Consider the following 56713-nt stretch of genomic DNA (forward strand, 5'->3'; position numbering starts at 1 on the left):
GAGGGCGATGCCGGCTGGGTCATCACCGTCACCGTGGACGAGGGCCAGCAATACACCGTCGGCGCGGTGGCCATCGATTCGCGCCTGCCGGGTGTCGACACCCAGATCCTCGACGGCGAGGTCCGCGCCGCCGTGGGCGACGTCTACAACGCCGAGGACGTGGAGAAGACCCTCTCCGGTGTGACCAATCAGGTCGCCCGCCAGGGCTTCCCCTTCGCGCAGGTTCGCCCGACCGGCCAGCGCGACCGCGCCTCTCACACCGTGGCCCTCGGCTTCGTCGTCGAGGACGGCCCGCGCGTCTATGTCGAGCGCATCAACATCCGCGGCAACACCCGCACCCGCGACTACGTCATCCGCCGCGAGCTCGATCTCACCGAGGGTGATGCCTATAACCGCGTTCTCACCGATCGCGCCGAGCGTCGCCTGAACGGTCTCGGCTTCTTCAAGAAGGTCCGTTTCTCCAACGAACCGGGCTCGTCGGCCGACCGAGTGATCATCAACATCGACGTCGAGGATCAGCCCACGGGTTCGTTCTCGGTGGCGGGCGGCTACTCCACCCAGGACGGCATCATCGGCGAAGTCTCGGTCTCCGAGTCGAACTTCCTCGGTCGCGGCCAGTATGTCCGCGTCGCCGGCACCGGCGGCCAGTACTCCCGCGGCGTCGACTTCTCCTTCACCGAGCCGTACTTCCTCGGCTACCGCCTCGCCGCCGGCTTCGACGCCTTCTACAAGTACAGCGACCTGACCCGCTACTCGCGCTACGAGACCACCGTCTACGGTGGCCAGATCCGCGTCGGCCTGCCGATCACGGAAGAGTTCGGCGTCACCTTGCGCTACTCGCTCTACAACACCGAGTTGACGATCCCGAACAGCACCAAGCGGCCGTATAACGACTGTTCGAACCCGATCCCCGGTTTCACAACGGTGAACCCGGCGGGCACGATCGACCCCGTCTCCGGCCTCAACACGGGCGGTCTGGCGCGCTACCCGGATAATTGTGCCTTCAATGGCGAAGCCTCGATTGCTCTGAAGGGCTCGACCGGCAACACGCTCACCTCACTTGCCGGTGTGACGCTTGCCTATTCGACGCTGGACAACCTCGCCCAGCCGCGGAACGGCCTCTATGCCGAGCTGAAACCCGAAATCGCCGGTCTCGGCGGTGACTCGAAGTTCTTCCGCGTGGCTGGCGACGTTCGCTACTACAAGGAATTCTACGAGGACGTGGTCGGCTTCGCCCGCTTCCAGGGCGGCCATATCTCGCCGCTCACCGACGAGAAGCTGCGCATCACCGATCAGTACTTCCTCGGCCCGTCGCTCGTTCGCGGCTTCGCGCCCAACGGTATCGGTCCCCGCGACGTCGGCAGCGCCGACTCCCGTTCGAATGCCGTCGGCGGTACGACTTACTTCGGCGGTACGCTCGAAGTTCAGTTCCCGATCTACGGTATTCCGCGTGATCTCGGTCTGAAGGGCGCCGTCTTCGCCGATGCCGGTACGCTGTTCGGCTACAACAGCCGCACCCAGTTCAACGTGAACGGCGACGCGATCATCAACGGCATCGCACCCGGCGGGGCCTGTGCCTACACGGCGCTCGGTGCCGGAGCGATCACCGTCGAGCCGGAATGCCTGAACGTCCGCGACAAGATGACGATCCGCTCCTCGATCGGTGCGTCCATCCTGTGGAACTCGCCGCTGGGCCCGATCCGCTTCGATTACGCCTACGCCCTGACCAAGGACGAAGGCCAGAAGATCTACAATGCTCAGGGCGACTACCTCGGCCGCGTCGGCAAGGATCAGCTCCAGGCCTTCCGCTTCTCCGGCGGTTCGCGCTTCTGAGCCAAGACGCACGGGCTTCCTTCTCGAAGCCCGTGCGTTGTCGCATCATGTCTGATCCCATCTTCTTCGCATCCAGCACGGCCCTCAGCCTCGGCGACATCGCCGGGGCTGAGGGCATTTCGCTTCCCGAAGGCGCGGACCCTGGCGCGATGGTCGGCGGCGCGTCTCCCTTGGAGACCGCGGGCCCCGGCGACCTCGCCTATATGGACAACGCCCGATACGGCGATGTCCTGGCGCAGACGAAGGCGCTGGCCTGCCTCGTCTCACCGCGTTTCGCGGCCAAGGTGCCACCGACGACGGTGGCCCTGGTCACGCGTGATCCGTACCGGGTCTATGCCGGCCTGCTGGCGCGCTTCCACCCGGAGGCCATGCGGCCCCACTCGCAATTCGCGACCGAGGGGGTATCTCCGGGCGCCCATGTCCATCCCAAGGCCCGCCTCGAAGACGGCGTGATCGTCGATCCCGGCGCCGTGATCGGTCCCGGTGCCGAGATCGGTTCGGGGACGGTCATCGGCCCGAACGCCGTGATCGGCCCCAATGTCCGCATCGGCCGCGATTGCTCCATCGGGGCGGGGGTGACCCTGGCCTATGCCCTCGTCGGTAACCGCGTGATCCTTCATCCCGGCGCGCGCATCGGCCAGGATGGATTCGGCTTCGCCATGGGACCGGGCGGGCATCTCAAGGTGCCCCAGACCGGCCGCGTCATCGTGCAGGACGATGTCGAGATCGGCGCCAACACCACGATCGATCGCGGCGCCGGCCGCGATACCGTGATCGGGGAGGGGACCAAGATCGATAACCTCGTCCAGATCGCCCATAACGTCGTCATCGGGCGCCACTGCGTCATCGTCTCGGGTGTGGGCATTTCCGGCTCGACCACGTTGGAGGATTACGTGGTGCTCGGCGGACAGGTCGGCGTGGTCGGGCATCTGCGGATCGGCATGGGCTCGCAGATCGCCGGATCTTCGAACGTCAACCGCGACGTCCCGCCCGGGAGCCGCTGGGGCGGTACTCCGGCCAAGCCTGTGCGCACCTGGTTCCGCGAACTCACCGCTCTCGCCCGCCTCGCGGAAAAGTCGGGCCGCGACACGAGCGAGCCCCCCAAGGACTGAGCCGGAACCGTCCCCGGCACGGGATGACCGGCTGCACGACTCTCCGAGACTTGCATCCGTTGGCGTTTATGCCGATGACGACGTTCGGTTTTCTTCCAAGGTTTGGGGCGAGGCGTCAGGGGCGCCGGGGCGCCATGGGATTGTTCGATCGATGAGTGACATGCCGAAAGATCTGGGCTCGGCCGACATCCAGAAGATCCTGGAACTTCTGCCCCATCGCTACCCGTTCCTGATGATCGACCGCATCATCGAGATCGACGGGGATCGCTCCTGCATCGGGATCAAGAACGTCTCGTTCAACGAGCCGCAATTCACCGGGCATTTTCCGGGCCTGCCGGTGTTCCCGGGCGTCCTGCTGATCGAAGGCATGGCCCAGACTGCCGGCGCCATCTGCTGCCAGCACATCAAGACCGACGAGATGCGGGCCAAGCAGGTGTTCTTCATGACCATCGACAAGTGCAAGTTCCGCAAGCCCGTCGTGCCCGGCGACACGGTGCGGTACCACATGACGAAAATGAACCAGCGCCGGACCATGTGGTGGTTCAAGGGCCAGGCGCGGGTGGGCGACACCCTCGTGGCCGAGGCCGAGATCGGCGCCATGCTGGTGACGGAGTGAGCGCATTGGCCGAGATCCATCCGAGCTCCGTCATCGAAGACGGGGCCACGATCGGCGAAGGCGTGCGGATCGGCCCCTTCTGCCATGTCGGGCCGGAGGTCGTCCTGGGCGAGGGCTGCGAGCTCGTCAGCCACGTGGTCGTCGCCGGACGCACCGGAATCGGTCCCCGCACCAAGCTCTACCCCTTCTCGTCCATCGGTCATCCACCGCAGGATCTGAAGTTTCGCGGCGAGGCGTCGACGCTGACCATTGGGGCCGACTGCCTGATTCGCGAAGGCGTCACGATGAACCCCGGCACGGCCGGCGGCGGCCTCGAGACGGTCGTCGGCGACAAGTGCACCTTCCTGGCCAATTCCCATGTGGGGCACGATTGCCGGGTGGGCGATGGGGTCGTCTTCTCCAACAACGTCATGCTCGCCGGCCATTGCAGCGTCGGCGACTATGCGATCCTGGGCGGCGGCGCCGCCGTGATCCAGTTCGCCCGCGTCGGGGCCCATGCCTTCGTCGGCGGCCTCTCGGGGTTGGAGAACGATTGCATTCCCTACGGCATGGCGCTCGGCAACCGCGCCTATCTCTCGGGACTCAACATCATCGGCCTGCAGCGCCGGGGTTTCGCCCGCGAGGATATCCATGCCCTGCGCCGGGCCTATCGCCTGCTCTTTGCTCAGGAGGGCACCCTGATGGAGCGCGTGGAAGACGTGGCGGCGGAATTCGAGGCGCATCGTGCCGTGGCCGAGATCATCGCCTTCATCCGCGTGGGCGGTAAACGCTCGATCTGCACCCCGCGCGAGAATCCGGGCTCGGCTTGACCGCCTCTCTCCAGCCGACCTCTCTTGTCGATCCCCATCCGGAGGAGCGTCTGGTTCTGGTCGCCGGCGCGGGGCGGCTCCCCGAACTCGTGGCCGAATCCCTCGATAGGTCGGGACGCCCGTTCCGGGTGCTCGCCATCCGTGGTTTCGCCGAACGCCCGATGCGCGCACGCGCCGAGGCCACGGTCGATCTCCTCGACATCGCCGGTGCGTTGCAGATCCTCGAGGCCTGGGGGCCGGCCTGCGTCATACCGGTGGGCGGAGTCTCGCGGCCCAACCCCGCCGCCATCCTCAACGCGGCGGCGGCCTTGCGGAATCGCGATGCGCTCCGGGCCATTTCCGGGGGAGGGGACGACCGGCTGCTGCGGGGCGCCCTCGTCCTTCTGGAGGATAACGGCCACCGCGTCGTCGGCATCCACGACGTGGCGCCGGACCTGCTGAGCCCAGAGGGGCAGCTCGGGCGCCTCGCGCCGGATCTGGCGGCGCAGGCCTCCATCGCCACGGGCTGCGGCATCCTCGCGGCATTGGCCGCCTACGATGTCGGCCAGGCGATCGTCGTCGCGGCCCAGCGCGCGCTGGCGGTGGAGGGGCCGGAGGGCACCGACCGGATGCTCGCCCGCGCGCGTGCCCTCGGGCGGAAACCGTTCGGATTGGGCACGGCTCAGCCCGGTACCGTACTGGTGAAACTCGCCAAGACCGGCCAGGATCTCCGGGTCGACCTGCCGGCCATCGGTCCGCGCACGGTCAAGGCCGCCGCGGCGGCGGGCTGCGCCGGCATCGCCATCCAGGCGGGCTACACCCTCATCATCGACAGGGACGCCACGGTGGCCGAGGCCGACCGTGCGGGCCTGTTCCTCATCGGTTTGCGGATCGAGGCATGACCATGCATCCGTCCAGACGAATCTGGCTCGTCGCAGGCGAGGATTCCGGCGATCAGCTCGGCGCCAAGCTGATGCGGGCGTTGTCGGACCTCTCCGGCGGGCAGGTGACGTTCGGTGGGGTCGGCGGCGAGGCCATGGCCGCGCAGGGCTTCCTCTCCCTGTTTCCCCTCGATGACGTGGCGGTGATGGGCTACCTGCCCGTGGCGGCCCGCCTGCGCACCCTTCTGCGCCGCATTCGCCAGACGGTGCGGGACATCGTCGAGGCGCGCCCGGACGTCCTCGTCATCATCGACAGTCCCGGTTTCACCCATGCGGTCGCCTCGCGGGTGCGAAAGCGCCTGCCCGATCTGCCCATCGTCGATTACGTCTCTCCCAGCGTCTGGGCGTGGAGACCCTGGCGTGCGGCGAAGATGCGGCCGTTCATCGACCACGTCCTGGCGCTCCTGCCCTTCGAACCGGAGGCGCATCGCCGGCTCGGCGGCCCGGACTGCACCTATGTCGGGCATCCGCTCATCGAGCGTCTGGCCGAGCTGCGCCCGGATTCCGCGGAGGCGGCGGCGCGTGAGGGGACGCCGCCGACCCTCGTGATCCTGCCGGGCTCGCGCCGCTCCGAGATCGAGCGGCTGATGCCGGTCTTCGGTGCCACCCTGGACCTTCTCGTGCAGCGATACGGACCTATCGACGCCGTGCTCCCGGCGGTCACACGCCATCGCGCCATGATCGAGCGATTGGCCCTTTCCTGGTCCCGCCCTGTGACGATCGTGCATGGCGAGGCGGCGAAATACGCGGCCTTCCGGCGGTCCCGCGCGGCCCTGGCGGCCTCGGGTACGGTCACCCTCGAACTCGCCCTGGCCGGCGTGCCAATGGTCGTCGCCTACAAGGTCTCACGCCTCGAGGAGGCCGTGGCGCGGCGGCTGATCCAGGTGCCGACCATCGTGCTGCCGAATCTGATCCTCGGCGAGAATGCCATGCCCGAGTTCATTCAGGCCGAATGCACCCCCGGGCGCCTGGGCGAGGCCCTGCTTCCGCTCCTCAAGGGCGGCGCGGCGCGTGACGCGCAGGTGCGCTCGCTTCAACGCATCGACGGCTCGATGCGCCTCGCGGGCGATGACGAGCCGAGCCGCAAGGCGGCGAGAATCGTGCTGTCGGCGGCTCGCCCTGCGGTCAGCGGACCGTCGTCGACGTAAGGGCTTTCGGTCTCGCGCCCCGCATGACTTCCGAGGCCTGGAGGGCGCTGGGCGGGAGGGCCCGGTCGTCCACCCCGCGTGTCGAGGACAGGGACGGCATATCCGGTGTTTTCGCTGCCTCGTCGCGTCCGAACGCGTAGCCGGCATTCACGCCCGCATAGAAGCCGGTGAAATCCTCGGCCTGCGCTGGCCCGGCGAAAGCCATCGGCAGGCACAAGCCCATCGTCATGAAGACGGTACGCATCGCGGCTCCCGGCACCCGGCATCGTCCCTTCGGATCGTTTCGTTCGGAGACCGTCATAGGGTTTCCCCCGAGGATGCTGGATACGAAAAACGGCGACCCGAAGGCCGCCGCTGATTCGTCTCTCCGTCGACAAGACCGCGTAACTGCGGTCTTGCCCGAGCGCTCTCTCACCGATCAGTAATCGGCGTTGATGCTCTGAGCCTCGCGGCCCTTCTGGCCGTCGATCACGCTAAGGGTGACCTGCTGGCCTTCGGCGAGGGACTCGAGTCCGGCGCGCGACAGGGCCGAGCGGTGCACGAACACGTCCTTGCCGCCGTCATTGACGGAGACAAAGCCGAAGCCCTTGGCCGGGTCGTACCACTTCACGGTGCCGCTCATCTCGACCGACGGACCGCTGGCGAAACGACCGCCGCCGCCGCCAGCACCACCGCCGAAGCGATCGTTGCCGCCGCCGTAGCTGCCGCCACCGCCGCTGAAGCGATCACCACCACCGAAACCACCGGCGCGGGGTGCGGGCGCACGACGCGGGGCCTCGGCCTCGGCCGTCGAGGTGTCGACGCTGGTCACGTCCGTGACCTGCGGACCCTTCTGGCCCTGCGCGGTGTGGACGGTCAGGCGCGTGCCGGGAAGCAGATCGGCATGGCCCGCAGCCTCGACTGCGCGGATGTGAAGGAACGCATCGCCGGAACCGTCAGCCAGTTCGACGAAGCCGAAGCCCTTCTCCTTGTTGAACCACTTGACCGTCGCGTCACGCTCCGGTCCAGAGGGAGCGGCTGCAGCACGGGCCGGACCACGATCGAAACCGCCGCCGCCACCGCCATATCCACCGCCGAAGCCACCGCTCGGGGGTGCCTGATCCGGCCAGCGAGGCTCGGCACCACCCTCATCGAAGCCGCGCTTCTGCGGCCCCCTGAAATCACGACCACGTCCCATCGAAAGCTCGCAAAAACCGTCCGCCGACCATCTGTCTTTGAATACCGGGTGCGCGCCGTCCCAGACGGGCGCTTCACCACACTATCATCACTCTCAGCAGCGGTGACCAAGAATAACGCCTTAGTCCTGACTGAATCTTGGCTCTCTCGCAAGGTGCTTCTCGCCGGACTCTGCAAGGTTCCGCGGATTTCCTGCGACAGATTACGTACTCCGTTCCGTCTCAGGCCTGCCTTTCCGGCAGGAGGCCATTGCGTACAGGATGCGCAAACGCCATGCGGATGAACGACTTCGCGTTCCGAATTTTTCCTGATCGCGTTAGGAAAATGCACATCGATGGCCGCTAGAATGCGCGCAGGCGCCTGCGAAAGCGGTGGCCCGGAACCCCTGGCCGATGATCGCAACCCCGTCATTTCCGGATCTTTCGGCCCTCGTCGTGGACGAGAGCCTCTATATTCGCCGAATCGTTCGCGACATGCTGATGCGCGTGGGAATCAAACGCGTCCTCGAAGCGCCAGACGGTGCCGAAGCGCTGGGTGTGCTGGCCGAGAGCAAGCCGGACATCACGATCATCGACTGGGACCTCGCCATCCTGTCCGGCGAGGAGTTCATCCGCCTCGCCCGCACGCCCACCACGTCGCCGTCGCCCACCGTGCCGATCATCCTGATGCTGGCGCAGCCCCGCCGCAACGTCGTCGACCGTGCCATCTCCCTCGGGGTTAACGAGATCATCGCCAAACCGTTCTCCCCCAAGACCCTGTGGTCGCGCCTGGACGAAGTCATCAACCGGCCCCGGCCGTTCTCCCAGGTGAAGAGCCTCCTGCGTCCGGTACCGAGAATGACGGCAGCCGGCAAAGCTCTCTGACGCCATCACGATCGAGGCTTTGCACTGACGCCCAAGGCCTGTAGGCTTCTTATCGCATGATGGTCGACCTACCCGGTCGGGCCACGATCGAGGATGCCGGCTAGGCCGATGAGGGAAGAGAGCGCCGCCATGATGCCGGCCCGCCCTATGGCTGGCCCGTCTTCACCGAGCGCTCCCGCCTTGCCGGATGCGGCTCGGTCGCCCGTGGTGGGTTACCGGCCCGGACGGCGCAACGCTTACGCCGCCCTCGACCTCGGCACGAACAATTGCCGTCTTCTGATCGCCGAGCCTGCGTCCCACGGCTTTCGCGTGGTCGATGCCTTCTCGCGCATCGTCCGGCTCGGCGAAGGGCTGGGGACGTCCGACCGTCTCAGCGAAGCCGCCGTGGAGCGCACGCTGGAGGCTCTGCGCGTCTGCCGCGCCAAGATGGAATCACGCGGCGTCGCCCGTGCCAAGATCATCGCCACGGAAGCGTGCCGGCTTGCCGTCAACGGGGCGGATTTCGTGGCGCGCGTGCGCGACGAGGTGGGGCTCGATCTCGAAATCGTCGACCGGCAGACCGAGGCCTACCTCGCCGTCACCGGCTGCGCGGCCCTGGCCGACCCCTACTCGGAATCGGTGGTCATCTTCGATATCGGCGGCGGCTCCACCGAGATCGCCTGGCTCGACGGGGCGGCCACCAACCCCTCGGCGGATCCCACCTTACGGATCCGCGCCTGGGATTCGCTCCCCGTCGGCGTGGTCACCCTGGCCGAGCGGCACGGAACGGCCGATGTCACCCGCCTGACGTTCGAGGGCATGGTGGAGGAGGTGGCCGACATGCTGTCGCGCTTTGCCATCCGCGCCGCGCCGGCGGCCAATGCCCGGCATTTCCATCTCCTCGGCACGTCCGGAACGGTGACGACGCTGGCCGCCATGCATCTGCGACTGGCACGCTACGAGCGCCGCCGCGTCGATGGCTTGTGGATGAGCGACGGCGAAGTCAGCGACGCCATCGACGATCTGCTCGACACGCGCCTCGACCAGAGGGCAGACAATCCCTGCATCGGCCGTGATCGGGCCGATCTCGTGCTCGCGGGTTGCGCCATCCTGGAAGCGATCCGCCGGGCATTCCCCTCCGAACGGCTACGCATCGCCGACCGGGGGCTGCGCGAAGGTCTTTTGATGAACATGATGCGCGAAGACGGCGTCTGGCGCCGCGGAGGCTACCGTTGACCGACAGGCGTGGTGCGGGCGGCGGGTTGCGGGGCGATCTCAAGCAGCGGGTCAAGACGGGGCGAGGCCGCACTGCCTCTCAGAAGCGCTGGCTCGAACGGCAGCTCAACGATCCCTACGTGGCGCGGGCCAAGCGCGAGGGATACCGTTCCCGCGCAGCCTTCAAGCTCTTGGAGATCGACGAGCGCTTCAAGATCCTGAAGCCGAACCAGAAGATCATCGATCTGGGGGCCGCACCCGGTGGCTGGTCCCAGGTCGCCGCCAAGATCGTCGGGCCGAGCGGGCGGATCGTCGGCATCGATCTCCTCGAGATCGAGCCGATGGTCGGCGTCGAGTTCATCACCCTCGACTTCCTCGATCCCGACGCCCCGAAGCGGCTGATCGATCTTCTCGGCGGGCAGGCCGATATCGTCATGTCCGACATGGCGGCCAACACGACCGGGCACAAGCAGACGGACCATTTGCGCATCATCGGACTCGCCGAGACCGCCGCCGAATTCGCCCGCGAGGTGTTGGCGCCGGGCGGCACCTATCTCGCCAAGGTCTTCCAGGGCGGGACGGAGGGCACGCTCCTCGCCGACCTGAAACGCGACTTCACCCTGGTGCGCCACGTGAAGCCCTCGGCGAGCCGCGCCGATTCGAGCGAACTCTACGTGCTGGCGACCGGGTTTCGCGGAGCCGTCGCCGAAACTGCCGAGGACGACGCCTGACAGCGGATGGCAATGAGGGCTCGCATGGCCGTCTGCCGGTTTGATCGCGGGGCGGCGACCGTTCGCCGGGCGAGCTGATGTCGACCGGCGGTCGGGATCTGCGCCGCTCAGAATGAGCCGTCGCGGTCAGAGTCCCGGCGGGATCAGGATCGGGTAGCATCGCGCGCCGGCACCCGCCGCCAGAACCTCGACCGCACCCACGGTGGAGGCGTCGCCTGCCACATGCACGACGTCGGTGGTCTTCAGGCCGGTGAGATGCGCGGTGAGGGGCCCCGGACGAACATCCGGTGGGCGCTGCCGCGTCCTGTCGGCGACGAGGGTGATCCGTGAGACTCCCGTGGCCCTGAGCCAGTCGAGCGACGGGCGCATGTAGAGGTCGAGGGGGTCGCTCGCCCCGATCACCACCACGATCTCGCGCTGTGGCTCGATGTAGCGCGCCGCCCGGGCGATCGCCCAGATCGGCGCGAAGCCGGTCTCGCGGCCGACGAGGAGAAGACGACCGCCGCCGGGACGATAATAGCCGCGACCGACCGGACCCTTGATCTTGACCGGATGCCCGAGAAGGATCTCCTCGCCGAGGGCATGGGCGACCGCGTCGCAGGCATGTCCGAGACGCAGGTGGAAGACGAGTTCGTTGAGCTCCGTCGTGCCGTCGAGGCGCAGGGTCGGGCTCACGTCGATCGGGTCGAACCCTTCGAACGCGGCGGTGACCTGGTGACCGGGCTCGATGTCGAGACGGCGCGTGATCGTGACCACGACCTCGACCACATGGGCGCCGAGGGGAACGATCTGCGTGACGGTGCCGACCCGGCGCGCCTGGGCGGCCGGCTTCACCTCGGCGAAGACGAGGCTCTCGGCCGCCTTGGACGGGCGGGGCGTGGAGAGCTTGACGGGCTCTGCCCGGTGCAGGCGGGCCTGGGCGCGGCGCGACGATGGGCTGGCGCCCTGGCCGAGGAGATGTGACCCGTGCAGGCCGGTGGTGGGGGCGATCACGCCGTCGGCAAGGGCGGCTTCGAGCGGCGTATCGCCGGTCGAGACCCGCACGGCCTTGCCGTTGACGACAAGCGAGCAGCGCGCGCTCATGGTCGAGCCTCGAATGGTGAGAGAAGTCGAAAGGAAGCCGGCGTCGGATGATGCGCACCGGCCGATGGCGGAGACCTCACCGGTGTCCGTCGAGCAACTGATCCACGAGAGCGGCCCAGCGGTCGCGCACCGCGCAGGCTTCCGGCGAGAGCGGTGCCGGCCCGGCGAGACGCTCGACGCTGGCACGGACGCTGGCGGCTTCCTCCCGCTCGGCGCGCAGGACCGCCTTCATCACCATGATCTCGTAGCGCAGCCGCGCCAGGTCGTCGGACGGTGCGACCTCCTCGGCCACCTCCGCCCGCGGCTCCACCGGCAATGTCACCGGTGCGATGTCCACGCGCTTCCGCGCGGCGCCGGTGCGGATCGGGCGCGCCATGAGTCGCTTCACGATATCCGATCCAAAATCCTCGCCCGGACCGAATTCGTCACCTAATCGCAATGCCGCTTCGGCCATCACGCCCGCCTCCTGTCGAACGGCAGACCGTGCCGCGCCGCTCGATCCATCTCGACCGTCACGATGAGCGATCATGGTTAAGGGAGGTTTAATTCAACCGTCGCGGTTTGGCGATCAGGCCGCTTCCGGTGCCGCGCCGACCAGCTGGCGGGCCTGGAGCATCGACATCGGATCGCCGAAGGCGGGGCCTTGCGCGTATTCGCAGCCGAACTCGGCCAGGGCCTGTGCGTCGGTTTCGTTCTCGGCGCCGTCGGCGATGATCGCGAGGCCGAGTTCCTGGGCCATCTTGACGATGGAGCGCAGCATCACCGAGTGCCCGGCCGCCATCTGGCGCACGAAACTCGGGTCGATCTTGATCGTGTCGAACGGGAAACGCTGGAGATAGGACAGGGCCGAGTAGCCGGTGCCGAAATCGTCGAGCGAGAGGCCCGCCCCGAGATCGTGGATGCGGCTCAGCATCTGGGCCGCGTATTCCGGGTTCTCCATCACCAGCCCTTCGCCGAGTTCGAGCTTGAGCGAACCGGGAAGCACCCCTGAGCGGGCCAGGATCGTCTTCACGTCGTGAAGCAGGTCGTGCCGGAGGATCTGCCGCGAGGACACGTTCACGCAGGCGAAGATCGGCGGATCGACGTCGAGGGAGCGCTGCCAGGCGGCGAGTTCGAGAGCCGTGCGCTCCAGGGCGAAGATGCCGAGATTGACGACGAAACCGCTCTCCTCGGCGATGGGCATGAAGGTGGAATGCGGAATGCGGCCGAGCTTGGGGTGGTCCCAGCGCAGGACCGTCTCGAACCCCGCCACCGTGCGGTCCTCCAGGCGGACGACGGGCTGGAACAGCACCTTCATCTCGTTGCGGTCCAGGGCGCGGCGCAGGTCGGCTTCGAGCATCAGCCGGTCGCTGCGTTCGTTGCGCATGGAGGCGCGGAACACTTCGGTGCGGTCGCCGCCGTTGCGCTTGGCCTGGATCATCGCGATCTCGGCGTTCTTGAACACGTCCTCGCGCTTCAGGGCGGCACCGGCCTCGTGCAGGACGATGCCGATGGAGACGGTGAGGAAGATCTCGCGGTCGGCATAGGTGATCGGCGTGGCGATGGCCCGGCGGATCATGTCCGTGAAGGCGAGGATGCGGTCCGGCTCGCGCTCCGAGAGCAGGATCAGTCCGAACTCGTCGCCTGCGATGCGGGCCAGGGAATCCTGCGGGCGCAGAAGCCGGCCGAGACGGCGCGACAGGGTGAGCAGGATCGAATCGCCCGCCGAAAGACCGATGGCGTCGTTGATCGCCTTGAACCGGTCGACGTCGAGGAGGATCGTCGTCGGTTTCAGGCGGGCGTCCTGGCTCGCGAAGGCGAGGGCGGCGTCGAGGCGGTCGTTGAACAATTCGCGGTTGGGCAGGCCGGTGAGGCTGTCGTGGATCGCGTCGTAGAGCAGACGCTCCTCGGCCGTCTTCACCTCGGTGACGTCCGAGATGGTGCCGACGATGCGGATGACCTCACCGTCCGGTCCGATCACCGGCCGGGCCTTCAGCCGGTACCAGACATAGAGGCCTTCGGTGGAGCGCAGGCGGAAATCGTGGACGATGCGGCCGCGCCGTTCCTCGATCACCGTGTCCAGGGCGGCCGAGTATCGGTCCACGTCGAAGGGGTGGACGAGGCCGAGCCAGTTCGAGGCCGGCCCCTCGAGGGTGCCGCGCTTCAGGCCGAGTTGGTTCTCGATCTCCTGTCCGGCGAAGACCCGGTCGGCCGGCACGTCCCAGTCGAAGACCACGTCGCCGGCGCCGGTCAGGGCCAGGGCACGCCGTTCGGTGTCCGAGACCAGGGAATGGGTCATCCCGCCCCCGGTGAAGGCGTGCTGCATCACCGTGAAGCCGATGAGCATGACGATGAGGACGAGGCCTCCGATGAGCGCCGGCTGGACGAGGTCGCTGCCGATCTGGCCGGTGATGGCGAAGCCCGCGGCCACGACCCAGACGAGGAGCAGGAACCAGGTCGGCACCAGCAGGATCGCCCGGTCGTAACCGTTATGGATGGCGAGATAGACGATCAGCAGCAGGCCGACGCCGGCGACGGCGGCGATGGAGATGCGGGCGACGCCCGCCGCCACCGGCGGGTCGAACACCGCCAGGCCCACGAGGCCGGCCAGGAACGCGAGCCAGAAGAAGGCCACATGGCCGTAGCGCACATGCCAGCGGCTCAGGTTGAGATAGGCGAACAGGAAGACGAGAAGCGTCGCCCCCAGCACCGCCTCTGCGGAGGCCCGGTAGACCCGCTCGGCCACTTCGGTGACGGGAAAGACCCGCTGCAGGAACCCGAAATCGATGCACGCATAGGCGAGCACCGCCCAGGCGAGGGCGGCGGCCGCGGGAAAGATGATCGCGCCCTTCACCACGAAGATGATCGTGAGGAACAGGGCGAGCAGGCCGGCGATGCCGATGATGATGCCCTTGTAGAGCGTCAGGCCGGTGGATTTCTTGCGGTAGGCTTCCTGGTCCCAGAGATAGACCTGCGGCACGTTCGGCCCGTTCAGCTCGGCGACGAAGGTGACGGTGGCGCCGGGATCGAGGGTGATCACGAACTGGTCGGCTTCCGGGTTCTCGTCCCGCTCGGGCCTGATACCCTGGCTCGCCGTGATCGCCGCGATGCGCGAGCCGCCGAGATCCGGCCAGATCACGCCCGAGCCGACGAGACGGAAATGGGGCGCCACGAGGACCCGGTCGACCTGCTCGTCGGTGTCGTTGGTGAGCGCGAAGACCATCCAGTCGGGCCGCGCTCCGCTGTCGCGGGCCTTCACCACGATACGGCGGACGATGCCGTCCTTGCCGGGGGCGGTAGAGATCTGGATCAGGTCGCCGTCCGAGCGATAGCGCTCGATCATCGGCGTCAGATCGATCGCCGGAGCGTCGAGGGTCACGCGCACGGCTTCCACGGCCGAAGCCGGCATCCTCGTTCCGAGGAAGCCGATCAGGAGCGAGACGAAGGCGGTGAGGACGAGGAAAGATCTGCGCAACGGGCGAGTGTTCCGGCCGGGCGGGCACTGACGAGGAATACGGCTCAGCTTGTGGCCCAGTCGTACCGGCGGGGGGGTCCACGGACAAGGCGAGCGGCTTGCCCGCAATCGCGGCACCCACTGCTTCTTGGCGTAGCGCCGAGGCGTTTTGGATCGCGTCCTTTTGCGGCCAAAACAAGCCGGACACACTTCTGAAACGTGGAGGCGTACGCCTGGAACGCTAACAGGGTCGACAATCGCCGGTATGAGATCAAACCCATGACCCTTCGCCGGGCGTTCGGTCGGTCGTCGAAAGCCTTATCCTCGACGCCGAGCCGCCCGGCCGGCGGCGCCCATCAATTCGCCCGCAGCACGCCCGTCATCTTCTCCAGGGACGGGAGCTTCTTGATCGGGCCGATCGCGGCGAGCGTCGGAGCGCCCGAGAGCAGGCGCAATCCCGCCGCCCTGACGTCATCCACCGTGACGGCATCGATCTTGGCGATGACTTCCTGAGGCGGGATCACCCGGCCCCAGGCGAGCATCTGGCGGGCATTGCGCTCGATCCGGCCGCCGGGGGTCTCAAGGGCCGACAGGAGTGCCACCTTCACCTGCGCCTTCGCGCGGGCGACCTCCACGGAATCGGCATCGCGCGCCGCCTTGGCCGTGGCCGCCAGGGTCACGTCGACGAGTTCGGCGAGATCCGAGCCGGACGTGCCGGCGCCGATGCCGAACAGGCCGCAATCGACGAAGGACCAGTGGAACGCCTGAATCTCATAGGCGAGGCCGCGGGTCTCGCGCACCTCGTGCCAGAGCCGCGAGGTGAGACCGCCGCCGAGGACCTGCGCGAACATGTGGAGGGCGTAATAGCCTTCGTCGCGAAACGAGAGGCCGGGCAGGCCCAGCACGAGATTCGCCTGTTCGAGCTTCTTCTGGATCCGCTTCTCGCCGCCGACATAGCTGCCGGGGACCATGTCCGGGGCGACCGTCGCCGGCATCCCGCCGAAATGATGCTCGGCCGCCTCGACGATGGCCTCGTGGGAGATGGCCCCCGCTGCGGCAACGACGATGCGGTCCGGGGTGTATTCGCGGGCGAGATAGGCTTCGATGGCGTCGCGGTCGAAGCTCGCGATGGTCTGCGGCGTGCCGATGATCGGACGGCCGATCGGCTGGTCCGGAAACGCCGCCGCGGTGAAGGCCTCGTAGACCACGTCGTCGGGCGTATCCTCGATGGCGGCGTATTCCTGCAGGATCACACCCTTCTCGCGAGCGAGTTCACCCGCGTCGAAGACCGAGCGGGTGAGGATGTCGCCGATGACGTCCAGGGCGACGCCGGCATCCTCGCCGAGCACGCGTGCGGTGTAGCTCGTACCCTCGGCGCTGGTGGCGGCATTGATGTCGCCGCCGACATTCTCGATGTCCTCGGCGATGCGTCGGGCCGAGCGGGTCTCGGTCCCCTTGAACGCCATGTGCTCGATGAGGTGGCTGAGGCCACCCTCGTCAGGCCGCTCGTGGCGCGATCCGGCGCCGACCCAGACGCCCAGGGTCGCGGTGGCGACACCGGGCATCGTCTCCGTGGTGACGGTGATGCCGTTGGAGAGGCGGGACACCTTCAGGCCGGGGGAAGCACCATGGGTCGCGAAATGCTGGTTCATGGGTTCTCAGTTCCCCGCCGTGATGCGTGAATGTGCGCGGATGAAAGCTTCCACCGCCGCCTGGTCGTTGGCGACGCGGGTGAAACGCTCCTTCCGATCCAGCAGATCGGCGAGGTGCGGCGGCAGGGCCGGGCGATGGCCACCCGTCGCCTGTGCGACCGCATCCGGAAACTTCGCCGGATGGGCGGTGGCGAGGGCGACGACGGGGGTCTTGCCGTCCTTCTCCAGAAGGCGCCGGCCGGCATGAACGCCGATGGCGGTATGCGGGTCGATGACCATGCCGATCTCCCGGTGGACCCGCGCGATCTCGGCGATGACGGCCTCCTCCGGAACGGACGCGGCATCGAACTCGCCGCGGACGGCCTTGAGGACCGCCTCGTCGAGGTGGAAGCCGCCCGATTGCTTGAGACCGGCCATCAGTCGCGACAGGCTCGACGCGTCGCGGCCCAGGGCCTCGAACAGCAGGCGCTCGAAATTCGAGGAGATCTGGATGTCCATGGAGGGCGAGGTGGTGGGCTGGACGCCGCGAACCTCGTAGGCGCCATGCTCCAGGGTGCGGGCCAGGATGTCGTTGGCGTTGGTGCCGATCATCAGGCGCTCGATGGGCAGGCCCATGCGCTTGGCAACCCAACCGGCGAGGATGTCGCCGAAATTGCCCGTCGGCACCGCGAAGGAGACGGGGCGGTGCGGTGCGCCCAGGGCCACGGCGCTGGTGAAGTAATAGACCGCCTGAGCGGCGACCCGCGCCCAGTTGATCGAGTTGACGCCGGAAAGCCGCAGCTCGTCGGCGAAATCCGCGTGCTGGAACAAGGCTTTGACGATGTTCTGGCAATCGTCGAAATTGCCGTCGATGGCGATGGCGTGGACGTTGTCCGCGCCCACCGACGTCATCTGGCGGCGCTGCACCTCGGAGACGCGGCCATGCGGGAACAGGATGAAGATGTCGACCTGATCGAGCCCTCGGAAGGCCTCGACGGCGGCGCTGCCGGTATCGCCGGAGGTGGCGCCCACGATGGTGGCGCGGGAGCGGCGGGACCGCAGGACGTGGTCCATCAGCCGGCCGAGGAGCTGCATCGCCACGTCCTTGAACGCCAGCGTCGGACCGTGGAAGAGCTCCAGCAGGAACAGGTTGTCGTCGAGCTGCACCAGCGGACACACCGCCGGGTGGCGGAAGGTGGCGTAGGAGTCCTCGATCATCCGGTCGAGATCGGCATGCGCGATCTCGCCGTCGATCAGCGGCCGCAGGACGAGCTTGGCCGCGTCGGCGTAGCGCTGTCCGGCGAGCCCGGCGATTTCGTCACGGGAAATCTGCGGCCAACTCTCGGGCAGGTACAGACCGCCGTCGCGGGCGAGGCCGGCGAGGAGAGCATCGGAAAAGCTGAGGGGCGCCGCGGCGCCGCGGGTCGAAACGTGTAGCAAAGGGGCCTCCGGGAAGGGGGCCGGTCTACACGAAGTGGATGGCGCTGTCGAAAGCCGGAAATTGCCGACGTCCGGGATCACGCTTCGCCGATAGATGAATGAAGCGGCGCCGTTTCCGCGAAGACCGAATCGATCAAGCTCCGCCGACCTCGTCGAGGAACCTTTCGATCGCCCGCTCCGTCCGAGACTTCGTTCGCGCCTGAGCGATGTAGTCCAGCCCCGCCTCAGACACCGCCTCGGCATGGGCTTCCTCGGTGCAGAGCCGCCGTATGGTCTCGGCCAGATCGTCCAGCGTCTCGGTGAGAGCCGGATACGGGGCCGGAAGGTCCTCTTTCAAGTCGCCCCAAAGCAGGCCCGCCAGCGGAACGCCGGCCGACAGGCACTCGTGCTGCGCCAGGCCGAACCCCGCCCAGGGCGGCAGGGGACTGACGTAGCACGAACACGAGCTCTGCAACTCGTCCTTGGCGCGCCCGTCGAGAAAGCCTCCCACCGTGTCCTGTCCGTACATGACGATGTCGACGGATCGCCGCTTGGCCAGTTCGATGACCTGATGGGTCAGCGCCAGGTCGTAGCGATCGCGCGTGTTCGGCCTCGATTTCATCGTCCAGGCGCGGTCCGCGCTCCATCGGTAACGCCGCTCGGGCTCGTACCAGGGGGCGATCACCCAGGACGGTTTGTGCAGCAACGCCGGATGATGGGTGCGTTGAAGGGCGAGGACCTTGCGGGACAAGGTGATGACGCCATCCACCTCGTCGATGAGCTTCGGCGGAAGAAGTCCTGCGCGCCCGTTGTGGATGATCCAGATATGGGCGGCGTTGGGCAAATGGGTTCTGGCTTCCTCGAGCTGAAGCGGGGTGGTCACGAGGACCGCCGCGACGTTCTCGTCGCTCCCGTCCCAGGACGGAACCTGCAGCAGGGCCGATTCCGCCAAGCCGTCATGATCGCCGAGCTTGGCCGCTTCCAGATTCCATCCGCCGGCGGACGCCCAGTTGTTGAGGAGCGTCGGGGATTGAAGGGCTGCGACGATGCGGGGCACGCCCGCACCTCTCGCGGATGCGACGGGCCGCCGGAGGAGCGGCCGGGTCACCTCTTTGCGCCAGGCGGCGGGCTGCCCGGCATCGAGATCCGAACTGGAGAGATGGTTGGCGAGATCGATCTCGAACGACCGAACGTGGTCCGACTCGCTGTGCCCGAGACGGAACACGACGAATACCTCGTTGGAGAAAGCGAGCTTGGCCCTTCCGAAACTGGCGGCGAGCAGACGTACCGGAATCTGCTCGATCAGGCCCTTGTGGCAAACCACCTGCCGGACAGAGGGGATGTCGTCGAGGTCCGAGAAGGCGATCAGGTCCGGGCGATACTCCTTGAGCCCGTCCGGCGCCGCCGTGGTGGCAAGGAGCGCGCTGTCTTCGTCCAGGAACGCAAGGAGTGCCGCCCAATACGGATCCACCGGCTGTGTTCCGCTCATCTCGACCTCATCCTCCTCGATCCGGCGAGACTTCGAACGTGTCTCACCAAATTCCCACCGCGCCGTCGCGCTCGGTACGATGACCGGTCGTCACGGAGGGCTTCCTGAGGCCTTCTTTAGCCGCGAAGAGGGCGCGGCGCATCTACCGGCGGATCGGGTTCTTTAGGGAGCGTCAGGCTTCGGGAAAGACCGGGCCATGACCATCCCAGCCGGCCCCCACCTATGCGTTGTCGCCGGGCGCCTTGACGAGGCGGCAGCCATTGATCCGCCATGTGCCGTCGCTCTGCTTTTCGAGGCTGTAGAGCGCCGTCCAGTCGATGCCGTTCTCGTCCTGCAGCGTCATGCCAAGGCTGAGACCGTCCTCGCCGCTCTCCTCGACACGGTCGACGCTGAAGCTGCGGGCGCGGTAGACGGCACCGTATCCCTTCCGGACCATCTCGATGAACGTGTCCGGCGAGGCGAACATCCCCTGGATCGATGGGGCGGCCTGGGCATAGGCGGTGGCCGCATCGTCCCTGCGGAACGCCTCGATCTGACGCTCCACCGTCGCCCTGGCTGCGAGCTTCGCCGCTTCGTCTGCGGCCCGGGCCGGTTCCGAAGCGAGGCAGGTGAGGGCGATCAGCAGGGAGAGGACGGCGCGCATGGACTACACTCCGCGATGGGGATGTCCGACGTCAGGATAGCGCGACGCGTCCGGCCGGCAAGAGCGATCCCGGATCCCGAGCCCTGCCGGCTTCCTTCCTTATGTGGCCGGGTTGCTCGCGGAGCCGTCCCGTTCTTCCGAAAGACGCTTCCACGCGAAGACGCCGAAGACGCCGACCAGGCAGGCGGCGATGCCGAACCATGTGAAGGCGTATTGCATGTGGTTGTTGGGAAGGTCGACGCGAAGCTGTCCGCCCTTGGGCCAGCCGCCGGGGTTCGGCGTAGCATCCGCCTCGATGAGATAGGGCATCACGGTGAGCCCCCTCGCAGCGGCGATGCCGTCGATGTCGCGATGGAACCACTCTCCCTTGGCGGGCTCCGGCGGCGGCACGAACATGGTCCGTATCTCCGGACCGCGCAGCATCCCGGTGATCGTGACCGATCCGGCGACCTGTCCCGGCTGGCGCCGCGCCGCATCCTTCAACTCCGTGGGCACGAACCCCCGGTTGACGATGACGAGGCTGCCGTCATCGTCCCGCTTCAACGGTGTCAGAACGTAGAAGCCCTGAAGAGCCTTGCCCGGCACCGCACCCGCCGCGAGACCGTGGACCAGGGTCTCCTGGTCGTTCAGCAGCGTCCCCGTCACCCGCACGCGCTCGAACTCGTCCCGCGCCGGATCCCAATCGTTTCGGGCCGGGAGAGAGGCAGGGGGCTCGGCGCGCGAGCGGGCGACGATGCGGCCGATCAGGGCTTCCTTCTCGCCCTTGCGATGCAACTGCCAGACGCCGAGGCTCAACAAGATGGCAAGGCAGATCAGCGAAGCGATGGCGGGCGCCGCCAGCGCCCGCACGGCGCCCGGACGAACAGGCTTGGGCATCAGCGAAAGCGCCCCTCCGCGGCCTTGTTGGCGAATTGAAGCGCCGCCAGCATTCCCTTCAACGGGCGCACGAGGGCGAGGCTCAGCCCGACCGACAGGGTGATGGCCACGACGGCATGGACCCAGATCGGCGGCTCGAAGGTGATCTCGAGCCAGAGCGCCAGCCCGACGACGACGATGCCGACGATGGACATGACGAAGAAGGCGGGGCCGTCGCCGGAATTGAAGTTCGAATAGTCGAGGCCGCAGACCTCACAGGACGGCCGGAACGTGAGGAAGCCGTCGAACATCGCGCCCTTGCCGCAGCGGGGGCAGCGGCAGCGCAATCCGGTGGGAACCGGAGGCGGTAGCGGCCGAGGGTGATTCACGATGCTTGGCTCCTCGGTGACGGGCGAATCCGCCGTCCGCCCCATATGGGGTTCCCGGCAGTCATGGCACGAAAAAGGGCGGCTCGCGCCGCCCTGATTCTCATACCTGTGTCGCTTCGCCTCGATGAGGCGGGACCGGTGTCAGTGAGCCGCCGTGCCGGCGCCCCAGACGTAGATTGAGGCGAACAGGAACAGCCAGACCACATCGACGAAGTGCCAGTACCAGGCGGCGAACTCGAAGCCGAGATGCTGCTGGACCGTGAACTGGCCGAGATAGACCCGGTAGAGGCAGATCGCGAGGAAGATCGTGCCGATGATGACGTGAGCGCCGTGGAAGCCCGTCGCCATGAAGAAGGTCGCCGAGTAGATGCTGCCCGAGAAGCCGAAATGCGCATGGCTGTACTCGTAGGCCTGGCAGGCCGTGAACAGCACGCCGAGGATGATCGTGAGCCACAGGCCGTATTTCAGGCCCTTGCGGTCGTTGTGCAGCAGGGCGTGGTGAGCCCAGGTGATCGTCGTGCCGGAGGTCAGCAGGATCAGCGTGTTGAGGAGCGGCAGGTGCCAGGGATCGAAAGCCTCGATGCCCTTGGGCGGCCAGGTGCCCCCGGTGAAATCCAGGCGCGTGGTCTGGATCGGGTCGGCGGTGTAGAGCGCCGCCTCGAAATAGGCCCAGAACCAGGCGGCGAAGAACATCACCTCGGAGGCGATGAACATGATCATGCCGTAGCGGTGGTGAAGCTGCACGACACGGGTATGGTCGCCGGCATTCGCCTCGTGGACGACGTCGCGCCACCATGAGAACATGACGTAGAGCACACCGATCGTGCCGGCGCCGAAGATGTAGGGACCGGGGCTGAGCGTGCCGATCTGCAGGCTCTTCATCCAGAACACGGCGCCGAACGCCATGAGGAAGCCGGAGAAGGCACCCAACAGCGGCCAAGGGCTCGGGCTCAAGATATGGAAGTCGTGATTCTTGGCGTGCGCCTCGGCCATCTCAATTCTTCTCCTCACCCCGGGCCCAATGCCGCGAACGGCTCTGACCTTCTGAACGTTCGGCTACACCGGAACCCTTAATCGGGACGGCGCAGTGTTGTCACGCTTGAGACCTCAAAAAACCTGGCGCGTACAAACGCGTCCCACCAAATTAGTTGACGACCCTAGAAATTGGTTTTCGCACCCTTGCCGTCCGTCGTCGCCAGGGCGGCCGAGGGCTGGCCGTTCTTCGACGCGAAGTAGGTGTAGGAGAGCGTCAGTTCCTGCAGATGGGCGGTGTTCGAATCGGCGCGCACGGCCGGATCGATGTAGAACACCACCGGGAAATCCATCGTCTCGCCGGGCTGCAACGTCTGCTCGTTGAAGCAGAAGCATTGGATCTTCACGAAGAAGCTGCCCATGAGCCCCGGCTGGACATTGTAGGTCGCGATCCCCGTCGAGGGGGTCGTCCCCGTGTTCTTCACGCGGAAGAATACGGTCTTGGTCTCGCCCAGACGCGCCTCGATCTTCGGAGTCTCCGCGACGAAGCGCCAGGGCAGGGTCGACGCGACGTTGGTGTCGAAATGGACGACCATGCTGTCGTCCATCGCGACCTGCGTGGGAGCGAGCCCGACTCGCGGCGTGCCGTCATAGCCGGTGGCCTTGCAGAACATGTCGTAGAGCGGCGCCGACGCGAAGGCGAGGCCGACCATTCCCATAGCCAGACCCGCACAGGCGAGGGCGGTGACCGACGCCTTGCGGTTCGGCGTGCTGCTTCGCTTGGTTGGCATGTCGGTCATGATGACGTCCGACTCTCTTCGCTGAACGGTCCGGTCGATCGGGTCACAGTGGGCGGTTGAGGATCTGCGGTCCGAGCTTGGCGATGGTCAGGGCGTAGAAGATGGCCACGAGGACGAACAGCACCGTGGCGATGGCGATCGAGCGCCTGCGCTGGCGCTGCTGCTCCTCGGGCGTCAAACGCCGCGGCGGCGTGGATTTCTCCGGCATCGAGGTCACGCGAGCACCGCGCGGTAGAGCCCGAGGCCCTGCTCGGCCAGGACCGCCGAGAACAGGAGGAACAGGTAGAGGATGGAAAAGCCGAACATGCCGAGCGCGGCCTTGCGTTCCGCCTCGCCCTCGCGGTTGCGGTAGACATGGACGCTGAAGACCAGCATCCCGAGGCCGCCGATGAAGGCGGTGACGCCGTAGAGCCATCCACCGAAGCCGAGGAACACAGGGGCGAGGCCCACCGGGAACAACACGATCGAGTAGTAGATGATCTGGCGGCGGGTGGATTGCGGCCCGGCGACGTTGGGCATCATCGGGATGCCGGCCTTGGCGTATTCGCCGGCCTTGATCAGCGCCAGCGCCCAGAAATGCGGCGGGGTCCAGATGAAGATGATGAGGAACAGGATCGTCGATTCGATGCCCACCGACCCCGACACGGCGGCCTGACCGATCATCGGGGGCAGGGCACCGGCGGCGCCGCCGATGACGATGTTCTGCGGCGTCGCCCGCTTCAGCCACATGGAATAGACGACGGCGTAGAAGACGATCGTGAAGGCCAGGAGCGAGGCGGCGAGCCAGTTCGAGGCGAGGCCGAGCACCAGCACCGAGCCCACCGACAGGACGATGCCGAAGGCGAGGGCCTCGCCGGGCTGGATGCGGCCGCCGGGTATCGGGCGGGTCGCGGTGCGGGTCATGACCGCGTCGATATCGGCGTCCCACCACATGTTGAGGCAGCCGGAGGCACCGGCGCCCACCGCGATCATCAGGAGCGAGATCACGCCGACGACGGGCTGGATGTGAACGTGCGAGACCACCATGCCGACGAGGGCGGTGAAGATCACCAGCACCATCACGCGCGGCTTCAGGAGTGCGAAGAAATCCGCGACCTCACCACCGACCATCATCGGGGTCGGCGCGAAATCGTTCGGCTCGGCGGCAGCGGAGACGCTGTTCGACAGGCTCGTCATGGGGTCCCGATACTGTTGTCGGTATGGCCGGAATTCGGATCACGCCGTCTCTGGCGCCGCCCTTTGCGGGATGTCGCTCGGTGAAGAGGGGCATCCGGTAAAGAGCGAGGACCGCTCACGCGATCCTCGCAATCCCTAGTGTCGTTTTAGAACAATCGCAATTTCGAAGCCGATCGCGATCGTGAAGACGGCAGTGCCTCAGTGACCGTGGTCGTCGACGATGGTCGGCAGCGTCTCGAACTGGTGGAAGGGCGGCGGCGAGGAGAGCGTCCACTCGAGGGTGGTGGCGCCTTCGCCCCACGGATTGTCGGCAGCGCGGACCTTCGAACGGAAGGCGAGGACGACGCCGATGAAGAACACCACCATGCCGAGAGCGAAGATGTGACCGCCCCAGGTGGAGACCTTGTGCCAGCCGGCGAAGGCTTCCGGGTAGTCGGCGTAACGACGCGGCATGCCGGCGAGACCCAGGAAGTGCATCGGGAAGAACAGGACGTTCGCACCGATGAAGGCCAGCCAGAAGTGCAGCTTGCCGGCCCATTCCGGGATGACGTAGCCGGTCATCTTCGGGAACCAGTAGTAGACACCGGCGAAGATGATGAACACGGCGCCGAGCGACAGCACGTAGTGGAAGTGGGCGACGACGTAATAGGTGTCGTGCAGGTACTTATCGACCGCCGAGTTCGCCAGCACGACGCCGGTGACGCCGCCGACCGTGAACAGGAAGATGAAGCCGACCGCCCAGTGCATGGCGGCGGTGAAGCGGATCGAGCCGCCCCACATCGTCGCGATCCACGAGAAGATCTTCACGCCGGTGGGCACCGCGATGACCATGGTGGCGAAGACGAAGTAGGACTGCGTCTGGAGCGACAGGCCGACCGTGTACATGTGGTGAGCCCACACGACGAAGCCGACGACGCCGATGGCGACCATGGCGTAGGCCATGGCGAGATAGCCGAACACCGGCTTGCGCGAGAAGGTCGAGATGATGTGGGAGACGATGCCGAAGGCCGGCAGGATCATGATGTACACTTCGGGGTGGCCGAAGAACCAGAACAGGTGCTGGTAGAGCACCGGATCGCCACCGCCGGCCGGATCGAAGAAGGTCGTGCCGAAGTTGCGGTCGGTGAGCAGCATCGTGATCGCGCCGGCGAGGACCGGGAGCGACAGGAGCAGCAGGAACGCGGTGACGAGCTCAGCCCAGGCGAACAGCGGCATCTTGTGCAGGGTCATGCCCGGCGCGCGCATGTTCAGGATGGTGGTGATGAAGTTGATGGCGCCCAGGATCGAGCCGGCGCCCGAGAGGTGGAGGGCGAAGATCGCGAAGTCCACGGACGGGCCGGGATGGCCGGAGGTGGAGAGCGGCGGGTAGACGGTCCAGCCCGTGCCGGCACCGGTGGTTCCGGGCGCGCCTTCGACGAACAGCGAGCAGACGAGGCTCGCGAAGCCGGCGACGGTCAGCCAGAACGAGATGTTGTTCATGCGCGGGAACGCCATGTCGGGCGCGCCGATCATGAGCGGGACGAACCAGTTGCCGAAGCCGCCGATGAGCGCCGGCATCACCATGAAGAACACCATGATGAGACCGTGGCCGGTCACGAACACGTTGTAGGTGCCGGGATTCGAGAAGTACTGCAGGCCGGGCTCTTCCATCTCCATGCGGATGCCGAAGGAGAGGAACGCGCCGATGATGCCCGCGCAGAACGCGAACAGGAGGTAGAGCGTGCCGATGTCCTTATGGTTGGTCGACAGGAACCAACGGGCGAAGAAGGACGGCGTATGGGAGGCGTGGGCGTCGTGATGCCCTGATTGTGCTGTGGCGGTTGCCATCGTTGCAGACCCTGTTCAGGTTTCTCTAAATCTCTCGATTTGCGAATGGACCGACCCGGTGAAGGGCCGGTCCAGCCGGTGCCGTCGGGCGGCGCCGGAAAAAGCCGCTACTTGGCTTCTGCGAACTTCGAACCGTCGTCGAGGCGGGCGAACTTGGTCTTCCCCTCGGCGAGCCAAGCGGCGTAGGCCTCGTCGCTCACCACCTGCACCGTGATGGGCATGTAGGCGTGGCGGGCGCCGCAGAGCTCCGAGCACTGGCCGTGATAGGTGCCCTCACGCTCGGCCTTGAACCAGAACTGGTTCAGGCGGCCGGGGATCGCGTCGATCTTGAACCCGAAGGACGGCATCGCCCAGGAGTGCAGCACGTCGGCCGCGGTCACCTGGATCTTCACGATCTTGTTCACCGGAACGACCATGTCGTTATCGGTGCCCAGCAGCTTGGGCTGCTTGTCTTCGTCGATATTGGCATCGAAGGTGAAGCCGCCGCCGTTCTCCACGGCCGGGTACTCGTATGACCAGTACCAGGCATGGCCGATCACCTTGATGATGACGTCGGCCTTGGGGTCCGAGAGCTGGGTGCGCAGCAGGCGGAAGGAGGGGATGGCCACTGCCACCAGGATCAGCACCGGGACGATGGTCCAGGCGATTTCGATCATGGTGTTGTGGGTGGTCTTGGACGGGACCGGGTTCGCCTTCGCGTTGAACTTGAAGATGCAATAGACGATCAGGCCCAGCACGAAGGCCGAGATGCCGAAGGAGAGCCAGTGCATCCCCTGCTCGAACGTGTGGATGTCCCGCGCGTTCTCTGTGACGGCGACCTGACGGTCCATCTGCCACGGCTCGGGCTGGCCGATGCCCGCCGCCAGAGCGGCTGTAGAAACGAGGGCGGTGCCGAGCGCAGCGAAAGCGCCCGCAGCAAGTCCCCATGATGACCGGTGTTGCGCCTGCGTGGTCCGCATGTGCCTCTCGTGGCTCCCCTTGGTATCGTTCTACGTCGTCCCGCAGCGTCTTGCGACTTTTGACGTCGCGCGCAAGTCCTAGCTCAACGGGAAAGGCAAGCCTCGATCACGTATTTCGGGCCGGCATTGCCGGTGTCAGACCACATGGCGGTCGACGGCGCAACCGCAACAGCGTCGCATGGATGAGGCTTTCCCCGTAGTCCAGGCCGAAGGGAGCCCGAATGACGAGTGGGGTTCAAAGCGATTTTGCTCGGCGGCAAACTTAAATTTATCTTACAGCGGTCTTCGGGGCTGAATCCGTCGCCAGTATAGCGCCGTTCCCGCTATGGAGGGGGCCTGATCCCGTGCGAGGATGCCTGTGCCCATCCAGGTTTCGAACGCGCCGAAGGCCGGAACGGGGATGAACACGATAGGGTCCCGGCGGTGATCGAGCGTCTCGAATTCCTCCTTGCCTTGGCCCGCGAGCGACATTTCGGCCGGGCGGCGCAATTCTGCAACGTGTCTCAGCAAACCCTGTCGGCCGGGGTGAAGCAGCTCGAAGAGCGACTCGGCGTCCTGCTGGTGGAGCGCGGGTCCCGCTTCCAGGGGTTCACCCCGGAAGGCGAGCGCGTCCTCGATTGGGCACGCCGGATCGTCGGCGACGCGCGCGCCATGCGGGAAGAGGTGGCCAGCTTGCGCCGAGGTTTGTCGGGTACCCTGCGGCTCGCGGCGGTTCCCACCGCGACGCCCATCGTCGCCTCGTTGACGACGCCCTTCCGTGCCCGCCATCCCGACGTGCGGTTCTCCGTCCACTCGACGACCTCCGGCGAGATCGGCCGGCTGATCGCCGACCACGAGATCGATGCCGGAATCACCTATCTGGAGAACGAGCCCCTCGGGAAAGTCATCGCGGTGCCACTCTACCGCGAGCGCTACCGCCTGCTCACGGCCATCGACGGCGTCTACGGCAAGAGGGATTCGGTCAGCTGGGAGGAGGTCGGTCGTCTGCCCCTGTGCCTGCTCACGCCGGACATGCAGAACCGCCGCATCATCGACGGTCACTTGCACAATGCCGGGCGGGATGCCGCGCCGCTGCTCCAGTCGAATTCGATGATCGTGCTGCTCACCCACGTCCGCACGGCGAAATGGGCGAGCGTGATGCCCGCTGTCCTCGCCGACAGCTTCCGCCTGAGTGAGCGCGTCCGCTCCGTTCCGATCGGTGAGCCCGATGTCAGCCACATGATCGGGCTGGTGGTGCCGGAACGGGACCCGATGACGCCCCTTTGCGCCGCGCTCATCGTCGAGGCCCAGGCGATCGCTCCCACCGTCGCCGACGACATCGCCTCGCTCTGACGGGCTGCCCCTCAACTCACTCGTCACACTGCCCTTTCGCAGCGCACAATAGAATTATAACAAAAAAGCATTGTCGACCGACCGAACCGCGCGATTGATTCACGTTCGGAGATATACCACCTTGGAACGACAACAAGTTCACTAGGTAGGAACAATGCTGCAGCACGAGCCCTGGAGCGCGCAGCGTGCGGCCGGCATCATCGCCGACCATACGCATCTCGAAGGCGCCACGCTCCCCATCCTCCACGCCTTGCAGGAGACCTTCGGTTACGTGGACGAGGGCGCGGTCCCGCTGATCGCGGATGCGCTGAACCTGTCCCGGGCCGAGGTTCACGGCTGCATCACGTTCTACCACGACTTCCGCCGCGCGCCCTCGGGCAAGCATCAGGTGAAGCTGTGCCGGGCCGAGGCCTGCCAGGCCATGGGCTCGGACGCGCTGCATGCCGACATTCTCGCCCGCCTCGGGATCGATTGGCACGGGACGACGCCTGACGGTCAGATCACCGTGGAGCCCGTCTATTGCCTCGGCCTCTGCGCCAACGGTCCGGGCGCCCTGGTCGACGACGAGCCGCTCGCACGCCTCACCGCAGATTCCCTGGAATCGGCCCTCACGGAGATGAAGTCGTGAGCATCACCATCTATGTCCCGCGCGACGCCGTCGCCCTCGGTCTCGGCGCCAACCGTGTCGCCCGCGCGATCTTCGCCGGCGCCGAGCGCCGCGGCCTCGACGTCACCATCGTCCGCACGGGCTCGCGCGGGATGCTGTGGCTCGAGCCCATGGTCGAGGTCGCGACCCCGGAGGGCCGCATCGCCTACGGTCCCGTCACTCCCGGCGATGTCGACGGCCTTCTCGATGCCGGTCTGGTGAACGGCGGCGAGCATGCACTTCGCCTCGGCAAGCCCGAGGAGATGACCTATCTCGCCCGTCAGCAGCGCCTCACCTTCCATCGCTGCGGTGTGATCGATCCCGTCTCGGTGGAGGATTACCGGGCGCATGGCGGCTATAACGGGCTGGACGCCGCGCTGAAGCTCGATGCCGCCGGCATCGTGGCGCAGGTGCGCGATTCCGGCCTGCGCGGACGCGGTGGTGCCGGCTTCCCCGCCGGCATCAAGTGGAACACGGTGATGCTCGCCCAGTCCGAGCAGAAATACGTCGTCTGCAATGCCGACGAGGGCGATTCCGGCACCTTCGCAGACCGGATGATGATGGAGGGTGACCCCTTCAACCTCATCGAGGGCATGACCATCGCGGGCATCGCCACGGGCGCCACGCGCGGCTACATCTACCTGCGGTCCGAATATCCCCAGGCCTTCGCGACGCTCAAGGAAGCGATCGTCAACGCCCGGGCCGCCGGCTATCTCGGCGAGAACGTGGCGGGCTCGGGCAAGGCCTTCCATCTCGAAGTGCGCTTGGGCGCCGGCGCCTATATCTGCGGCGAGGAGACCTCTCTGCTGGAGAGCCTGGAGGGTCGTCGCGGCATCGTCCGCGCCAAACCGCCGATCCCGGCACTCAAGGGCTTCCTCGGTCAGCCGACCCTCGTCAACAACGTCATGACCTTCACGGCCGTGCCCTACATCCTGGAGCACGGCGCCAAGGCCTATGCCGATTACGGCATGGGTCGTTCGCTCGGCACGCTGGCGATCCAACTCGCCGGCAACATCAAGCATGGCGGCCTCATCGAGTTCGCCTTCGGCATCACCCTGCGCGAGATCATCGAGGATTTCGGCGGCGGCACGCAGAGCGGTCGTCCGGTCCGTGCCGTGCAGGTCGGCGGCCCCCTCGGGGCCTACTTCCCCGACCATCTCCTCGACACGCCTCTCGATTACGAGGCGATGGCGGCCAAGAAGGGCCTCGTCGGCCATGGCGGCATCGTCGTGTTCGACGACACCGTCGACATGGCCAAGCAGGCCCGCTTCGCCTTCGAGTTCTGCGCGGTGGAATCCTGCGGCAAGTGCACCCCCTGCCGCATCGGCGCGACGCGCGGCGTCGAGACCATGGACAAGGTCATCGCCGGCATCCGTCCCACCGAAAATCTCGCCGTCGTGGCCGACCTTTGCGACGTCATGACCGATGGGTCGCTCTGCGCCATGGGCGGGCTCACACCGATGCCCGTCATGAGCGCGATCACCCATTTCCCCGAGGATTTCCAGCAGCGCGGACCGATGTCCGTGGCCGCTGAATAAGGAGGCGCGACCCATGGCCCTCATCAAAGAGATCGATTACGGCACCCCGATCCGGGTGAACGAGCAGACCGTCACCCTCACCATCGACGGCATGAGCGTCACCGTTCCCGCCGGCACCTCGGTGATGGCGGCGGCGATGCATGCCGGCACGCAGATCCCCAAGCTCTGCGCCACCGATTCGCTGGAAGCCTTCGGCTCCTGCCGCCTCTGCCTCGTGGAGATCGAGGGGCGGCGCGGCACGCCCGCCTCCTGCACCACACCGGCCGAGAACGGCATGGTGGTCTCGACCCAGACGGATAAGCTCGCCAAGCTCCGCAAGGGCGTGATGGAGCTCTACATCTCCGATCACCCCCTCGACTGCCTGACCTGTGCCGCCAACGGCGATTGCGAGTTGCAGGACATGGCCGGCGCGGTCGGCCTGCGCGACGTGCGCTACGGCTATGACGGCGCCAACCACGTCAAGCCGACCTCGGACCAGTACCTGGCCAAGGATACGTCCAACCCGTATTTCACCTACGATCCGTCGAAGTGCATCGTCTGCAATCGCTGCGTCCGTGCTTGCGAAGAGACGCAAGGCACTTTCGCGCTCACGATTTCTGGCCGTGGCTTCGACAGCCGCGTGGCTGCCGGCCCCACCGACTTCTTCAATTCCGAATGCGTGTCCTGCGGCGCCTGCGTCCAGGCCTGCCCGACGGCGACGCTTCAGGAAAAGTCGATCATCGAGCACGGCCAGCCGGACCATTCCGAGGTCACTACCTGCGCCTATTGTGGCGTCGGCTGCTCGTTCAAGGCCGAGATGCAGGGCACCCGCATCGTCCGCATGGTCCCCTACAAGGACGGCAAGGCCAACGAGGGCCATTCCTGCGTCAAGGGCCGCTTTGCCTACGGCTACGCCACCCACAAGGACCGCATCACCAAGCCGATGATCCGCGACAAGATCACGGACCCTTGGCAGGAAGTGTCGTGGGAGGTCGCGATCGACCGTGCCGCGTCGGAGTTCAAGCGCATTCAGGCCAAGTACGGCAAGGATTCGGTGGGCGGCATCACCTCGTCACGCTGCACCAACGAGGAAGCCTATCTCGTCCAGAAGCTCGTGCGCGCCGCCTTCGGCAACAACAACGTCGATACCTGCGCCCGCGTCTGTCATTCACCCACGGGCTACGGCCTGATGTCGACGCTCGGAACCTCGGCCGGCACGCAGGACTTCGCCTCGGTGGCGCATTCCGACGTGATCCTCGTCATCGGCGCGAACCCGACGGACGGTCACCCGGTCTTCGGCTCGCGCATGAAGAAGCGCCTGCGTGAGGGTGCCAAGCTCATCGTCGCCGATCCGCGCAGGATCGACCTGGTGAAGTCGCCCCATATCGAGGCCGATTATCACCTGCCACTTAAGCCCGGCTCCAACGTCGCCTTCATCAACGCGATGGCGCATGTCATCGTCACGGAAGGGCTCATCGACGAGGCCTATGTCCGCGAGCGCTGCGATCTTGGCGACTTCGAATCCTGGGCGCGTTTCATCGCCGAGGAGCGTCACTCGCCCGAGGCCCAGGCCGACAAGATCGGAGTGAACCCCGAGGACATCCGGGGCGCCGCCCGCCTCTACGCCACCGGCGGGGCTGCGGGCATCTATTACGGTCTCGGCGTCACCGAGCACAGCCAGGGCTCGACCATGGTCATGGGCATGGCCAACATCGCCATGGCGACCGGCAATATCGGCATGCTGGGCGCCGGCGTGAATCCGCTGCGCGGCCAGAACAACGTCCAGGGCTCCTGTGACATGGGCTCGTTCCCGCACGAGCTGCCGGGCTACCGCCATGTGTCGGACGATGCCACCCGCGAGACCTTCGAATCCCTGTGGGGCGTCCAGCTCGACAAGGATCCGGGCCTGCGCATCACCAACATGCTCGACGAAGCCGTCGATGGTGCCTTCAAGGGCATGTACATCCAGGGCGAGGACATCGCTCAGTCCGACCCGGACACGCATCACGTCACCGCCGGCCTGATGGCGATGGAATGCATCGTCGTCCAGGACATCTTCCTGAACGAGACGGCCAAGTACGCCCACGTCTTCCTGCCGGGCGCGTCGTTCCTCGAGAAGGACGGCACCTTCACCAATGCCGAGCGGCGCATCAGCCGCGTCCGCAAGGTGATGCCGCCGCTGGCCGGCTACGGCGATTGGGAGGGCACGATCCTGCTCTCCAACGCGCTGGGCTACCCGATGAACTACTCGCATCCCAGCGAGATCATGGACGAGATCGCCTCGCTCACCCCGAGCTTCAAGGGCGTGAGTTTCGCCAAGATCGACGAGCTCGGCTCGATCCAGTGGCCGTGCAACGACGCCGCCCCCAACGGGACGCCGATGATGCACGTCGACCGGTTCGTGCGCGGCCTCGGCAAGTTCATGATCACGGAGTATGTGGCCACCGAGGAGCGCACCGGCCCGCGCTTCCCGCTCATCCTCACCACCGGCCGCATCCTGTCGCAGTACAATGTCGGCGCGCAGACGCGCCGGACGGAGAACTCGCGCTGGCACGAGGAGGACGTGCTGGAGATCCACCCGTTCGACGCGGAGGTGCGCGGCATCGTCCACGGCGATCTGGTGGCCCTGGAGAGCCGTTCCGGCGACATCGCCCTCAAGGCGATCGTCTCCGAGCGCATGCAGCCGGGCGTCGTCTACACCACCTTCCACCACGCCAAGACCGGCGCCAACGTCATCACCACCGACTTCTCGGACTGGGCCACCAACTGCCCCGAGTATAAGGTGACGGCGGTGCAGGTGCGACGGACCAACAGGCCGTCGGATTGGCAGGCGAAGTTCTTCGAGGAGGACTTCTCGCTCACGAGAATCGCGACGCAATTGAATGCTGCCGAGTGAACGAAACGATCTGAACGAGAGCGACACGCCGGCTCCGACGAGCCGGCGTGTCGCGACCCTGGTCGTGGCCTACGACGACCCCACGGCCCGCGAAGGGCATCGCGATCTTGCCGTCGAGATGCCCGTCAACCTCGTCTATGGCAGCGTGCCCTACGCGGTCATGATGACGACCCCGTCCGACCTCGTGGATTTCGCCTACGGGTTCAGCCTCACCGAGGGAATCGTCGAGTCCGCCGACGAGATCAGGTCGGTCCGGGTGGAGGACGGGGACGGGGGATTGCGCCTCGTGGTCGATCTCGCACCGGGGCGGTTGCGCGAGCACCTTGCCCGGAAACGCGCCATCTCCGGGCGCACCGGTTGCGGCGTTTGCGGGATCGACGATCTCGCGGCCCTGCCCAAAGCGGAGCTGCGTGCTCATGCGGTGCAGTCGGTCGAGATCGAATCGATCCAGCGCGCCCTGCTCGGAATGGGTGACGCGCAGGTTCTCAACCACACGACCCGCGCCGTCCATGCCGCGGCCTGGGCGGACCGGGACGGCAACCTTCTCGCCCTGCGCGAGGATGTCGGCCGCCATAACGGCCTCGACAAGCTGATCGGCGCGCTGATGCGGGCCGGGACCGATCCCAACGATGGCTTCGTCGTCATCACCAGTCGCTGCTCGTTCGAGATGGTGGAGAAGACCGCGACTTTCGGAGCCGCCGTTCTGGTGGCGATCTCCGCCCCGACATCGCTGGCCATCGACCGGGCGCGCCTGCACGACATGACGCTCTGCGCCATCGCCCGGTCTGACACCCTCACGGTCTTCACCGGCCGCGAACGCCTTCTCCTTGTAGCCGAGCGCTAGAGGCGCGCGGCCCCCTTCACCCGTCGACCAGAGCCAGTCCCATGAGCGCCCTGACCACCAACGACAAGCTCGTCCGCATGGCGAACCAGATCGCGGGCTTCTTCCGATCCTATCCGGATGACGAGGCGGTCGCCGGCATTCACAAGCACATCGTCGCGTTCTGGACGCCGAAGATGCGCCGCGCCCTCGAAGCGCATGGCCCAACGGAGGGAAGCGGCCTCGATCCGCTGGCGTTGAAGGCGATCACGACCTCCCCGGACCAGAACGACAGCCCCGTTCGGGCGGCCACCAACGATCCGCACCTCCAGGGTGCCGGCGCCAGCGACGCCGGCTGAACGGCCGGAGGCGTTTCGAAGAAAAAGGCGCCGAGCCCTCATGGCTCGGCGCCTTTTGTCGGCATGGTGGAAATTGAGGTGCCGGCTACTCGGCCGGACGGTCGCCCGGCTGATCCTTGTCGGTCGATCCCGGCACCACCGTCGCGCCGCCGATGACCCGAACGGCCTTCCTGTCAGACGGCGGGTCGCTCCAGGTCTGAGGCTTGGCGGATGACGGAGCCTGCGCCGTGTCGCGTCGGGGCTGATTCGCTGCCGGCGTCGTTGGCTCGGCCTTCGGCTGCTCGATGGCGGCGACCGGCGGCGTGCTGGCCCGAGCGTCGGACGCTGCGTCCGCGGGGGACGGCGAGGGGGCTTCCGGCGCGAGCCGGGGCGCGGCCGGTTTCGCTGGCGGGGCCAATCTGGTGATTTTGCGGGCAGGTGCTGCTTCCGCCGGGCGTCTGACGTCGCCGGACCGGGCATCCGGGTTCAAGCCCAGCGGATTGCGGTCGGAGGGCTCGGCGCGGGTGGGGGACTCGGGGCGCGCCGCCACGTCGTAACGCGGCTGCCGGCCGATGCTATCCTGGCTCGGGATCCTGCCGGGAGGAGCCAGCCGTTCCGCTTCGCGCATCGGTCGACGGGGCTGCTCGTCCGCTTCGGTCCAGCCATAGCCGGGCGCCGCCGGACGGGCGACCGGAACCGGTGCCGGCTGCATCGGGACACCAAGCCGCTGGCGGTCGAGAACGGCGCCGTCCCGTGCATCCACGAACAACCGGACCCTGTCGCCATAGGGGCCGGTCGCTTCGACGATATAGGCCCGGCCGTCGAATCGCGGCCGCGTCACTTCGGTGAAGCCCCGGTCGTTGAGGCGCCAGACCACGGCACGGGGGGGAAGGAACGGATCGGGCTCGTAGCCGTACTGCGCCTGGGCCGTGCCCGTCCCGAGAGCCGACAGGGTGATGAACCCCGCCAGCATGGTCAGGCTGATCGTATGGGAGCGCACAGGCGCCCTGCGGCTCGATTCCATGGTGCCTCGTCTCGATGAAGTGTCGTCGTTCCGTAGCCCACTGTTGGCGCAGGTCTATGGAGGTCTCCGTGCGGTCCATCACCCCGCATGCCGCTTGTGCTTGGCAAGCCCTGTAGACTGCCCGAATGGGGCGGGAATACGGGTGAAGCGCGGCAAGTCGCGGGCGGCCTCGATCCGCCGCCATTCGGCGAGGGGGCGAGTGCTGTTCATAGGCTGCCTTGCGCCTCGGCCGGTCGCGGCGTCGCATGGCGCATCAAACCTGTCCATCGGGCGCGCGAGCCTCTTGCTGGACCGTTTAAAATCTGTCACTTTCCGTAATTAGGACAGTACGGCTGTCCCATTTTTGGCGGGGCGTCCCTACGGCGAGCGATCGCCGGGGACGAAGTGCCTTCGAGGAACGTGGAAGGTCTGGAGCGGGTGTCGAATCTCACGAAAAAACGAGATTCCAAGCCGGTCGCCATCGCGGCGATCCGGGCCCGCACGGCTTGAATTCAAGCCGGCGCTGAGCCCGCGGAGAGCGGGCGCTTCCTCACCGAAGACCCTGCCCGAATCCGACCGCGTCGAGGACGGAGCCTGAGTGCCGGATGGCATTTGGGCATGAAACATGCTCGCATGCGGGCACGGACGAACGAGGCTGAGGGGTTATCAACATGGCCGCATCTGAGGTTGCCGGGGTCGTCCAGAACCCGATCCCCGCCACGCGGGACGGCGTCGCGCCGCTCGTCGTCCGCGATCACGCTCTCCCGCCCAAGCAGGGCCTCTACGATCCCGCCCGCGAAGGCGATGCCTGCGGCGTCGGCTTCGTGGCGGACATGCATGACCGGCGCACCCACGCCATCGTGGCGCAGGGCCTGCTCATCCTCGAGAACATCGACCATCGCGGCGCCGTCGGCGCCGATCCGAAGATGGGCGACGGTTGCGGCATTCTCACCCACATCCCTCATTTCCTCCTGAAGGAGGAGTGCGAGGGCCTCGGCATCGCGTTGCCCGAGCCCGGCCATTACGGCGTCGGGCAGTTCTTCATGCCGAAGGACGAGGAAGGCCGCCGCATCGTCGAGGAGATCGTCGAGAAGGCCCTCCAGGACGAAGGGCTTCCCTTCCTCGGCTGGCGCGACGTGCCGGTGGATTCGAGCGACCTCGGCGTGCGCGTCAAGGAGACGGAGCCGCACCACAAGCAGGTCTTCATCGGCCGCCCGGCCGCGATCACGGACGAGGACGCGTTCGAGCGCCGTCTGTTCATCGCGCGCAAGGTCATCTCGAACAAGGTCTATGGCCTCAACGATCCGCGCGTGAAGGCCTATTACCCGGTCTCCGTCTCGACCCGGACGATCGTCTACAAGGGCATGGTTCTGGTCACGCAGCTCGGCCATTACTTCAAGGACCTGCAGGACGAGCGCTACGTCTCGGGCCTCGCCCTCGTGCACCAGCGCTTCGCCACCAACACCTTCCCCACCTGGCAGCTCTCGCACCCCTACCGGATGGTCGCCCATAACGGCGAGATCAACACTCTGCGCGGCAACGTGAACTGGATGGCGGCGCGCCAGGCCAGTGTCGATTCGGACCTGTTCGGCAACGACATCTCGAAGCTCTGGCCGATCTCTTACGAGGGCCAGTCCGACACGGCCTGTTTCGACAACGCCCTCGAATTCCTCGTGCAGGGCGGCTACTCGCTCGCCCATGCCATGATGATGCTGATCCCGGAGGCCTGGGCCGGCAATCCGCTCATGAGCGAAGAGCGCAAGGCGTTCTACGAATATCACGCCGCGCTGATGGAGCCGTGGGACGGCCCCGCCGCCGTGTGCTTCACCGATGGCCGCCAGATCGGCGCGACCCTCGACCGCAACGGCCTGCGCCCCGCCCGCTATATCGTCACGGAAGACGGCCTCGTCGTGCTGGCCTCCGAGATGGGCGTCCTGCCGATCCCGGACGAGAGCATCGTCGAATCCTGGCGCCTGCAGCCGGGCCGCATGCTGCTCATCGACCTGCAGAAGGGCCGCATCATCTCCGACGAGGAGATCAAGAGCGAGCTCGCGGCGGCCAATCCCTATGCGCAATGGGTGAAGAACACCCAGATCGTGCTGGAAGACCTGAAGCCGGTCATTCCGCGCGCCTCGCGCTCCGACGTGTCGCTGCTCGATCGGCAGCAGGCGTTCGGCTACAGCCAGGAAGACCTCAAGCTGCTGATGGCGCCCATGGCCGTCACCGGCCAGGAGGCGGTCGGCTCCATGGGGACCGATACGCCGCTCTCGGCTCTCTCCGACAAGCCCAAGCCCCTCTACACCTACTTCAAGCAGAACTTCGCCCAGGTCACCAATCCGGCGATCGACCCGATCCGCGAGGAGGCCGTCATGAGCCTCGTCTCGTTCATCGGGCCGCGCCCGAACCTGCTCGACATGGAGGGCGCCTCCCGCAAGAAGCGCCTGGAGGTCCGTCAGCCGATCCTGACCAACGGCGATCTGGAGAAGATCCGCTCGATCTCGCATTTCGAGGACCGTTTCGACACCAAGACCCTCGACATGACCTTCCCGGCCGAATCCGGCGCCGTCGCCATGGAAGGCGCGGTCGACCGGCTTTGCGACCGGGCCGAGGCGGCGGTGCGCGGCGGCTACAACATCATCATCCTGACCGACCGCGGCGTCGGCCCGGATCGCATCGCGATCCCCGCACTGCTGGCGACGGCGGCGGTGCACAACTACCTGATCCGCAAGGGGCTTCGCACCTCGGTCGGTCTCGTGGTCGAATCCGGCGAGCCGCGCGAGGTGCATCACTTCGCTTGTCTCGCCGGCTACGGCGCGGAGGCCATCAACCCCTATCTCGCCTTCGAGACCGTGATCGCGATGAAGGCCGAGTTCCCGCCGGATCTCACCGACGACGAGATCGTCTACCGCTACATCAAGTCCATCGATAAGGGCCTGCTCAAGGTCATGTCCAAGATGGGCATCTCGACCTATCAATCCTATTGCGGCGCCCAGATCTTCGACGCGATCGGCCTGAACTCGTCCTTCGTCGCCCGCGACTTCTTCGGCACCAAGACCACCATCGAAGGCATCGGCATGGCCGAGGTCGCCGAGGAGACCGCCCGGCGGCATGCCGACGCGTTCGGCGATGCCCCGGTCTTCCGCCATGCCCTCGATGTCGGCGGCGAGTATGCCTACCGCCTGCGCGGCGAGAGCCATACCTGGACGCCGGATTCGGTGGCGACCCTGCAGCACGCGGTGCGCCTCGGCCTGCCCGAGCGCTACCGCGAGTTCGCCCGGCTGGTGAACGAGCAGGAGAACCACCTCAAGACCATCCGCGGCCTGTTCCGGATCAAGCAGGCGGCCGAGCTCGGCCGGGCGCCCGTCGACATCTCTGAGGTCGAGCCGGCGGTGGACATCGTCAAGCGGTTCGCAACGGGCGCGATGTCCTACGGCTCCATCTCGAAGGAAGCCCACGAGACCCTCGCCATCGCGGTGAACTCGTTCGGCGGTCGTTCGAATTCCGGTGAGGGCGGCGAGGAGGTCGAGCGGTTCAAGCCGATGGCCGACGGTCGTTCGCGCCGCTCGGCGATCAAGCAGGTGGCCTCCGGCCGCTTCGGCGTCACGACGGAATATCTCGTCAATGCCGACATGATGCAGATCAAGGTCTCGCAGGGCGCCAAGCCCGGCGAGGGCGGCCAGCTGCCCGGCCACAAGGTCGACGCCAAGATCGCCAAGGTCCGTTACGCCACCCCCGGCGTCGGCCTGATCTCGCCGCCGCCGCATCACGACATCTACTCCATCGAGGACCTGGCCCAGCTCATCTTCGACCTGAAGAACGTGAACCCAGCCGCCGACGTGTCGGTGAAGCTCGTGTCCGAGGTCGGTGTCGGCACGGTCGCCACCGGCGTCGCCAAGGCGCGCGCCGACCACATCACGATCTCGGGCTTCGACGGCGGCACCGGCGCCGCGCCGCTGACCTCGATCAAGCATGCGGGCGGGCCATGGGAGACGGGTCTCGCCGAGACCCAGCAGACCCTGGTGCTCAGCCACCTGCGCGGCCGTGTCGTGCTGCAGGCCGATGGCGGCATCCGCACCGGTCGCGACGTGCTCGTCGCGGCCCTGCTCGGCGCCGACCAGTTCGGCTTCTCCACCGCGCCGCTCATCGCGGCCGGCTGCATCATGATGCGCAAGTGCCACCTGAACACCTGCCCGGTGGGCGTGGCGACGCAGGACCCCGTCCTGCGCAAGCGCTTCAAGGGCACGCCGGAGCACGTGGTGAACTACTTCTTCTTCGTGGCGGAGGAGTTGCGCGAGCTGATGGCGGCGATGGGCTACACCAAGCTCGAAGACCTCATCGGCCGCTCGGACTTCCTCGACACGCTGGAGGTCATCAACCACTGGAAGGCGCGGGGCCTCGATTTCTCGAAGCTGTTCCATCGGCCCGATGTCGGCCCCGACGTGGCGATCCGCCATACGGAGAAGCAGAAGCATCCGATCGACACGGTGCTCGACCGTCGCCTGATCGAGGGCGCCAAGGCGGCCATCGAGACCGCCGAGCCGGTGGTGCTCAACGAGGTCATCAGGAACTCGGACCGCACCGCGGGTGCGATGCTCTCCGGCGTCGTCGCCAAGCGCTACGGCCATGAGGGCCTGCCCGACGACACCATCACGGTGAACCTCGCCGGCACCGCCGGCCAGAGCTTCGGGGCATGGCTCGCCGCCGGCATCACCGTGGTTCTCACGGGCCACGCCAACGATTACGTCGGCAAGGGGCTGTCGGGCGGCAAGCTGATCATCCGGCCGAGCGACGCGCTGCGGTCGCCCGCCGGGCGGACGATCATGGCCGGCAACACGGTGCTCTACGGGGCCATCGCGGGCGAATGCTACATTCGCGGTTCGGCCGGCGAGCGCTTCGCCGTCCGCAATTCAGGCGCCATCACCGTGGTCGAAGGCATGGGCGACCATGGCTGCGAGTACATGACCGGCGGCGTCGTGGTGTCCATCGGCGAGACCGGGCGCAACTTCGCGGCCGGCATGTCGGGCGGCATCGCCTACGTGCTCGATGCGGACGGTTCGTTTGCCGCCCGCTGCAACCTCTCCATGGTCGATCTCGAACCCGTCGAGGAGGAGGACGACGTCATGCGCCGCTTCCACCAGGACGGCGACCTCGAGACCAAGGGGCGCGTCGACATCCTCGCCGACATGTCCGGGCATGACGAGGAGCGCCTGAGCCAGCTCATCACCAATCACCTGAAGTACACGGGTTCCCCGCGTGCCAAGGCGATTCTGGAAGACTGGGCCGGCTACCGCACGAAGTTCGTGAAGGTGATGCCGGTGGAATACCGCCGCGCTCTCCGCGAAATGGAGATGGCGCGGATGCCGGTGGCGGCGGAATAGCACTGAGACGTCGGATCGGTTCCGATCCGACGTCGTCGAGGGGATCGATGCGGGCGCTCGTTCCGCGTCGGACCGTGCCTGAGGAGAAGGGATACATGATCGAACGGAGGATCAAGCTTCATCGCGAGGGGCACGAGCAGACCATCCGGCTCCCGGATGAGTTCGCTCTGCCCGGCGACGAGGCGATCCTTCGCTTGGAGGCCGGCCGTCTGACGCTCGAAGCCGTCGGACAGCCTTCCCTCCTGTCGACCCTTTCGCACCTCATGCCTCTGGACGACGCGTGGCCCGAGATCGAGGACCGACTTCCGGAGCCGGTTGATCTCTAGTGCGCTACCTGCTCGACACGAACATCCTGTCGGCCCTCGTTCGCGCTCCCAATGGGCTCCTCCGGGAGACGATTGCGCAGGTGGGGGAGTCGAACGTTTATACGAGTGTGGTGGTGGCCTCGGAACTGCGTTTCGGTGCTGCCAAGAAAGGATCCGAACGCCTGACCCGGCAGGTGAATGCGGTTTTGGGTGCGATCACCGTCGCATCCCTCTCCGTGCCCGTCGATCACACCTATGGCGAACTGCGCCGACTTCTCGAAGCGGCTGGAACACCGATCGGAGCGAACGACCTGCTGATCGCGTCGCACGCGATTTGCGATGGCAGTGTATTGGTGACGGACAATGTCGGTGAGTTCTCGCGGGTGCCGATGCTCGACGTCGAGAACTGGTTAAGACCGTAGCGAGCTCGCTCGCGAAAGAAGAATCGGTCTCCGTTTTGTGCGGAGCGCTTTGGGTGAGTGGGGCTTTAGGTCATGGGCAAGATCACGGGTTTCCTCGAGTTCGACCGGCAGGAGCAGAAGTATCAGCTCGCAGCGGACCGCGTGCGGCACTTCCGCGAGTTCACGCTGCCCCTCGACGAGCACGACCTGAAGAAGCAGGCGGCGCGCTGCATGGATTGCGGCATCCCGTTCTGCCATGGGCCGACCGGCTGCCCCGTCCACAACCAGATCCCCGATTGGAACGAGCTCGTCTTCCAGTCGGATTGGGAGGAGGCCGCGCGCAACCTCCACTCCACCAACAATTTCCCCGAGTTCACCGGCCGCGTCTGCCCCGCGCCGTGTGAGGAGGCCTGCACCCTCAACCTCGAGAACCAGCCCGTCGCCATCAAGACGATCGAGCAGGCCATCGCCGACCGTGCCTGGAACAACGGCTGGGTGAAGCCGGAAATCCCCACCACCCGCACCGGCAAGAGGGTCGCCGTCATCGGCTCGGGGCCGGCGGGCATGGCCGCTGCGCAGCAGCTCGCCCGCGTCGGCCACGACGTGCATGTGTTCGAGCGTGAGCCGAAGGCCGGCGGTCTGCTGCGCTACGGCATCCCCGACTTCAAGATGGAGAAGCGCCATATCGACCGGCGCGTGAAGCAGATGGAAGCGGAGGGCGTGACCTTCCATTACGGCGTCAATGTCGGCGTGACGAAGCCGCTCGACGAGCTCACCGCCGAGTTCGACGCGGTGCTCTTCGCCGGCGGCGCCGAAGATCCGCGCAACCCGCAGCTCCCCGGCCAGGAGCTCGCCGGCGTGCATTACGCGATGCCGTTCCTCGTCCAGTCGAACCGCAGGGTGGGTGCCGAGCCGATGCCGGGCAACGGCGAATTGCCGATCCTCGCCACCGCCAAGAACGTCGTCGTGATCGGCGGCGGCGATACGGCGTCGGATTGCGTCGGCACCTCCTTCCGGCAGGGCGCCCTCTCGGTGACGCAGCTCGACATCCGGCCGCGCCCGCCCGAGCGCGAGGACAAGCTCTCGGTCTGGCCCTACTGGCCGACCAAGATGCGGACCTCGTCGAGCCAGGCCGAAGGCGCCGAGCGCGAGTTCCAGGCCGCGACGCTTCGCCTGGAAGGCAACAAGAAGGGCAAGCTCACCGGCGTGGTCTGCACCCGCGTGGACGAGAAGCGCCAGCCCGTTCCCGGCGGTGAGTTCACCCTGCCGGCCGATCTGGTGTTCCTCGCCATCGGTTTCGCCGGTTCGGTCCGTAAGGGCCTGCTCGAGGAATCCGGTGTCGTCATGGACAAGCGCGGCAACGTCACCGCCAACGAACTCGATTACCGGACGTCCAACGAGAAGATCTATGCCGCCGGCGACATGCGCCGTGGGCAGTCCCTCGTGGTCTGGGCGATCCGTGAAGGCCGCCAGGCGGCGCGCTCCATCGACGAGGCGCTGATGGGATCGAGCGTCCTGCCGCGCTGAAGTAGCAATCCGGGGCCGGCTTTATGCCAGGCCCCGTCGACTCGATCTCTTCTCGAACTCAGTTCCGCCACGCCGGGCTCAGCCCGGTGGCCATTTGAAATCGTCGGCCCGGCCCGGCTGGGGCATCGGCGCCGAGCCGCGCTGAAGCACCCGCTCCACGTTCCCCGATGCATCGCCATCGCGCGGTCGTCCGCTGATGAGCGTGCCGCCGGGCGTCACTTCGGCGCGGCCGAGGGGAATGACCGGGCCGAACGCGGGCTTCACCGGCAAGGCGGGGATGCCCGGAGGCTCCGGCAGGCTCGGCAGCATCGCGGTGATCTGGCGATCGATCGCGGCGGTATCGTCGAGCTTCGGTGTCTCGCCATCGAGGAGGGGGCCGGGAACCGTCGCCACGGGCGCGACGGCCGGCGCCTCCGTGGGGTTCGTGCCCATGAGACGCTTGAGTTCGACATCGGCGAAATGCGCGACCTTGCGGGCGCCCGCCTTGGTGAAATGCACGCCGTCCAACGTCCGCAGCTTGGCTTCCTGCCCCTCCAGGTCGGGGCCGGTCATGGTGAAGCGGTTGCGGTCGTCGACGAAGCCCGGCCAGATGTCGACATAAGTCCCGCCCGCCTTGGCGACCCGGTCACGGATCAGGTCGTTGATCGACGCGATGTCTTTCGTCAGTGGCTCGCTACGCATGGGGGGCGCGCCTACCCAGATGAACGGGATCTTCTGGCTGGCGAAGACCTTGGCCAGGGCGTCCACGCGGTCGCGGTAGATCTCGCGCCAGCGCTCGGTCCCCGGGTCGACATTCTCCGTCCCCTCGCGGATGGGCTGCCGGTCGTTCGCGCCCAGCATCACCACGGCGTAGGCGACCTTCGGGCTCGTCTTGAGGAAATCCTCCGCGGCCTTGGGCCAGTCGACCACGTCCTTCCGGACGAGGCCGCTATCGGCCTTCGAGCGGTCGAGGATCGCCACATCGGCATTGTCCTCGAACACGTCGTCGAGGCCGCGTCCGAGATAGCTCGCCAGCGAATCGCCGAACACCGCGATGCGGATCGAGGGCTCCGCCTTGGGCTGGACCGGCTTCGGCTGGGCGATCACCGGAGCGGGACGCGGCCGCTTCGTGTAGGAGCGCTGGCTCTCCCCGATGGTCGGCGGCCGCGGCCGGGTGGGTCGGGCCGATGGCACGGGCGCGGGGGTCGGCTGAACCTGCTGAGGACGATCCTCCCAGGGCCAGTAGAATTGGCGCGGTGCCTCCTGAGGGGGAGGGGTGTAGCGCCGATTGACCTGGCGTGCGCCGTAATCACCCTCCTCGCGGGGGCGGCGGCGCGGCGCGTAGTAGGAATCGCCGCGAGGGGTATCGTAGGAATCCCCCCATTGGGCCACGGCGGACGGGCTCGACGAGAACAGCGGGGGCGTCGCGAACAGAGCGAGGAGACAGGCGCGACGAACGGCGTCCTTCACCCGCCCCGCGATGGTCGCCCCGTTCGGTACGGTCTTGACGGTCCTTGATGCCACGCTGCGACCTGCCTGCTGATCGTCGAAGGACGAGACAATGCCATCCTATCCGACGATCCGCCCCGCGTCTAAGCGGGCGTTCGATCGAACCTTTCAGCGGATGATCGGGATCGATCGGGTCTTCCGATCCGACCACCTCATCCTGAGGTGCCCTTCGCCTCGGCGAAGGGCCTCGAAGGAGGGTTCCAGAGACCGATGCGATCCCTGGAGGGCTCCTTCGAGGCCGCTTCGCGGCGCCTCAGGATGAGGTAAGGTATTGGATCGTCGAGGCAAACTCAATTCGAGCCACCTCGTCAGGTCCCCCGTCGCCGGTATCCCCCTTGAATAGAAAGACGCTTCGTATGACAGGAGTCACGGGCACGCCGTGATGTGTTCGAGGAGAGCGGGCGTGGCATAGCCGTCGGCCACGAGACTTTCCTTGATCTGATACTGGCGGACCGCTTCGCGCAGCTTCGGTCCGGCGCGGCCGTCGGCGTCGCCGGTATAGAGGTTGCGGGCAGCGAGGCCCTTCTGCAGTGCCTGCAGGCCCGCTTTGTCGAGGCGAGCCGCGCCTGTCGGCCAGGGGGCCGCCAAGGCCGGCCCGCCGGCAAGACGGTCGGCGAGGTGCCCGACGGCGAGCGCGTAGGAATCCGAGGTGTTGTAGCCCCGGATGACCTCGAAATTGTCGGTGATCAGGAAGACCGGGCCGCCCGAACCGCCGGGCAGGAACAGGCTCGCCGCTCCCGATGCCGGCAGGGCCTCGCCATCGATCCTGCGAACGCCGCGTCTGGTGAAATCCGACAGGTCCGCGCGATACTTCGTCAGGTCGAAACCGCCGGGAAGCGTCACGGCGTAGCCCCAAGACAGGTCGCGGTTCCAGCCGAGCGTTTGAAGATAACCGGCGATGGAGGCGAGGGCATCGGCCTCGGAGCGCCAGATGTCGCGGTGGCCATCTCCGTCGAAATCCACCGCATGTTTGAGGAAGGTCGACGGAAGGAACTGGGTCTGGCCCATGGCGCCGGCCCAGGATCCCTTCATCGCCTCCGGCGCGATGTCGCCGCGCTGAAGGATGGTCAGGGCGTCGAGGAGTTCGTTGCGAAACAGCGCCCCGCGAAAGCGCGCCTGGGCCAGGGTCGCCAGGGCGCGGATGGTCGGGACGGTCCCGCCGCTCGCCCCGAAATCCGACTCGACCCCCCAGAATGCGAGGATGATCCAGCGGGGCACGCCCGTGCGCGCTTCGATCACCGACAGGGTGCCGGAGAGACGCGCCGCCTGGGATCGCCCCTTGGCGATCCGCCCGGTCGACACCGCACCGACGAGATAGTCCCAGACGGGGCGTCCGAACTCCCCTTGAGCGGTGGTTTTGGCGAGAATGCCGGGGTCGGGGGAGGAGACTCCACGAAAGGCCGCATCGAAGGTCGCCGCGCTGACCCCACGTGCCTCCGCATCGGGCCGCAGGGCATCGATGAAGCTACGGAACGACGCGTTGGCCCCCGTGTCCGGTTTGGCGGCCGTCGCCGGTGCGCGGACGGCATCCCGTGCTCCGGCCTCTGTCGCCAACAGGACGCAGAGGGCGAGGGCGGCGCGAAGGAGCGTTGTCATAGGCGGTTGCGCCGGGCCAGCGACTCTTCCCATGCGAGGGCCTGGGCCACGATCCCATCGAGGTCGTCATGGCGCGGGCGCCATCCCAATTCGCCGCGGATCCGGTCGGCCTTCGCCACGATCTGCGCCGGGTCGCCGGGCCTGCGCGGCGCCAGCCTTACCTCGAAGTCGCGGCCCGACATGCGCTTCACCACCTCGATCACCTGGAGGACCGAATAGCCGCGCCCGTAGCCGCAATTGAGCGTCTTGCTCTCGCCGCCCGAGCGCAGATGCGCGATCGCCACGCAATGGGCATCGGCGAGGTCGGACACCTGGATGTAGTCGCGCAGGCACGAGCCGTCGGGGGTGGGGTAATCCGTGCCGAATACGTCGAGATGAGTGCGCCGGCCGAGTGCCGCCTGAGTGGCCACCTTGATGAGGTGGGTGGCGTCGCTTGCGGATTGGCCGCTGCGCCCGCGCGGATCGGCCCCGGCGACGTTGAAATAGCGCAGGATGACGTAGCTGAAGCCGTGGGCCTTGGCCGCGTCGGCGATCATCCACTCGCTCATCAGTTTCGAGCGGCCGTAGGGGTTGATCGGCGCGGCGACGAGGTCCTCCGGTACCGGGACAGTCTCGGGCTCGCCGTAGACGGCGGCGGTGGAGGAGAAGATGACGTGCTTCACCCCACCCGCGACGGCGGCCTCGATGAGCGCCCGGGTTTTGACCGTGTTCGCGAGATAGTAGCCGAGCGGGTCCGCCACCGATTCCGGCACCACGATCTTGGCGGCGAAATGCGCCAGCACGTCGATTCCGTGCTCGGCGATGACCCGCTTCACCAGGGCCTGATCCGCCACGTCACCCACCACGAGGGTCACTTCGGGGGGGAGCACCCAGTCGAAACCGGTGGACAGATCATCGATGACGACGACGTCCTCATGGCCGGCGTCCAGCAGCGCCAAAACCATGTGGCTGCCAATATATCCCGCGCCGCCCGTCACCAGAATCGCCATGGCCCCACTTCCATTCCCGCCGACTTCGCGGAAGATATACCTTAAACCCTCCGTGTGATCATGCGGCGCGTTAGGCTGAGTCGGGCGTGGAAATGGGTTTGTTCTTGCTCGCGAGATCGCGACAACGTGCTATCGTCCTCCGCCTCCGGGTTGTTCCCACCGCATTTTAAGAGACCGGGTCCCGCTTGATGAAACCGATTCGTAAAGCCGTCCTGCCTGTCGCAGGGTTGGGTACCCGCTTCCTGCCCGCCACCAAGGCCGTCCCGAAGGAAATGCTCACCGTGGTCGACCGGCCGGTCGTCCAGCATGTGGTGGACGAGGCGCGCGAGGCCGGAATCGAGCATTTTATCTTCGTCACCGGCCGCGGCAAGGCCGTGATCGAGGACCATTTCGACATCGCCTTCGAACTCGACCGCATGCTGCAGGAGCGCGGCAAGGAAGCGATCTACGAGGAGTTGAAGCGTGATCTCCCGGCCGCCGGGCAGACGAGCTTCACCCGCCAGCAGGCCCCCCTCGGCCTTGGCCACGCGGTCTGGTGCGCCCGCGAGATCGTCGGCGACGAGCCCTTCGCGGTGCTGCTGCCCGACATGCTGAGCAAGGGCTGCATGCAGCAGATGCTCTCGGCCTACGAGCGCCATGGCGGCAACGTCATCGCGGTGGAAGAGGTGAAGCCCGAAGAGACGCACCAGTACGGCATCGTCGGCGTCGGCGAGACCTACGGACAGACCTTCGAGATCAACGGCATGATCGAGAAGCCCAAACAGGGCACCGCCCCGTCGAATTTCATCATTTCCGGGCGTTACATCCTCCAGCCGGAGATCTTCTCGATCCTGGAGCATGGCGAGAAGGGTGCCGGCGGCGAGATCCAGCTCACCGACGCCATGATCAAACTCGCCGAGAAGCAATCCTTCTTCGGCATGCGCTACGAGGGCCGGACCTACGATACCGGCTCCAAGCTCGGCTTCCTCACCGCGAACATCGCCTACGCGCTCGAGCGCAAGGATCTGGCCGAGCCGCTGAAAGCCGAAATCGCCCGTCTGCTCAGCGAATCGTGAGGGAAAACGGAGGAGACCTGCAAGCTGCGCCGTATGGTGCAGCGGACGCGGGCGGGGCATGCGCGGTGTGCAGCCTTTCGACGGCGAAACACTCTTGCGTTTTGTGCGGCGCACTTTACTTTGTGCATTGCGAGATCGCGATGGCGTCGCGGTCCCGCAGCCCTTCTTGGGCGTTTCCTCCCTAGACTTCGGGCCGCTCTTCGGAGCGGCCTTTTTTCTTGGGCGATCCATTTTTCGGTGGGGTCGGGCTCAGTTCAGCCGTTCAGGCGCGCTCGAACCCTCGATGGACGGGGGCAGAAGGCCCGGGCCTATTCGGCCGCCATTCTGCGCGGCGTGAGGCTGTCCATCTCCTCCGCGACCACCTTCACCACCTCGCGCAACATCCAGACCAGATCGGCGAAGCCCTGCGTGACCGCGAGGGTGGCCTCGTTCATGTAGAGACCGCGATTGATCTCGATCTGGAGCGCGTGACGGCCGATATTCGGCTCGCCGTAATGCTCGGTGATGAAGCCACCCGCATAGGGCTTGTTGCGCAGGGTGCGGAAGCCGCGCGCGTGCAAATGATATTCGAACGCCGCGATCAGGGCCGGGGTGCAGCTCGTTCCGAACCTGTCGCCCAGAACGAAATCGGCCTTCGAATCCTCCTCGCGCAGCAGGCTCGATGACGGCATCGAGTGGCAATCGATGAGGATGGCGTGGCCGAACACGCGGGCCGTGCGCTGAACGAGACCGCGCAGGGTGCGGTGATACGGCTTGTAGAGTTCCTCGATCCGCGCGACCGCCTCCTCGACGGGAAACCGGCCGCGGTAGATTTCCTGACCGTCGGCGACCACCCTCGGCACCGTGCCGAGACCGCCGGCCACCCGCATGGACCGCGTGTTGGCGAAGGGCGGAAGGCGCCCGTCGAACATGCGCGGGTCGAGTTCGTAGGGCTCGCGATTCACGTCGAGATAGGCCCGCGGGAAGTTCGCGCGCATCAGCGGCGCACCGAGATCGACCACCGGCGCGAACAGCCTGTCGACATAGGCGTCCTCCGAGCGCCGGAGCGCCAACGGGTCGAGGCGCGACGCGGCCAGGAAGGCCTTCGGGTAGACCGCACCGGAATGAGGCGTGTTGAATACGAACGGAAGCGTGTGCTCCCTCGGCTCGTCGATGGCGAAGGGTGGCGCGAAATCTCCTGGATTCGCCGCATCCCGGCGGAGGCTTGGCTCGGTCATCGCGGCGTGGGCGCCCAGGGGCTGACAGGGAAACGCATGACCGCACTTTGCGGTGCGCGGAGGGTGGTGTCCACTGTGACACGACCTGTGGTGAAACGAACGGTGTGCCCCTGTGCACGTGGCCCGGCCACCAATCTCAACACCTTGTTTACCAAGTCTGCGCTTTATGAAATGAACTCAGCGACTCACGGGTGCGGGACACCGACAGATGAAGATCCTCCTGGCCGAAGACGACAACGACATGCGCCGGTTCCTGGCCAAGGCGTTGCAGAATGCCGGCTATGACGTGCTGTCGTTCGATAACGGCCTGTCGGCCTATAACCGCCTGCGGGAGGAGCCATTCGAGCTGCTCCTCACCGATATCGTGATGCCGGAAATGGACGGGATCGAACTGGCCCGCCGCGCCACCGAACTCGATCCGGACATCAAGGTGATGTTCATCACGGGTTTCGCGGCGGTGGCCCTCAACCCCGATTCGAAGGCTCCGAAGGACGCGAAGGTCCTGTCCAAGCCTTTCCACCTGCGCGATCTCGTCAATGAGGTCGAGAAGCTGCTGGCCGCCTGAGTCGGGACGTGATCCCCGGCCCGACGACGGCTTTGTAACAGGACGGTGTCTTGTCGGTAGGAAGGTGACCGCCGTTCCCCTATATGCTGAGGGGAGCGAAGCGGGACGTCAGCAAACCATGCCTCCGGTGACCATCTACACGACAGCCTGGTGCCCTTATTGCACCGCCGCCAAGACCTTGCTGCGGGAGAAGGGCGCTTCCTTCACCGAGATCGACGTCGAGAAGATCGCGGGCTCGCGCCTTGCCATGACCCAGCGTGCCGGCGGCCGGACCAGCGTGCCGCAGATCTTCATCGGCGAGACGCATGTGGGTGGTTGCGACGACCTCTATGCCCTCGACCGCTCGGGAAAGCTTGACCCGCTCCTGTCCGCGCCGGCAGTGCAATCATGAGCGACGCGTCATCGACGGAACAGAGCAAGACGGAGCCCCGCTTCGTCGCGGCCTGCGTCCAGATGCGGTCCGGGCGCGATCCACTCGCCAACCGCGATGCCGCCGTCGCCCTGGTGCGAGAGGCGGCGTCCCAGGGGGCTCATTACGTCCAGACACCGGAAATGACCTCCCTGGTGGAGCGGGACAAAGCCAGCCTGTTCGCCAACGTGCGCGAGCAGGACGAGGACGTGACCCTCGCCGCCCTGCGCGATGTGGCCCGCGAGCGCGGCATCGTCGTCCATATCGGCTCGCTGGCCGTGCGGAACGGCGACAAGATCGCGAACCGCGCCTTCCTCATCGATGCGGAAGGCGCGATCACCGCGTCCTACGACAAGCTCCACCTCTACGACGTGGACCTTCCCAACGGCGAGCGCTGGCGCGAATCCAACACCTATACCGGCGGGGCCTGTGCCGTCGTCGCCGAGACGCCCTGGGCGCCCCTCGGAATCGCGATCTGCTACGACCTGCGTTTCCCGGCCCTGTACCGGGCACTGGCGGAAGCCGGGGCGACGATTCTCAGCGCGCCGGCCTGTTTCACCAAGCAGACGGGCGAGGCGCATTGGCATGTGCTCCACCGCGCCCGCGCCATCGAGACCGGATCGTTCATGATCTCGGCCGCCCAGGGCGGTCGCCACGAGGACGCCCGCGAGACCTACGGCCATTCGATCATCGTCGATCCCTGGGGCAAGGTGCTGGCGGATGCCGGCGGTGCCGAGCCCGGCGTGATCCTGGCCGAGATCGACCTCGCCCGCGTCACCGAGGCGAGAGGGCGGATCCCCGCCCTCAAACACGCGCGCCCCTTCACGGTCGAGCGTATCGGGCGGGCCGGGTGAGCATGCGTCCGGTCCGATCCCGCCCATGATCCGCTACACGCTCGTCTGCGAGAACGGACACGATTTCGAGGGCTGGTTTCGCTCGAGCGATTCCTACGACGCTCAGGCGGCGGACGGTCTCGTGGCCTGTCTGGCCTGCGGCTCGACCAAGGTCGCGAAGGCCATGATGGCGCCGGCGCTGGCGAAGACCGTCGCATTGGCGCCTGACCGAAGCCGCTCGACTGTCGAACCTCCTGCGAGCGCGTCCGTTGCCGTGCCTTCGGCGGACGTGCCGGTGATGGCCGAGCCGGAGCGGCAGTTGCGTGCCCTGATGCGTGCCATGCGCGAGCACGTGACCCGGACGGCCGACAATGTCGGCCCCCGTTTCCCCGAGGAAGCCCGCCGCATGCATTACGGCGAGGCCGAGTCCCGGCCGATCTACGGCGAAGCGAGCCCCGCCGAGGCGCGCGCGCTGGTGGAGGAGGGGATCGACGTGGCGCCGCTCCCCGCTTTGCCCGGCGACCTCAACTGAGAGGTCGGCCCCGTCTCGTCACCGTTTGAGGGCCGCGGTTCCGGCGATGGAGGCCAAGGCGAAGGCGATCGCCGCATTCCAGCCGGCCAGCGAGATGCCGAGGAAGCGCCAGGCGGCGGTGGAGCAATCGGCGACCCGCGTCGCCTTCAGGGTATCGAGGAAGTTGCCAACATCGCTGGGATTGGCGCCGCTGCCGCCGCCGCAATCGGACGGGCCGGCCCAGAACGCCCATTCGGCGCCCGCGTGATAGACGCTGAGGCCGGCCCCGTAGAGCAGCCCGAGGGCGGCGATCCCGAGGATCAGCCGGGTCAGGCGCTCGGGCGTGAACAGGGCCAGGAGGGCCAGCGGGATCGCCGCGTAATAGGGCAGGCGCTCCGTCAGGCAGAGCTTGCACGGCACGTAGCCGAGGACCCACTGAAAATAGAAGGCGCCCGCGATCGCCAGTGCGGAGCCGATCAGGACCGCCAGCGCAGCCCGGCGAAGACGGAGAAGGGTGGAGTAATCGATCACAGCAGCACCTTGAACAGGACGAAGCCGAGGATGACGACGGCCACCGTAATGGCCGCGACGACGTTCAGATGCCGGTCGAGGACGGCGCGAATGGATACGCCGTAGCGCTTCAGAAGCCCAGCGAGCAGGAAGAAGCGCGCCCCGCGGGTGATGAGCGAGAGCAGGACGAACCAGAACAGGTCGTAATGGGCGAAGCCCGAGGTGATCGTCACCAGCTTGAACGGGATCGGCGTGAGCCCCTTCAGCAGGATCACCCAATGCCCGTACTGGGCGTAGGAGGCCTGGAAGCTCGCCGCCTTCTCGTTCAGCCCATAAAGCGAGAACAGCCAGACCCCGATGGAATCGTAGAGCAGGGCGCCGATGGCGTAGCCGAGCAGCCCGCCGGCCACCGAGGACAGGGTGGTGATCGTCGCGTAGAACCAGACCTTGTCGGGCCGGCTCACCGCCATCGGCACCAGCATCACGTCGGGCGGGACCGGAAAGAACGAGCTCTCCGCGAACGCCACCGCACCGAGTGCGTAGGGAGCCGACGGCTTGCCCGCGAGCGCGAGTATCCACTCGTAGAGGCGGCGGATCATGAAGGGCTTCTATCCGAAAGGGGAAGGCGCGAGGCCCTTTGAGCACAACCCGGCCGGACTGGCGAGCCGGAACCGTAGCGGCGAGGTTTCCCCGCAAAACCCCTCTGGCCGTCCGGGCGATCCTGTGCCATGAGGCGGATGTTGCGGGCGTGGTGGAACTGGTAGACGCGCCGGACTCAAAATCCGGTTCTGGTGACAGAGTGTCGGTTCGATTCCGACCGCCCGCACCAATCGCCCCTGCGACGCGGCCCGTGAGCCAGAGGCGGGCAACCCCTATCTCGATTGCAGGAAACGGCGGATCCAGCCGCCGACGCGAGCAGCATCGCTCTCGCCGCGCAACGAGGCGACGGCGGCTGCCTGAAACGCCTCGTCGTGGGGCAGCGTGGGCTGGTGCCCGGCAATCAGATCCGTGGCGTAATCGGTCTCGAATTCCGGATGGACCTGGAACGAGATCGCCCGTCGTTCGGGGTAGGACAGGATGCCGTAGGGCGTGAAGGCGTTGCCGCCGAGGATGCGGGCATCCGCCGGAGGAACGACGACCTGATCCTGATGGATCGCCGGGACCGAGACGCGGCGCGCCTCGTCCATCCATTCCGCGCGTTCGAAGACGTCATAGGTGTGGAGGCCGATGCCCCAGCCCTTGGCCGATTTCTCCACCGTGCCGCCGAAGGCCGCCGCCAGGATCTGGTGTCCGAAGCAGAGCCCGACGAGCTTGGCACGCCCGTCGACCTCGCGCAGGAAGCTCTTGAGCGGCGCGATCCACGGCAGGTCGTCATAGACGCCCGCCGCCGATCCCGTCACGACGAACGCATCGAACGCCTCGGGAGAGGTGGGAAACCGCCCCTCCGCCACCGGGAGGATCGTCACCTCGGCAGGGTCGCCGAGGAGCCTCTCCACCATGCGGCCGTAGGACGGGTAGGATTCGGCCAGGCGAGCGGGCGGTGCGCCCGCCTCAATGATTCCAATCTTCATCGCCGCCTTATGGCCAAGAGAGGGGATCGATGCGAGCCCTATGCCCTCAGATCCTACTTGATTGGATTTCTGAGCGAATACTCATGTCGACGTCGATCATCCGCCAAAGGCGATCGTCCAAGCAGACCGCCTCATCCTGAGGTGCCCTTTGCTGGAGCAAAGGGCCTCGAAGGAGCCCTCCAGAAACCAAAGCGATCCCTGGAAGGCTCCTTCGAGGCCGCTACGCGGCGCCTCAGGATGAGGTAAAGTCTTGGAAAAACGTCTCGATTAGCTCCTCAGATGACCGGATCGAGCGTGGTGACGGGAGCAGCCGCCACCGGCCTTGCCAGGAAATGCGAGGCGGCGACCGCGACCACCATCACGGCCAGGAAGATCGCGAAGATCATCGGATTGAAGACGACCAGGGCGATGAAGCAGATGCCGGCCATGGCCAGAGCGAAGGCGGGGGCGACGGGGAAGAACGGCGCCCGGTAGGGACGGGCGAGGTCGGGCTCGCTGCGGCGCAGCTTGAACAGGGCCGCCATGCTCATCCCGTACATCACCAGCGCGCCGAACACCGCCATGGTGACGATGCTCGCGGTGAGGGACTGGCCCGCGATCTCGATGAGGTTGTCGCTGTAGATGGCGGCGATGCCGACGAGTCCGCCGGCCACCGTCGCCACGTGCGGGGTCTGGAAGCGGGGGTGCACCTTGGCGAGGAAACCGGGCAGGTAGCCGGCGCGGCCGAGGGCGAAGATCTGGCGCGAATAGCCCATGATGATGCCGTGGAACGACGCCACGAGGCCGAACAGGCCGAGCCAGACCAGCATGTGCAGCCAGCCGCTCGACTCGCCCACCACCGTCTTCATGGCCTGGGGCAGCGGGTCGTTGAGGTTGCTCAGGGTGCGCCAGTCACCCGAGCCGCCGGCGAAGATCATCACGCCGAAGGCGAGGACGGTGAGCGTCAGCACGCCGGTGATGTAGGCGATGGGGATCGTGCGCTTGGGGTCCTTGGCCTCTTCCGCCGCCATGGCGACGCCCTCGATGGCGAGGAAGAACCAGATGGCGAAGGGAATGGCCGCGAACATGCCGCCGATTGCGGCGAGGCTGAATGTGGATTCACCGGCCCAGCCATGGGCGGCGAAATTGGAGAAGCTGAAGGCCGGGGCGACGACGCCCATGAAGACCAGCAATTCGGCCACCGCCAGGATGGTCACGAACAGTTCGAACGTGGCGGCGATCTGCACGCCGACGATGTTGAGGGTCATGAAGATCAGGTAGGCGCCGAGCGCCGCGTGTTTCGGGTCGAGGCCCGGAAACTGGACGTTGAGATAGGCGCCGATGGCCAGCGCTATGGCGGGGGGCGCGAAGACGAATTCGATCAACGTCGCATAGCCGGCGATGCAGCCGCCGATGGGTCCGAAGGCGCGCCGGCTATAGGCGAAGGGGCCGCCGGCCTGCGGGATGGCCGTGGTGAGCTCGGTGAAGCTGAAGATGAAGGCGACGTACATCGCGGCGATGAAGGTCGTCGTCACCAGGAAGCCGAGGGTTCCGGCGCTGGCCCAGCCATAGCTCCAGCCGAAATACTCGCCCGAGATCACGAGGCCGACGGCGATGCCCCAGAGATGGAAGGCGTTCAGGCCCTTATGCAGGCCGGTGGATTCGCTTTGCATGGTGGGTTCCCGTCATCGGCGAAGGCTGCCGTCGGGAATGGCCAAGCAAGAGTTTTGCCGCAAGAGAAATAGGGCGTGCGAAGCCCGTATCCGGCCTCACGCCGCCGTGGCGCGGGTGCGCAGGCGGGGCGTCTCCTTGGGGCGGATGTCCATGGCGTTGCCGCGCCAGACGATGGCGCTCTGCATCCAGGCGCTCGCCCACATGACGGGGAGGATCGCGTCGCGCAGGAGGAAGGCAAGGAGGAGCCGGGGAGAGCGGTGCCACCCGGCGCGGGCGGCGAGCGCGTATTCGGCCCCGTACCAGAGCATGGCCATGGCGACGACGCCGATCAGGACCGGAGCGTCCGGGACCGCGAGAGCCGCGATGGCGAAGGGAAGCACCGCGCCCGAGCCGATCTCGGGCGCGAAGAAATGCGGGAATGTCACCCGGCGCAGGCGCGCCCAGCGCACCTGCCGCGACCAGACCTCGCGGAACGTCCGAAATCCGAGGGGCTGGTCGAAGGGCGCGGCCACGAGATGCACCCGCTTGCCCGCCGCGCGCACGAGCTTGGTCGCCGCCGCATCCTCGGCGATCTCGGCGGCGAGCGCCCGGATGCCGCCCCGCCCGTCGAGGAACGGCTTGTGCCAGAGCATGCTCTTGCCCTGAGCGAAGCCGAGGCCGAGGCTCTCGCCGGTATATTGCCAACGCGCCTGGAGCGTATTGAGGAAGGCGCATTCCAGTTCGGCGAAGAAGCCGTGCGGCCTTGCGCCGATGGGCGTGGAGCAGACGAGGCCGGTATCGGGTCGCCACGAGGCTTGCAGCCGCTGCAGGTAGTCCGGCGGCATCAGGACGTTGGAATCGGCGAGCACCACCCAGTCGTGGCGGGCCGCCTCCCAGCCCCGCACGCAATTGTTGAGCTTGGGATTGTCGCTGATCCGCTCGTCGCCGACGATGAGCCGCGCCGGCACCGCCGGATGGGCCGCCATCAGGCGGTGCAGGAGCGGGACGATGGGATCGCGGCCATCGGCGACGCAGAAGATCAGCTCGTAATCCGGGTGGGCGAGATGGAAGCCGCGCTCCAGCATCTCCTCGCTGA

Annotated in this window: 52 protein-coding genes and 1 tRNA gene (2 of these 53 running past the window's edge); 25 read left to right on the top strand and 28 right to left on the bottom strand. The window is 66.7% G+C overall.

Annotation, left to right across the window (positions count from 1 at the left end; genetic code table 11):
- The 6 genes from bamA to lpxB form a co-directional block, all read left to right on the top strand.
- Positions 1-1833, top strand: partial view of an outer membrane protein assembly factor BamA gene (gene bamA / locus ASF34_RS14135; RefSeq protein WP_056161764.1) — the 3' portion only. 753 nt of this gene lie to the left of the window's left edge; the window shows 1833 of its 2586 coding nt (coding positions 754-2586); its start codon lies beyond the left edge, outside the window; it ends in the stop codon at positions 1831-1833.
- 47 nt (positions 1834-1880) lie between these two features.
- Positions 1881-2945, top strand: a complete 1065-nt coding sequence (lpxD, locus tag ASF34_RS14140; RefSeq protein ID WP_056161767.1) for a UDP-3-O-(3-hydroxymyristoyl)glucosamine N-acyltransferase — start codon at positions 1881-1883, stop codon at positions 2943-2945.
- 160 nt (positions 2946-3105) lie between these two features.
- On the top strand, positions 3106-3561 hold the full coding sequence (fabZ, locus tag ASF34_RS14145) for a 3-hydroxyacyl-ACP dehydratase FabZ (protein WP_373321248.1): 456 nt from the start codon (positions 3106-3108) through the stop codon (positions 3559-3561).
- 5 nt (positions 3562-3566) lie between these two features.
- Positions 3567-4370 (top strand): acyl-ACP--UDP-N-acetylglucosamine O-acyltransferase, encoded by an 804-nt coding sequence (lpxA, locus tag ASF34_RS14150; protein ID WP_018045018.1) that lies wholly within the window; start codon positions 3567-3569, stop codon positions 4368-4370.
- Positions 4367-5251 (top strand): LpxI family protein, encoded by an 885-nt coding sequence (locus ASF34_RS14155; RefSeq protein ID WP_056161769.1) that lies wholly within the window; start codon positions 4367-4369, stop codon positions 5249-5251. The genes lpxA and ASF34_RS14155 overlap by 4 nt, the downstream gene beginning before the upstream one ends.
- A complete protein-coding gene (lpxB, locus tag ASF34_RS14160; RefSeq protein WP_200913284.1) occupies positions 5248-6438 on the top strand; it encodes a lipid-A-disaccharide synthase in 1191 nt (396 codons plus the stop codon). Before ASF34_RS14155 ends, lpxB begins: the two co-directional genes overlap by 4 nt.
- Here lpxB and ASF34_RS14165 read toward each other — a convergent pair.
- Together ASF34_RS14165 and ASF34_RS14170 are read right to left on the bottom strand one after the other, a co-directional pair.
- Complete coding sequence (locus ASF34_RS14165; protein ID WP_056162111.1) at positions 6416-6682, bottom strand: hypothetical protein; 267 nt, start codon at positions 6680-6682, stop codon at positions 6416-6418. The two genes, lpxB and ASF34_RS14165, sit on opposite strands and share 23 nt — an antisense overlap.
- 174 nt (positions 6683-6856) lie before the next feature.
- Complete coding sequence (locus ASF34_RS14170; protein WP_018045014.1) at positions 6857-7615, bottom strand: cold-shock protein; 759 nt, start codon at positions 7613-7615, stop codon at positions 6857-6859.
- Between the two features lie 391 nt (positions 7616-8006).
- On the opposite strand from ASF34_RS14170, the gene ASF34_RS14175 reads away from it, so the two are divergent.
- From ASF34_RS14175 to ASF34_RS14185, 3 genes are all read left to right on the top strand, one after another.
- The gene (locus ASF34_RS14175) at positions 8007-8477 is read left to right on the top strand and encodes a response regulator (protein WP_018045013.1); all 471 of its coding nucleotides are present in this window, start codon (positions 8007-8009) and stop codon (positions 8475-8477) included.
- Between the two features lie 108 nt (positions 8478-8585).
- The gene (locus ASF34_RS14180) at positions 8586-9692 is read left to right on the top strand and encodes a Ppx/GppA phosphatase family protein (RefSeq protein WP_026176142.1); all 1107 of its coding nucleotides are present in this window, start codon (positions 8586-8588) and stop codon (positions 9690-9692) included.
- Positions 9689-10402, top strand: a complete 714-nt coding sequence (locus tag ASF34_RS14185) for an RlmE family RNA methyltransferase (RefSeq protein ID WP_056140564.1) — start codon at positions 9689-9691, stop codon at positions 10400-10402. The genes ASF34_RS14180 and ASF34_RS14185 overlap by 4 nt, the downstream gene beginning before the upstream one ends.
- 126 nt (positions 10403-10528) lie before the next feature.
- Here the strand turns inward: ASF34_RS14185 and ASF34_RS14190 are convergent, their stop codons facing one another.
- The 15 genes from ASF34_RS14190 to coxB form a co-directional block, all read right to left on the bottom strand.
- On the bottom strand, positions 10529-11485 hold the full coding sequence (locus tag ASF34_RS14190) for a ferredoxin--NAD(+) reductase (RefSeq protein WP_187273291.1): 957 nt from the start codon (positions 11483-11485) through the stop codon (positions 10529-10531).
- Between the two features lie 76 nt (positions 11486-11561).
- A complete protein-coding gene (locus ASF34_RS14195) occupies positions 11562-11939 on the bottom strand; it encodes a hypothetical protein (RefSeq protein ID WP_056161771.1) in 378 nt (125 codons plus the stop codon).
- 114 nt (positions 11940-12053) lie between these two features.
- On the bottom strand, positions 12054-14873 hold the full coding sequence (locus ASF34_RS14200; RefSeq protein ID WP_238253768.1) for an EAL domain-containing protein: 2820 nt from the start codon (positions 14871-14873) through the stop codon (positions 12054-12056).
- Between the two features lie 401 nt (positions 14874-15274).
- Positions 15275-16570, bottom strand: coding sequence for a M16 family metallopeptidase (locus ASF34_RS14205; protein WP_018045007.1), 1296 nt, complete (start codon positions 16568-16570; stop codon positions 15275-15277).
- A 6-nt stretch (positions 16571-16576) separates the two neighbouring features.
- Positions 16577-17989 carry a threonine synthase gene (gene thrC / locus ASF34_RS14210; RefSeq protein WP_056161773.1) on the bottom strand — a complete coding sequence of 471 codons (1413 nt, stop codon included), beginning with the start codon at positions 17987-17989 and terminating at the stop codon, positions 16577-16579.
- A 133-nt stretch (positions 17990-18122) separates the two neighbouring features.
- Positions 18123-19457, bottom strand: coding sequence for a glycosyltransferase (locus tag ASF34_RS14215; RefSeq protein ID WP_056161775.1), 1335 nt, complete (start codon positions 19455-19457; stop codon positions 18123-18125).
- A 220-nt stretch (positions 19458-19677) separates the two neighbouring features.
- Positions 19678-20100, bottom strand: a complete 423-nt coding sequence (locus tag ASF34_RS14220; protein ID WP_056161777.1) for a DUF4864 domain-containing protein — start codon at positions 20098-20100, stop codon at positions 19678-19680.
- 99 nt (positions 20101-20199) lie between these two features.
- Positions 20200-20976 (bottom strand): SURF1 family protein, encoded by a 777-nt coding sequence (locus ASF34_RS14225; RefSeq protein ID WP_056161780.1) that lies wholly within the window; start codon positions 20974-20976, stop codon positions 20200-20202.
- Entirely contained in the window at positions 20976-21389 is a 414-nt protein-coding gene (locus ASF34_RS14230) for a DUF983 domain-containing protein (protein ID WP_244478996.1), read from the bottom strand. Before ASF34_RS14230 ends, ASF34_RS14225 begins: the two co-directional genes overlap by 1 nt.
- Positions 21390-21485: 96 nt before the next feature.
- A complete protein-coding gene (locus tag ASF34_RS14235) occupies positions 21486-22337 on the bottom strand; it encodes a cytochrome c oxidase subunit 3 (protein WP_018045001.1) in 852 nt (283 codons plus the stop codon).
- A 164-nt stretch (positions 22338-22501) separates the two neighbouring features.
- Positions 22502-23116, bottom strand: coding sequence for a cytochrome c oxidase assembly protein (locus ASF34_RS14240; protein WP_056140582.1), 615 nt, complete (start codon positions 23114-23116; stop codon positions 22502-22504).
- 43 nt (positions 23117-23159) lie between these two features.
- Positions 23160-23324 carry a hypothetical protein gene (locus tag ASF34_RS22995; protein ID WP_162238932.1) on the bottom strand — a complete coding sequence of 55 codons (165 nt, stop codon included), beginning with the start codon at positions 23322-23324 and terminating at the stop codon, positions 23160-23162.
- A 5-nt stretch (positions 23325-23329) separates the two neighbouring features.
- Positions 23330-24292: a heme o synthase gene (locus tag ASF34_RS14250; protein ID WP_056161782.1), complete on the bottom strand. Its 963-nt coding sequence runs from the start codon at positions 24290-24292 to the stop codon at positions 23330-23332.
- Between the two features lie 198 nt (positions 24293-24490).
- Positions 24491-26119 carry a cytochrome c oxidase subunit I gene (gene ctaD / locus ASF34_RS14255; protein WP_018044997.1) on the bottom strand — a complete coding sequence of 543 codons (1629 nt, stop codon included), beginning with the start codon at positions 26117-26119 and terminating at the stop codon, positions 24491-24493.
- 107 nt (positions 26120-26226) lie between these two features.
- Positions 26227-27078, bottom strand: a complete 852-nt coding sequence (coxB, locus tag ASF34_RS14260) for a cytochrome c oxidase subunit II (protein ID WP_026176137.1) — start codon at positions 27076-27078, stop codon at positions 26227-26229.
- Positions 27079-27501: 423 nt separating this feature from the next.
- Between coxB and ASF34_RS14265 the strand changes: the two genes are divergently transcribed.
- The 6 genes from ASF34_RS14265 to ASF34_RS14290 all read left to right on the top strand — a co-directional run bounded on the left by ASF34_RS14265 (position 27502) and on the right by ASF34_RS14290 (position 34648).
- On the top strand, positions 27502-28410 hold the full coding sequence (locus tag ASF34_RS14265) for a LysR family transcriptional regulator (RefSeq protein WP_018044995.1): 909 nt from the start codon (positions 27502-27504) through the stop codon (positions 28408-28410).
- Positions 28411-28564: 154 nt separating this feature from the next.
- The gene (locus ASF34_RS14270; RefSeq protein WP_018044994.1) at positions 28565-29038 is read left to right on the top strand and encodes a formate dehydrogenase subunit gamma; all 474 of its coding nucleotides are present in this window, start codon (positions 28565-28567) and stop codon (positions 29036-29038) included.
- Positions 29035-30594: a formate dehydrogenase beta subunit gene (locus tag ASF34_RS14275; RefSeq protein WP_056140587.1), complete on the top strand. Its 1560-nt coding sequence runs from the start codon at positions 29035-29037 to the stop codon at positions 30592-30594. Before ASF34_RS14270 ends, ASF34_RS14275 begins: the two co-directional genes overlap by 4 nt.
- A gap of 13 nt (positions 30595-30607) precedes the next feature.
- Positions 30608-33469: a formate dehydrogenase subunit alpha gene (gene fdhF, locus ASF34_RS14280; protein ID WP_056140590.1), complete on the top strand. Its 2862-nt coding sequence runs from the start codon at positions 30608-30610 to the stop codon at positions 33467-33469.
- Positions 33456-34313, top strand: a complete 858-nt coding sequence (gene fdhD, locus ASF34_RS14285; protein ID WP_056161784.1) for a formate dehydrogenase accessory sulfurtransferase FdhD — start codon at positions 33456-33458, stop codon at positions 34311-34313. Before fdhF ends, fdhD begins: the two co-directional genes overlap by 14 nt.
- 41 nt (positions 34314-34354) lie before the next feature.
- Positions 34355-34648 carry a formate dehydrogenase subunit delta gene (locus ASF34_RS14290; protein ID WP_018044990.1) on the top strand — a complete coding sequence of 98 codons (294 nt, stop codon included), beginning with the start codon at positions 34355-34357 and terminating at the stop codon, positions 34646-34648.
- An 85-nt stretch (positions 34649-34733) separates the two neighbouring features.
- Here the strand turns inward: ASF34_RS14290 and ASF34_RS14295 are convergent, their stop codons facing one another.
- Both ASF34_RS14295 and ASF34_RS23650 read right to left on the bottom strand, forming a co-directional pair.
- Positions 34734-35651 (bottom strand): hypothetical protein, encoded by a 918-nt coding sequence (locus ASF34_RS14295; protein WP_056161786.1) that lies wholly within the window; start codon positions 35649-35651, stop codon positions 34734-34736.
- A 78-nt stretch (positions 35652-35729) separates the two neighbouring features.
- Entirely contained in the window at positions 35730-35861 is a 132-nt protein-coding gene (locus ASF34_RS23650; protein ID WP_274533759.1) for a hypothetical protein, read from the bottom strand.
- 440 nt (positions 35862-36301) lie between these two features.
- Here ASF34_RS23650 and gltB point away from each other — a divergent pair, with 440 nt between their 5' ends.
- The 4 genes from gltB (at position 36302) to ASF34_RS14315 (ending at position 43241) form a co-directional block, all read left to right on the top strand.
- Positions 36302-41008 carry a glutamate synthase large subunit gene (gene gltB / locus ASF34_RS14300; protein WP_056161788.1) on the top strand — a complete coding sequence of 1569 codons (4707 nt, stop codon included), beginning with the start codon at positions 36302-36304 and terminating at the stop codon, positions 41006-41008.
- Between the two features lie 95 nt (positions 41009-41103).
- Positions 41104-41334, top strand: a complete 231-nt coding sequence (locus ASF34_RS14305; RefSeq protein WP_056162114.1) for an antitoxin — start codon at positions 41104-41106, stop codon at positions 41332-41334.
- Positions 41334-41735 carry a type II toxin-antitoxin system VapC family toxin gene (locus tag ASF34_RS14310; protein ID WP_056161789.1) on the top strand — a complete coding sequence of 134 codons (402 nt, stop codon included), beginning with the start codon at positions 41334-41336 and terminating at the stop codon, positions 41733-41735. The genes ASF34_RS14305 and ASF34_RS14310 overlap by 1 nt, the downstream gene beginning before the upstream one ends.
- Before the next feature lie 72 nt (positions 41736-41807).
- Positions 41808-43241 (top strand): glutamate synthase subunit beta, encoded by a 1434-nt coding sequence (locus tag ASF34_RS14315; protein ID WP_056161791.1) that lies wholly within the window; start codon positions 41808-41810, stop codon positions 43239-43241.
- A 78-nt stretch (positions 43242-43319) separates the two neighbouring features.
- Here ASF34_RS14315 and ASF34_RS14320 read toward each other — a convergent pair whose 3' ends face one another.
- The 3 genes from ASF34_RS14320 to galE all read right to left on the bottom strand — a co-directional run bounded on the left by ASF34_RS14320 (position 43320) and on the right by galE (position 47314).
- Positions 43320-44690 carry an SGNH/GDSL hydrolase family protein gene (locus ASF34_RS14320; protein ID WP_056161793.1) on the bottom strand — a complete coding sequence of 457 codons (1371 nt, stop codon included), beginning with the start codon at positions 44688-44690 and terminating at the stop codon, positions 43320-43322.
- Positions 44691-45095: 405 nt separating this feature from the next.
- Entirely contained in the window at positions 45096-46325 is a 1230-nt protein-coding gene (locus ASF34_RS14325; protein ID WP_056161796.1) for a lytic murein transglycosylase, read from the bottom strand.
- Complete coding sequence (gene galE, locus ASF34_RS14330) at positions 46322-47314, bottom strand: UDP-glucose 4-epimerase GalE (RefSeq protein ID WP_056161798.1); 993 nt, start codon at positions 47312-47314, stop codon at positions 46322-46324. The genes ASF34_RS14325 and galE overlap by 4 nt, the downstream gene beginning before the upstream one ends.
- Positions 47315-47502: 188 nt before the next feature.
- On the opposite strand from galE, the gene galU reads away from it, so the two are divergent.
- A complete protein-coding gene (gene galU / locus ASF34_RS14335; protein ID WP_026176136.1) occupies positions 47503-48369 on the top strand; it encodes a UTP--glucose-1-phosphate uridylyltransferase GalU in 867 nt (288 codons plus the stop codon).
- 308 nt (positions 48370-48677) lie between these two features.
- On the opposite strand, the gene ASF34_RS14340 is transcribed toward galU, so the two are convergent.
- Positions 48678-49586: an N-formylglutamate amidohydrolase gene (locus tag ASF34_RS14340; RefSeq protein WP_056140616.1), complete on the bottom strand. Its 909-nt coding sequence runs from the start codon at positions 49584-49586 to the stop codon at positions 48678-48680.
- Between the two features lie 208 nt (positions 49587-49794).
- On the opposite strand from ASF34_RS14340, the gene cpdR reads away from it, so the two are divergent.
- The 4 genes from cpdR to ASF34_RS14360 all read left to right on the top strand — a co-directional run bounded on the left by cpdR (position 49795) and on the right by ASF34_RS14360 (position 51925).
- Positions 49795-50151: a cell cycle two-component system response regulator CpdR gene (gene cpdR, locus ASF34_RS14345; protein WP_003603128.1), complete on the top strand. Its 357-nt coding sequence runs from the start codon at positions 49795-49797 to the stop codon at positions 50149-50151.
- A gap of 118 nt (positions 50152-50269) precedes the next feature.
- Positions 50270-50542, top strand: a complete 273-nt coding sequence (gene grxC / locus ASF34_RS14350; RefSeq protein ID WP_056140619.1) for a glutaredoxin 3 — start codon at positions 50270-50272, stop codon at positions 50540-50542.
- Positions 50539-51414 carry a carbon-nitrogen hydrolase family protein gene (locus ASF34_RS14355; protein WP_056161800.1) on the top strand — a complete coding sequence of 292 codons (876 nt, stop codon included), beginning with the start codon at positions 50539-50541 and terminating at the stop codon, positions 51412-51414. Before grxC ends, ASF34_RS14355 begins: the two co-directional genes overlap by 4 nt.
- A gap of 25 nt (positions 51415-51439) precedes the next feature.
- Complete coding sequence (locus tag ASF34_RS14360; protein ID WP_056161802.1) at positions 51440-51925, top strand: DUF1178 family protein; 486 nt, start codon at positions 51440-51442, stop codon at positions 51923-51925.
- Positions 51926-51943: 18 nt separating this feature from the next.
- On the opposite strand, the gene ASF34_RS14365 is transcribed toward ASF34_RS14360, so the two are convergent.
- Together ASF34_RS14365 and ASF34_RS14370 are read right to left on the bottom strand one after the other, a co-directional pair.
- The gene (locus tag ASF34_RS14365) at positions 51944-52435 is read right to left on the bottom strand and encodes a disulfide bond formation protein B (RefSeq protein ID WP_056161804.1); all 492 of its coding nucleotides are present in this window, start codon (positions 52433-52435) and stop codon (positions 51944-51946) included.
- Positions 52432-53013, bottom strand: a complete 582-nt coding sequence (locus tag ASF34_RS14370; RefSeq protein WP_018044975.1) for a YqaA family protein — start codon at positions 53011-53013, stop codon at positions 52432-52434. The genes ASF34_RS14365 and ASF34_RS14370 overlap by 4 nt, the downstream gene beginning before the upstream one ends.
- A gap of 143 nt (positions 53014-53156) precedes the next feature.
- Between ASF34_RS14370 and ASF34_RS14375 the strand changes: the two genes are divergently transcribed.
- Positions 53157-53243: transfer RNA gene (locus ASF34_RS14375), tRNA-Leu, on the top strand.
- 43 nt (positions 53244-53286) lie between these two features.
- On the opposite strand, the gene ASF34_RS14380 is transcribed toward ASF34_RS14375, so the two are convergent.
- From ASF34_RS14380 to ASF34_RS14390, 3 genes are all read right to left on the bottom strand, one after another.
- Positions 53287-53985: a glutamine amidotransferase-related protein gene (locus ASF34_RS14380; RefSeq protein ID WP_056161807.1), complete on the bottom strand. Its 699-nt coding sequence runs from the start codon at positions 53983-53985 to the stop codon at positions 53287-53289.
- Between the two features lie 275 nt (positions 53986-54260).
- On the bottom strand, positions 54261-55637 hold the full coding sequence (gene eat, locus ASF34_RS14385) for an ethanolamine permease (RefSeq protein WP_056161809.1): 1377 nt from the start codon (positions 55635-55637) through the stop codon (positions 54261-54263).
- 96 nt (positions 55638-55733) lie between these two features.
- On the bottom strand, positions 55734-56713 hold the 3' portion of the coding sequence (locus ASF34_RS14390) for a ceramide glucosyltransferase (RefSeq protein ID WP_018044972.1). It continues 181 nt past the right edge of the window; only the last 980 of its 1161 coding nucleotides appear in the window; its start codon lies beyond the right edge, outside the window; it ends in the stop codon at positions 55734-55736.

The sequence above is a fragment of the Methylobacterium sp. Leaf106 genome (assembly GCF_001422895.1).
Taxonomy (GTDB): domain Bacteria; phylum Pseudomonadota; class Alphaproteobacteria; order Rhizobiales; family Beijerinckiaceae; genus Methylobacterium; species Methylobacterium bullatum.

Excerpts from the sequence above, each read along its gene's own strand:
- lpxD (WP_056161767.1), top strand. The coding sequence starts at position 1,881 with ATGTCTGATCCCATCTTCTTCGCATCCAGCACGGCCCTCAGCCTCGGC.
- fabZ (WP_373321248.1), top strand. The coding sequence starts at position 3,106 with ATGCCGAAAGATCTGGGCTCGGCCGACATCCAGAAGATCCTGGAACTT.
- lpxB (WP_200913284.1), top strand. The coding sequence starts at position 5,248 with ATGACCATGCATCCGTCCAGACGAATCTGGCTCGTCGCAGGCGAGGAT.
- ASF34_RS14165 (WP_056162111.1), bottom strand. The coding sequence starts at position 6,682 with ATGCGTACCGTCTTCATGACGATGGGCTTGTGCCTGCCGATGGCTTTC.
- ASF34_RS14170 (WP_018045014.1), bottom strand. The coding sequence starts at position 7,615 with ATGGGACGTGGTCGTGATTTCAGGGGGCCGCAGAAGCGCGGCTTCGAT.
- ASF34_RS14175 (WP_018045013.1), top strand. The coding sequence starts at position 8,007 with ATGATCGCAACCCCGTCATTTCCGGATCTTTCGGCCCTCGTCGTGGAC.
- ASF34_RS14180 (WP_026176142.1), top strand. The coding sequence starts at position 8,586 with ATGAGGGAAGAGAGCGCCGCCATGATGCCGGCCCGCCCTATGGCTGGC.
- ASF34_RS14190 (WP_187273291.1), bottom strand. The coding sequence starts at position 11,485 with ATGAGCGCGCGCTGCTCGCTTGTCGTCAACGGCAAGGCCGTGCGGGTC.
- ASF34_RS14195 (WP_056161771.1), bottom strand. The coding sequence starts at position 11,939 with ATGGCCGAAGCGGCATTGCGATTAGGTGACGAATTCGGTCCGGGCGAG.
- ASF34_RS14200 (WP_238253768.1), bottom strand. The coding sequence starts at position 14,873 with ATGCCGGCTTCGGCCGTGGAAGCCGTGCGCGTGACCCTCGACGCTCCG.
- ASF34_RS14205 (WP_018045007.1), bottom strand. The coding sequence starts at position 16,570 with ATGAACCAGCATTTCGCGACCCATGGTGCTTCCCCCGGCCTGAAGGTG.
- ASF34_RS14215 (WP_056161775.1), bottom strand. The coding sequence starts at position 19,457 with ATGAGCGGAACACAGCCGGTGGATCCGTATTGGGCGGCACTCCTTGCG.
- ASF34_RS14220 (WP_056161777.1), bottom strand. The coding sequence starts at position 20,100 with ATGCGCGCCGTCCTCTCCCTGCTGATCGCCCTCACCTGCCTCGCTTCG.
- ASF34_RS14225 (WP_056161780.1), bottom strand. The coding sequence starts at position 20,976 with ATGCCCAAGCCTGTTCGTCCGGGCGCCGTGCGGGCGCTGGCGGCGCCC.
- ASF34_RS14230 (WP_244478996.1), bottom strand. The coding sequence starts at position 21,389 with ATGGGGCGGACGGCGGATTCGCCCGTCACCGAGGAGCCAAGCATCGTG.
- ASF34_RS14235 (WP_018045001.1), bottom strand. The coding sequence starts at position 22,337 with ATGGCCGAGGCGCACGCCAAGAATCACGACTTCCATATCTTGAGCCCG.
- ASF34_RS14240 (WP_056140582.1), bottom strand. The coding sequence starts at position 23,116 with ATGACCGACATGCCAACCAAGCGAAGCAGCACGCCGAACCGCAAGGCG.
- ASF34_RS22995 (WP_162238932.1), bottom strand. The coding sequence starts at position 23,324 with ATGCCGGAGAAATCCACGCCGCCGCGGCGTTTGACGCCCGAGGAGCAG.
- ASF34_RS14250 (WP_056161782.1), bottom strand. The coding sequence starts at position 24,292 with ATGACGAGCCTGTCGAACAGCGTCTCCGCTGCCGCCGAGCCGAACGAT.
- ctaD (WP_018044997.1), bottom strand. The coding sequence starts at position 26,119 with ATGGCAACCGCCACAGCACAATCAGGGCATCACGACGCCCACGCCTCC.
- coxB (WP_026176137.1), bottom strand. The coding sequence starts at position 27,078 with ATGCGGACCACGCAGGCGCAACACCGGTCATCATGGGGACTTGCTGCG.
- ASF34_RS14270 (WP_018044994.1), top strand. The coding sequence starts at position 28,565 with ATGCTGCAGCACGAGCCCTGGAGCGCGCAGCGTGCGGCCGGCATCATC.
- fdhF (WP_056140590.1), top strand. The coding sequence starts at position 30,608 with ATGGCCCTCATCAAAGAGATCGATTACGGCACCCCGATCCGGGTGAAC.
- fdhD (WP_056161784.1), top strand. The coding sequence starts at position 33,456 with ATGCTGCCGAGTGAACGAAACGATCTGAACGAGAGCGACACGCCGGCT.
- ASF34_RS14290 (WP_018044990.1), top strand. The coding sequence starts at position 34,355 with ATGAGCGCCCTGACCACCAACGACAAGCTCGTCCGCATGGCGAACCAG.
- ASF34_RS14295 (WP_056161786.1), bottom strand. The coding sequence starts at position 35,651 with ATGGAATCGAGCCGCAGGGCGCCTGTGCGCTCCCATACGATCAGCCTG.
- ASF34_RS23650 (WP_274533759.1), bottom strand. The coding sequence starts at position 35,861 with ATGAACAGCACTCGCCCCCTCGCCGAATGGCGGCGGATCGAGGCCGCC.
- gltB (WP_056161788.1), top strand. The coding sequence starts at position 36,302 with ATGGCCGCATCTGAGGTTGCCGGGGTCGTCCAGAACCCGATCCCCGCC.
- ASF34_RS14305 (WP_056162114.1), top strand. The coding sequence starts at position 41,104 with ATGATCGAACGGAGGATCAAGCTTCATCGCGAGGGGCACGAGCAGACC.
- ASF34_RS14315 (WP_056161791.1), top strand. The coding sequence starts at position 41,808 with ATGGGCAAGATCACGGGTTTCCTCGAGTTCGACCGGCAGGAGCAGAAG.
- ASF34_RS14325 (WP_056161796.1), bottom strand. The coding sequence starts at position 46,325 with ATGACAACGCTCCTTCGCGCCGCCCTCGCCCTCTGCGTCCTGTTGGCG.
- galE (WP_056161798.1), bottom strand. The coding sequence starts at position 47,314 with ATGGCGATTCTGGTGACGGGCGGCGCGGGATATATTGGCAGCCACATG.
- galU (WP_026176136.1), top strand. The coding sequence starts at position 47,503 with ATGAAACCGATTCGTAAAGCCGTCCTGCCTGTCGCAGGGTTGGGTACC.
- ASF34_RS14340 (WP_056140616.1), bottom strand. The coding sequence starts at position 49,586 with ATGACCGAGCCAAGCCTCCGCCGGGATGCGGCGAATCCAGGAGATTTC.
- cpdR (WP_003603128.1), top strand. The coding sequence starts at position 49,795 with ATGAAGATCCTCCTGGCCGAAGACGACAACGACATGCGCCGGTTCCTG.
- grxC (WP_056140619.1), top strand. The coding sequence starts at position 50,270 with ATGCCTCCGGTGACCATCTACACGACAGCCTGGTGCCCTTATTGCACC.
- ASF34_RS14355 (WP_056161800.1), top strand. The coding sequence starts at position 50,539 with ATGAGCGACGCGTCATCGACGGAACAGAGCAAGACGGAGCCCCGCTTC.
- ASF34_RS14360 (WP_056161802.1), top strand. The coding sequence starts at position 51,440 with ATGATCCGCTACACGCTCGTCTGCGAGAACGGACACGATTTCGAGGGC.
- ASF34_RS14370 (WP_018044975.1), bottom strand. The coding sequence starts at position 53,013 with ATGATCCGCCGCCTCTACGAGTGGATACTCGCGCTCGCGGGCAAGCCG.
- ASF34_RS14380 (WP_056161807.1), bottom strand. The coding sequence starts at position 53,985 with ATGAAGATTGGAATCATTGAGGCGGGCGCACCGCCCGCTCGCCTGGCC.
- eat (WP_056161809.1), bottom strand. The coding sequence starts at position 55,637 with ATGCAAAGCGAATCCACCGGCCTGCATAAGGGCCTGAACGCCTTCCAT.